This is a genomic window from Streptomyces sp. NPDC005281, from assembly GCF_040607495.1.
Taxonomy (GTDB): domain Bacteria; phylum Actinomycetota; class Actinomycetes; order Streptomycetales; family Streptomycetaceae; genus Streptomyces.
In genome coordinates, this window is sequence record NZ_JBEXGX010000043.1 from 1 (window position 1) to 55745 (window position 55745).

Consider the following 55745-nt stretch of genomic DNA (forward strand, 5'->3'; position numbering starts at 1 on the left):
TCGCCTCGGACAGCTTGGCCATGTCGGTGCCGTCGAGTTCGACGCTGCCCGCGGTGGGACGGTCGAGCCCGCCGAGCATCTGGAGCAGGGTGGACGTGCCGCCGCCGGTGGGACCCTGGATGACGAGCCGGTCGCCGTCGCCACCCCGGGGTGACACACCCCCCGACCGGACGCGGTCACCTGTCGTTGCGGCTCCGGTTTCCGGGGCGGGAGGCGGCCCAGGCTCGGACGGTGTCGGCGTACCAGTAGGGCTTTCCGGACTCGACGTGGTCGGGCGGCGGCAGCAGCCCGTGCTTGCGGTAGGACCGGACGGTGTCCGGCTGCACCTTGATGTGCGCGGCGATCTCCTTGTACGACCAGAGTCCGCGGTCGGTCATGAGTGGTACCTCCCCGCGCGCGCCACGGCGGCGGCCTGGGACGGCCGTCGGGGGAGCCGGGCGCTGCGCTGGTGATCACAAAGCCTGTGCCCGGTGAACGACGCGGTGCGAGAGCTGGACCGTGACCGTCGACCGGGTGTTACGCAAGACCCGCGTATACGCGACATGTGTGACACAGCGGTGTCTTTTGTGACACGAGTGACACATCGGCAGCAGTGGGGCGCGCGTGCCGAGTCTCCGGCCGTCGCCCGGCGAGGTCGCCCGCCCGGACCGTCCTGCGGGGCGTTGCGGCAGGCGTGAGGGCCCGCCGGGTCGCGAGCGTCCGGCGGGCCGGGGTCCGGGGTGCCCCGGGAGGCGGGCGTCAGGCCCCGCAGGACCTCAGGAACGCCCGCGTGCGCCGGGCGATCGGCAGCGGTTTGTCCGGCGGGCACGGGTACATGTCCTGCTCGACGATCGCGAAGAGCTCGACGCCGAGGTTCTGCGCGGCGGCGAGGACGGGTTCGAGCGCCGGTACTCCGGAGGGCGGTTCGCACATCACGCCGCGGGCGACGGCGGGCCCGAACGGCAGCTCCTCGGCCCGCACACCGGCCAGCACCCGCGGGTCCACCTGTTTGAGGTGGAGGTAGCCGATGCGTTCGCCGTACGTCTCGATGAGTTTGACGCTGTCGCCGCCGCAGTAGGCGTAGTGGCCCGTGTCCAGACAGAGCGACACCAGCGAGGAGTCGGTCGCGTCGAGGAAACGGGTGACGTTCTCCTCGCTGTCGATGTGCGTGTCGGCGTGCGGATGGACGACGACTTTCAGCCCGTAGCGCTCGCGCACCTCATGGGCGAGCCGCTCGGTCTGGGTGGCCAGATCGCGCCACTGGCCCGGCGTCAGCTCGCTTTCCTCCAGCACCGCCCCGGTCTTGTCGTCCCGCCAGAAGGCCGGGATGACCACGAGATGCCCGGCGCCCATCGCCTGGGCGAGCGCCGCGATGTCCGAGACGTGCGCCCAGGTCGACTCCCACACGTCGGGACCCCGGTGCAGTCCCGTGAAGACCGTGCCCGCGGAGACGCTGAGCCCGCGCCGGGCGGTCTCCTCCCGGAGAACGTCCGGATCGGTGGGCAGATAGCCGTACGGGCCGAGCTCGATCCACTCGTAGCCGGATCCGGAGACCTCGTCGAGGAAGCGCTGCCAGGGGACCTGCCGGGGGTCGTCGGGGAACCAGACGCCCCAGGAGTCGGGAGCCGAACCGATCCGGATGCGCGACAGTGAGGACGGAGGTGACGACCGAGGTGACGACTTCGGCGAGGGCTCGGCTGACGACTGCGGCGATGACTGCGGCGATGGCGACGACGTCATGGGCGTCAGCTTCCGGCGGCTCCAAAGAGGTGTCAAGCCCTGGTCCGAATGTCTGGACAAAACGTTGACAGGCTTCCCGTGCGGGGCTAGACCTGGGGGCAGCCGCAGGGACCGCGCGGAAGGGAACTCGATGGCGTACGAGCTGATCACCATGGGGCGGATCGGCGTGGACCTCTACCCGTTGCAGACGGGCGTCCCGCTGTCCCGGGTGACCTCCTTCGGCAAGTTCCTCGGCGGCTCGGCGACCAATGTCGCGGTGGCGGCCGCGCGGCTCGGACGGCGTACGGCGGTCATCACCCGAACGGGTGCGGATCCCTTCGGAACCTATCTGCACGAGGCCCTGCGCGACTTCGGTGTCGACGACCGCTGGGTCACCGCCGTCCCGGGACTGCCGACTCCGGTCACCTTCTGCGAGATCTTCCCGCCGGACGACTTCCCGCTGTACTTCTACCGGCAGCCCAAGGCCCCCGACCTGGAGATCGGCGCCCACGAACTCGACCTCGACGCCGTGCGCGACGCCCGCGTCTTCTGGATGACCGGCACGGGACTGAGCGCGGAACCCAGCCGCACGGCCACCCTCACGGCGCTGGCCCACCGGGCCCGTTCCGGTACGACGGTCTTCGACCTCGACTGGCGCCCCATGTTCTGGAGCGATCCCGCCTGCGCGCGCCCCTTCTACGCCGAGGCCCTGCGCCACGCCACCGTCGCCGTCGGCAACATCGACGAGGTCGAGATCGCCACCGGAGAACGCGAGCCGCACGCCGCCGCCGCTGCCCTCCTCGAAGCCGGGCCCGAACTCGCCGTGGTCAAACAGGGCCCCAAGGGCGTCCTCGCCGTCCACCGCGACGGCACCACCGCCGAGGTCCCGCCCCTCCCGGTCGAGGTCCTCAACGGTCTGGGCGCGGGTGACGCGTTCGGCGGCTCCCTCTGCCACGGACTGCTCGCCGGCTGGGACCTGGAGAAGATCATGCGTCACGCGAACGCGGCGGGCGCCATCGTCGCCTCCCGCCTGGAGTGCTCCTCCGCGATGCCCGCCCCGCACGAGATCGAACAGGCCCTCGCCGCCGGAGCGGTGCGGTGAGGGCGGGCCAGGTCGGCGGGGCCCACCACGAACACGGCGGCGACCGGGGATCGCTCGCCGCCACCCCCGTAACCCCCACCGCCTACGACCGGCTGCGCCCGCCGTCCCCCCGTGTCGACGTCTCCGCCCTCGTCCGCACCCGGGCCCGTCACCCCGAGGCGATCGCCGAGGCCGCCGCCCGGCGGGTGCGCCGGCCGCTGCTCGACGGCCCCGGGCGGCTGATGATCGTCGCGGCGGACCATCCGGCACGCGGCATGCTGACCGTCGGCGGCCGGGGGCTGGCCATGGCGGGGCGCGCCGATCTGCTGGAGCGTTTGTGTGTCGCCCTGTCCCGCCCCGGAGTCGACGGGGTGCTCGCCACCGCCGACATACTCGACGACCTGCTGCTGCTCGGCGTGCTCGACGGCAAGGTGGTCATCGGGTCGATGAACCGCGGCGGACTCGCGGGCTCCGCCTTCGAGCTGGACGACCGCTTCACCGGCCACCGTCCGAGGGACATCGAACGGCTCGGTTTCGACGCCGGCAAACTGCTGCTGCGCATCGACTACGACGACCCCGGGTCGCTGCGCACCCTGGAGTCCGCCGCCCGCGTGATCGACGACATGGCCGAACGGCAACTTCCGGTCTTCGTCGAACCGTTCCTCTGCCGTCGCCGGGACGACGGCACCCTGCGCAACGATCTGAGCGCCGAGGCCGTCACCAAGTCCATCGCCATCGCCGGCGGCCTGGGCGGCAGTTCGGCGTACACCTGGCTGAAGGTCCCCGTCACCGAGAACCCCGACGACATGGCCCGTGTCATGGAGACCTCCACGCTGCCCGCCGTCCTGCTCGGCGGCGATGTCGGCGAGGACCAGGAGGGTGCGTACGAGAAATGGCGCGGGGCGCTCCAACTCCCCACCGTGCAGGGTCTGGTGGTGGGCCGTTCGCTGCTGTATCCCGCGGACGGCGATGTCGCCCTGGCCGTGGACACCGCCGTAGGACTTCTGTGAGGACCGTATGAGCCGTCCGAGCAACGGGCTGTACGTGCCAAGGGGCACCGCCGCCGACGCCCACTACGCCCTCGACATCGACCCCGAACGGGCCGGCTGGACCCACAGCAGCCTGCGCGTCGTGGAGCTGGCCCCCGGCGGGACCCACATGTTCACCACCGGGGACAGCGAGTGGATCGTGCTCCCGCTCGGCGGCGGCTGCACGGTGCGCACCAAGGACGGCATGGAAGAGGAGGAGTTCCAACTCCTGGGCAGGCGGAGCGTGTTCGGCGGAGTCTCCGACTTCGCGTACGTTCCCCGTGAGGCCCGGGCCCAGATCGCCTCCGGCGCGGGAGGCCGCTTCGCCCTGGCAGGAGCGAAGTGCGAGCGCCGACTCCCCGCCCGCTACGGCCCCGCGCCGGAGGTTCCCGTCGAAGACCGCGGCAGCGGCAACTGCGCCCGCCAGGTGCGCAATTTCGCCGCCGCCGACGTCTTCGACTGCGACCGTCTCATCGCCGTGGAGGTGATCACCCCCGGTGGCAACTGGTCCTCGTATCCGCCGCACAAGCACGACGAACACCTGCCCGGCGTCGAGTCCCGGCTGGAGGAGATCTACTACTTCGAGATCGAGGGACCGGACGGGTTCGGCTACCAGCGCGTGTTCCCCTCCCGCGAGGGCGGTTCGGACGTCCTCGCCGAGGTCCGCACCGGCGACGCCGTCCTCGTCCCCGACGGCTGGCACGGCCCGTCCATCGCCCAGCCCGGACACGCCATGTACTACCTGAACGTGATGGCGGGGCCCGGCGCGGACAGGGAGTGGCGGATCCGCTTCCACCCGGAGCACGCGGAAGGCACAGGGGGATACCGATGACCTCGACGACGAGGCTGACGGTCGCGCAGGCGCTGGTGCGGTTCCTGGCCGCGCAGTACACCGAACGGGACGGCGCGCGCCGCCGGCTGATCGGCGCCACCTGGGGCATCTTCGGCCACGGGAACGTCGCCGGGATCGGTCAGGCGCTCGTCGAGTACGGCGACGAGATGCCGTACCACCAGGGGCGCAACGAGCAGGCCATGGTGCACGCGGCGGTCGGCTGGGCCCGCCAGTGCGGACGGCTGTCCGCGCACGCCGTGACCACCTCCGTCGGTCCCGGCGCCACCAACCTGGTCACCGGCGCCGCGCTCGCCACGATCAACCACCTCCCCGTGCTGCTCCTGCCCGGCGACGTCTTCGCGGCCCGCCCCGCCGACCCGGTGCTCCAGCAGCTGGAGGTGCCCTGCGCCGGGGACGTGTCGGTCAACGACTGTCTGCGCCCGGTGTCGAAGTACTTCGACCGGATCACCCGCCCCGAGGCCCTGATCCCGGCGGCTCTCCAGGCGATGCGTGTGCTCACCGACCCCGTCGACACGGGCGCCGTCACGCTCGCGCTGCCCCAGGACGTACAGGCCGAGGCGTACGACTGGCCCGAGGAGTTCTTCGCCGAGCGGATCTGGACGGTGCGGCGCCAGGCGCCCGACGCCGGTGAGCTGGCCCGTGCCGTCGCGGCGGTCCGCGGGGCCCGGCGTCCGCTGATCGTCGCGGGCGGCGGGGTCCACCACAGCCGCGCCGAGGAGGTGCTCGCCGACCTCGCCTCGGCCACCGGCATCCCGGTGGCCTCCACCCAGGCGGGCAAGGGCTCGCTGCGCTGGGACCACGCGCAGGACGTCGGCGGCATCGGCCACACCGGCACGGCGACCGCCGACGGACTCGCCCGCACCGCCGACCTGGTGATCGGCGTCGGCACCCGCTACACCGACTTCACCACCGCCTCGGGCACGCTGTTCGCGGCCTCGGGCGTCCGCTTCCTCAACCTCAACATCGCCGCGTACGACGGCCACAAGCTCGCCGGTGCTCCCCTGATCGCCGACGCGCGCACCGGTCTCGAAGCGCTGACCGAGGCGCTGCTCGCGCACCGCCACCGCGCGGAGCCCGCGTACGTCACCGAGTACACGGACGAGAAGGAGCGCTGGGAGTACCGCGTCGACGCGGCCTACGAGGCGCAGGACATCGACGTCCGGCCCACCCAGCCGCAGGTCCTCGGCGTCCTCGACGAGCTGGTCACCGAGGACGACATCCTGATCAACGCGGCCGGCTCGCTCCCCGGGGACCTGCACAAACTGTGGCGGGCGCGGTCGCGGGACCAGTACCACGTCGAGTACGGCTACTCGTGCATGGGCTACGAGATCCCGGCCGCGATCGGGGTGCGGATGGCGGCCCCGGAGCGGCCCGTGTGGGCGCTGGTCGGCGACGGCACGTATCTGATGATGCCGACCGAGATCGTCACCGCCGTCCAGGAGGGCGTCGCGATCAAGGTGGTCATCCTCCAGAACCACGGGTACGCGTCGATCGGCGGGCTCTCCGAGGCCGTGGGTGCCGAGCGCTACGGCACGGCGTACCACCGTCTGGCCGCGGACCGTACCTACACGGGGGTGTCGCTTCCGGTGGATCTCGCGGCCAACGCGGCCAGTCTGGGCATGCGTGTCCTGCGCGCGAGCACCGTGCGTGACCTGCGGGCGGCCCTTGCCGAGGCGCGTGCGGCGGACACTCCCACTTGTGTCTACGTGGAGACCGAAACGGCAGACACAGTGTCGGGCGCGCCCCCGGCCCAGGCCTGGTGGGATGTACCTGTGGCCGAGACCGCGACCCGCTCGTCGGCGGTCAAGGCCCGTGAGGAGTACGACCGGCACGTCGCCGCCCGACGCCGCCATCTGTGAAGGAGTGCATGGCCATGACGAAGACCGTCGACCACTGGATCGCCGGCAAGACCGTCGAGGGTGCGTCGGGTACGTACGGGCCGGTCACCGACCCGGCGACCGGCGCCGTGACCACTCGGGTCGCGTTCGCGAGTGTCGACGAGGTCGACGCGGCGGTCGCCGCCGCGAAGGACGCCTACGCGACCTGGGGCCTGTCCTCGCTGGCGAAGCGGACCACGATCCTCTTCAAGTTCCGCGCGCTGCTCGACGCCAACCGGGACGCGATCGCCGAGCTGATCACCGCCGAGCACGGCAAGGTGCACTCGGACGCGCTCGGCGAGGTCGCCCGCGGTCTGGAGATCGTCGAGCTGGCCTGCGGGATCACCACGCAGCTCAAGGGCGAGCTGTCCACCGAGGTGGCCTCCCGGGTCGACGTGTCCTCGATCCGCCAGCCGCTCGGTGTCGTCGTGGGCATCACGCCGTTCAACTTTCCGGCCATGGTCCCGATGTGGATGTTCCCGATCGCCATCGCGTGCGGCAACACCTTCGTCCTCAAGCCGTCGGAGAAGGACCCCTCGGCCGCCATGAAGATCGCCGAGCTGCTGGGCGAGGCCGGTCTGCCCGACGGTGTCTTCAACGTCGTGCACGGTGACAAGGTGGCCGTCGACCGGCTCCTGGAGCACCCGGACGTCGCCGCGGTGTCCTTCGTGGGCTCGACGCCGATCGCCCGCCACATCCACACCACCGCCGCCGCGAACCACAAGCGGGTCCAGGCCCTGGGCGGCGCCAAGAACCACATGCTGGTGCTGCCGGACGCCGACCTGGACGCCGCGGCCGACGCGGCCGTCTCCGCCGCCTACGGCTCGGCCGGCGAGCGCTGCATGGCGATCTCCGCTGTCGTGGCGGTCGGCTCCATCGGCGACGAGCTCGTGGCCAAGATCCGCGAGCGCGCCGAGAAGATCAAGATCGGCCCCGGCAACGACCCGGCGTCCGAGATGGGCCCGCTCATCACGGCCGTCCACCGCGACAAGGTGGCGTCGTACGTGAAGGGCGCCGCCGACCAGGGCTGCGAGGTCGTCCTCGACGGCACGGGCTACACGGTCGAGGGCCACGAGGACGGCCACTGGATCGGCATCTCGCTCCTGGACCGCGTGCCGGTGACGGCGGACGCGTACACGGACGAGATCTTCGGCCCGGTGCTGTGCGTGCTGCGCGTGGACACCTACGACGAGGGCGTGGCGCTGATCAACGCGTCCCCCTTCGGCAACGGCACGGCGATCTTCACCCGGGACGGCGGCGCCGCCCGCCGCTTCCAGCTGGAGATCGAGGCGGGCATGGTCGGTGTGAACGTGCCGATCCCGGTGCCGGTGGGCTACCACTCCTTCGGTGGCTGGAAGGACTCACTCTTCGGGGACCACCACATCTACGGCAACGACGGCACGCACTTCTACACCCGCGGCAAGGTCGTCACCACCCGCTGGCCGGACCCGTCGGAGGCCCCGGCAGGCGTCGACCTGGGCTTCCCGCGCAACCACTGAGGCCCCCGCGAACCACCCCGTCAAGCCGTCCGCGTAGCGGACGGCTTGACGTTTTTTTGACACCCCCGCAACGATTCCCGTTTGGCGGGATGAACCGGGTGACGCAGGTTACTTATCCTCGGAGCCTTGGAAAGCAAGGTCATTATTCGCAAAGTCCTGATGATTGCAACATGAGGGCGATGTCGCCTGGGAAAGTTATGTGACGTGCGTCGCTTCGCTCCTACGGATTCCGTAGGTAAACGGCCATTGACGCAACGGTTTCCGTCAAGGTTCCATCAGGGCGGGAGCGGACGAGAACGAAGAACGACGCGAGCCGCCGGAGGCGATATCGCTCCCGCCCGAACACCTGATGCACGAGTCGATCGGAACCGCCTGATGACCGACACGCTCCGCCCCGTCGAGACCGCCGTCCCGGACGCAGCCCCGACGGAGACCGGGAACCCCAAGACGCTCAAGCGTTCCATCGGCGTCGTCGGCGGCACCCTGCTGACGCTCTCGTGCGTGACGCCCGCCTCGACCCTGTTCGTGGTCATCCCCGACCTCTTCGGGTCGCTCGGCACCGCGACCGCCCTCACGATCGCGATCGGCTCGCTGCTCTGCATCGCCGTGGCGTTCTGCTACTCGGAACTGGGCACCCTCATCCCCAGCGCGGGCGGCGAGTACGCCATGGTCTCGACGCTGGCCGGACGGCTCGCGGGCTGGCTGGTCTTCGTGATGTCCCTGCTGGTGGTCATGATCGTCCCGCCGGTGATCGCCATAGGCACCGCCGACTACCTCGCTCCGCTCGTGCATCTCGACCCGGCGATGACCGGCGCCGGCGTGATGCTGCTGGCCACCCTCGCAGGACTGCTCGACCTGCGCGCCAACGCCTGGATCACCGGCATCTTCCTGGTCCTGGAAGTCATCGCCGCCGGTGTGGTGGCCCTGCTGGGCTTCACGCACAGCCACCGCGGCCTGGGCAGCCTGACCTCCATGCAGGTCGCCGGGACCGGCGGCCACACCGACCCCGTGACGGCCATGCTCGTCATCTCCGGGCTCGCCATCGCCCTCTTCGCCACCCAGGGCTTCTCGACCGCCGTCTACCTCTCCGAGGAACTGGAGAACCCGCGCCGCAACGTCGCCCGCACGGTGCTCGCCACCCTCGCCATCTCCACGGTCGTCATCCTGGTCCCGGTCGTCGCCATCACCATGGGCGCCTCCGACATCACGGAGCTCACCGGCGGCGACATCAGCAGCATGGTCACGGCCTGGTCCAACTCGGCCGTCGGCACCTTCGTCAGCCTCTGCGTCGCCCTCGCGATCATCAACGCGGGCATCGTCATGGTCATCCAGAACTCGCGCGTCCTGTTCGCCTCGGCCCGTGACAAGGCGTGGCCCCAGCCGGTCAACAACGGTCTGTCCAGGCTCGGCCGGTTCGGCTCCCCCTGGGTCGCCACGCTGCTGGTGGGCGTCCCCGGCGCCGCCCTCTGCTTCGTCAACCTCGACACCCTGTACGGCGTCACGGGCGTGGCGGTGACCGCCATGTACCTGCTCGTCGCCGTCGCCGCCCTGCTCTCCCGGCGCGGCCACCACCGCCACACCCCCGCCTGGCGGATGCCGCTGTGGCCCGCGATGCCGATCCTGCTGATCGTCGTCCTCGCCTACGTCCTCACCCAGCAGGAGACGCAGTACCTGCTGTGGACCGGCGGAATCACCGCCGTCGCCACCCTCTACTGGGCCTTCTACCTGCGCCCGCGCCGCGACACCCGCTGGCTGGTGTCGATCCCGGAGGACGCGCAGGCCTGACCGGAGCGGTCCGCCCGGCGGCTCCCTCCCCCCGGGCCCAGCCCCCGCACGGCAGCCTCACCCGAAGTCCCACGTCATCACCGTGCACATCCCGTCGTCCTTGCCACCCGCGCTGCGGTACGTGGCAAGGGCGACGTCGTTTCCGGCCTCCACCCCCACCCACATCCCGTAGCAGCCGCGTTCGCGGGCCAGGGCGGCGAGTTCGCGGACCAGCGCCCGCCCGGTGCCCCGCCGCCTGAACGGCTCCGCCACCGCCAGCTCGTACAGGAACATCTCGGTGCCCTTGTCCGGGTGGACCGTCTCGACGCCGCTGACGAACCCCACCGGAACCTCGCCCTCGTAGGCCAGGAACAGATGATGGCCCTGCGCCTCCAGGAACCGCCGGGCCCACTCGGGACGCACGGGGTGGTCGAAGAGGTACTCGGCGGCGGTCAGTTCCAGGACGGTGGCGGCGCGGCGCAGCTCCATGGGGGGTTCGTACCACGGACGCGGTACACGGAACCCCCGCGGTACTCCCGTGGGAGGGGTGCCGGTTCAACCCGGCGGCTGCCCCCGATGTCGGTGCTCGCCCGTACCGTTGAGGCATGGATCTTCGACTGCCCCGGCCGCGCGGGCCGCGCCGGGGGCAACTCCCCGCCCGCACGACGGCGCGAGCCCGCGGGAGGTGGGCGGCCGCGGCCGCGGCCCTCGTGGTGCTCGCCGGCGCGGGCACCTGGACGGCCGTCGCCTCCGACGACGCGCCCGCCGTGCACCGCACCGACCGCGTGATGGCCATGGACGGCGGAGTGCGGCTCGACACCTCGTACTTCACCACGGGCCCTTCCTCGCGGCGCCGGCCCGCCGTCCTGCTCGCGCACGGCTTCGGCGGCAGCAAGGCGGACGTACGCCCCGAGGCGGAGAAACTCGCCCGCGACGGATACGCGGTGCTGACCTGGTCGGCGCGCGGCTTCGGCAGGTCCACCGGCCGGATCGGGCTGAACGCCCCCAAGGGCGAGGTCGCCGACGTCTCCCGGCTCGTCGACTGGCTCGCCCGGCGTCCCGAGGTCCGGCTCGACAGGAGCGGCGACCCGCGCGTGGGAGTGGCGGGCGCCTCGTACGGCGGGGCGATCTCCCTGCTGGCCGCCGCGAACGACCCGCGCGTCGACGCCATCGCCCCGTCGATCACGTACTGGAACCTCGCGGACGCCCTGTTCCCGAACGGCGTGTTCAAGAAGCTCTGGGCCGGCATCTTCATCAACTCCGGCGGCGGCTGCGCCCGCTTCGAGCCCGAGCTGTGCGCGATGTACAACCGCGTCGCGGAGTCCGGGAAGCCGGACGCGGCGGCGGTGAAGCTCCTCCAGGAACGCAGCCCCTCCGCCGTCGGCGACCGCATCAAGGTCCCCACCCTCATCACCCAGGGCCAGTCCGACTCCCTCTTCCCGCTCGGCCAGGCCGATGCGATGGCCAGGGCGATCAAGGCCAACGGCGCTCCGATCGACGTCGACTGGATCTCGGGCGGACACGACGGCGGCGACATGGAGACGGACCGCGTCACCTCCCGTGTCGTCTCCTGGTTCGACCGCTATCTGAAGGACGACAAGGGCGCCGGCACCGGCCCCGCCTTCCGCGTCACCCGCACCGGAGGCGTCGACTCCACCGACGGCGCCGCCCTGCTGCGCGGCGCGAGCGCGGACACCTACCCCGGGCTGGACAGCGGCCGCCACACCATCGCGCTGAGCGGCCGTGAGCAGAGCTTCCAGAACCCGGCCGGCTCCAGTCCGCCCGCCATCTCGGCCCTGCCGGGACTCGGCGGCTCCGGTGGCCTCGCCCAGCTCTCCACCCTCGGCGTCGGAGTCTCCCTGGACTTCCCCGGCCAGTACGCCCGCTTCGAGTCCGCGCCCTTCCGGGACGACCTGCGGATCACCGGCTCGCCGACCGTCACCGCGCACATCAGGTCCAGCACCGACGACGCGGTCCTCTTCGCCAAGGTCTACGACGTCGGTCCCGGCGGCACCCAGCAGGTACTGCCCTCCCAGCTCGTCACCCCGGTCCGTATCGAGGGCGCGAAGAGCGGCGAGGACGTGCGCCTCACCCTTCCCGCCATCGACCACGCCGTCCGGAAGGGCCACCGGCTGCGCCTGGTCCTCGCCTCGACCGACCTCGGCTACGCCTCCCCGGCGGCCCCGGCCACGTACACCGTGGCCCTCCAGAGCGCCCTCCGGGTGCCCACGGCCCCCGCGGTGAGGACCGCCGCCGCGCCGCTGCCCTCCTGGGCGTGGTGGCTGCCGCTCGCCGGCGCGCTCGCCGCCCTGGCGCTGCTGGTGACCGGCCGCCGCCTGACCGGCGCCCCGGCACCCGACCCCGAACTGGCCGAAGTCCCCCTCCAGATCACCGGCCTGAGCAAGCGCTACGCCAAGTCGGCCGACCGGTACGCGGTACGGGAGCTGTCGTTCCGCGTGGAGAAGGGCCAGGTCCTCGGCCTGCTCGGGCCGAACGGCGCGGGCAAGACCACCACCCTGCGCATGCTCATGGGCCTCATCAAGCCCGACGAGGGCGAGATCCACGTCTTCGGGCACGCGATCCGTCCCGGCGCGCCCGTCCTCTCCCGCGTCGGAGCGTTCGTCGAGGGCGCGGGCTTCCTCCCGCACCTGACCGGCCGCGAGAACCTGGACCTGTACTGGCAGGCCACCGGCCGTCCCCCCGAGGACGCCCATCTGGAGGAGGCTCTGGAGATCGCCGGCCTGGGCGACGCGCTCGCCCGCGCGGTGCGCACCTACTCCCAGGGCATGCGCCAGCGTCTCGCCATCGCCCAGGCCATGCTCGGCCTCCCGGACCTGCTGATCCTCGACGAACCCACCAACGGCCTCGACCCGCCGCAGATCCGCGAGATGCGCCAGGTGATGATCCGCTACGCCGCCGCGGGCCGCACGGTCATGGTCTCCAGCCATCTCCTCGCCGAGGTCGAGCAGACCTGCACCCACCTCGTGGTCATGGACCGCGGCCGGCTCGTCCAGGCGGGCCCGGTCGCCGAGATCGTCGGCTCAGGCGACACCCTGCTCGTCGGCACCGGGACACCCGTCGACGAGCCGGTCGTCGAGAAGGTGGCCGCTCTGCCGGGCGTGCTCTCGGCCGTCGCGACCGAAGACGGACTGGTCGTCCGCCTCGACCCCGACGGCAGCGCACAACGCCTGGTCGTGGAACTCGTACGCCTCGAAGTACCGGTGGCGTCGGTGGGACCCCACCGCCGTCTGGAAGACGCGTTCCTCACCCTGATCGGAGGCTCCGCATGAGCACGCTCCTCGAGCGGACCGAGACCGCGGACGGGTACCGGGCGCGCCGCACCCTGCCGCTGCGCGTCGAGCTCGTCCGCCAGCTCAAGCGCCGCCGCACCCTGGTGATGGGGGCGGTCCTCGCGGCCCTGCCCTTCGTCCTGCTCGTCGCGTTCGCGATCGGCGGCCAACCCGGCGAGCGCAACGGCCGGATCACCCTGCTGGACACGGCCACCGCCTCCGGCGCCAACTTCGCCGCGGTGAACCTGTTCGTCTCCGCGGGCTTCCTCCTGGTGATCCCGGTCGCGCTCTTCTGCGGCGACACGATCGCCTCCGAGGCGAGCTGGTCCTCCCTGCGCTATCTCCTGGCGGCACCCGTTCCCAGAGCCCGGCTGCTGTGGTCCAAGCTCACCGTCGCGCTCGGGCTCAGCCTCGCGGCGATGGTCCTGCTGCCGGTCGTCGCGCTGGCCGTGGGCACCGCCGCCTACGGCTGGGGGCCCCTGGAGATCCCCACCGGCGGCGCGCTCGCCGCGGGAACCGCCGCACAGCGACTGCTCGCGGTGATCGCGTACATCTTCGTGTCCCAACTGGTCACCGCGGGGCTCGCGTTCTGGCTGTCGACGAAGACGGACGCACCGCTCGGCGCGGTCGGCGGCGCGGTCGGCCTGACCATCGTCGGCAATGTCCTGGACGCGGTCACCGCCCTCGGCCACTGGCGCGACTTCCTGCCCGCCCACTGGCAGTTCGCCTGGGCCGACGCCATCCAGCCGACACCGGAGTGGGGAGGGATGATCCAGGGGGCGGCCGTCTCGGTGACGTACGCGCTCGTCCTGTTCGCCCTGGCCTTCCGCGGCTTCCGGCGCAAGGACATCGTGTCGTAAGGGGTGTCGTTCGGACCGGCGAGGACCCGGGCCGGTCCGAACGGCACCCCCAGGTCCCCGGAAGATCACCTACCGGTCTCGAAGGGCCCTCGCCGTGGCCGCTTCGCAATCCTTCCGCAACGCATCCGAGCGCTCGTCCCGGTCCCCTCGGCCGTCACAGTCACACAGGTCGGCCCACACAAGGGCCGCACGCCGAGGGGGCACTGATGGGGATGAACCACATGCGGAGGGCGGCCGAAGCGGACCGCCCACGCCGAAGCGCGCGGACGGCGACGTGTCGGGGGTTCGGCGGATCGCTGCTCGCCCTGACGGTGGCGGGCGCGGTGCTGCTCACCGGATGCGGCGCGGGCGGCGGCAACAACTCCACCGACGGGGCGGACAAGTCGGGGCGCCGCAACCTCCCGCTGCCGGCCCCCGGCCGGCCGACGGGCGGCGCGGCCAAGGGCGACGAGCAGGGCGAGCGGTCGGACGCCCCCGAGGCCACGCCGTCGGCCGACTACCTGTCCACCTTCGCCCTCGACGTCGACACCGCGTCCTACGGCTACGCCCGCCGCACCCTCGCGGGCGGCCGTGCTCCCGACCCCGCGACGATCCGCCCCGAGGAGTTCGTCAACAGCTTCCACCAGGACTACCCGCGCCCCGAGGGCAACGGTTTCTCGGTGTCCGTCGACGGCGCCCGTACGGACGACGGACGCTGGTCCCTCGTCCGGGTCGGGCTCGCCACCCGGCCCGCCGAGAACGAGCGCGAACGCCCGCCCGCCGCCCTCACCTTCGTCATCGACGTCTCGGGCTCCATGTCGGAGCCGGGCCGCCTCGACCTGGCCCGGGAATCCCTCGACGTGATGACTGACCGGCTGCGCGACGACGACTCGGTCGCCCTGGTCACCTTCAGCGACGAGGCCGAGACCGTGCTGCCGATGACCCGGCTCGGCGACCACCGTGCCCGCGTCCACCGGGCGATCTCCGGCCTGGAGCCGACCGACTCGACCAACCTCGGCGCGGGTGTGCGGACCGGGTACGCGACCGCCGTCCACGGGCTGCGCGAGGGCGCCACCAACCGGGTCGTCCTGATCTCCGACGGCCTCGCCAACACCGGCGACACGGACGCGGACGGCATCCTCGAACGGATCTCCTCCGCCCGCCGCCTGCACGGCGTCACCCTGTTCGGCGTCGGTGTCGGCAGCGACTACGGGGACGCCCTCATGGAACGCCTCGCCGACAAGGGCGACGGCCACACGACGTACGTCTCCAGCCGCGACGAGGCCCTCACCGTCTTCTGCGACCAGCTTCCGCAGAACATCGACCTCACCGCGCGCGACGCCAAGGCGCAGGTCGCCTTCGACCCCGGGACGGTCGAACAGTTCCGGCTGATCGGCTACGACGACCGCAAGGTCGCCGACCAGGACTTCCGCGACGACCGGGTGGACGGCGGCGAGGTGGGCCCCGGCCACACGGTCACCGCTCTCTACGCCGTCCGCACCCGCCCCGGTGCCTCCGGCCATCTGGCCACCGCGACCGTTCGCTGGCTCGACCCCGACTCCCGCGCCCCGCACGAGGAGTCCGGCAGCCTGGAGACCAGCGACCTGTACGACGGCGTCCGGACCTCGCCGAACTCCTTCCAGGTCACCGCCGTGGCCGCCTACTTCGCCGACGTCCTGCGCTCCGGTGACGCCCGGTGGAGCTCCCTGCCCGGAGTCCCGCCCCTTCACGAACTCGCCTCGCGGGCGCGCCTCCTGGCGAACGCGACCGAGGACAAGGACGTTGCCGCGCTCGCCACCGCGATCGGCCGGGCCGAGGAACTGCACATCTGCGCCGACGACTGCGCGGCCCGTTGACCACCCGTCACGCGCGAGCCCACGGGTAGCACGGGAAGGCGGGCCGCTCCGAGGAGCGACCCGCCTTCCCGTGGTGCGGGGGCGATCAGCTGCCGAGGGCGCCGTTGCCCGACAGGACCGGGATGTTGTCCAGGATGTGCGAGAGCGGCTCGTCGCCCTTGGCCTGGGTGGAGTTCTCGGTGCACTGCTGGTTCTGCGGGGCGGAGAGGACCGGGACGTCCTGGAGGCCGATCTGCGCCAGGCCGGCGATGTTCTGGACGTTGAGCTTGGCCGGCAGGCCGACACAGGGCTTGTTCAGCGAGCCCTGGACCAGCGAGAGCTGGGGGCTCATGTCGCCGAACGTGGCCTGGTTGCCGTACTTCTGGACGGCTCCGTTGCCGTTGACGGTGGTGACACCGTCGTCGTTGCCGATGGCCAGCGCCTGCGGCGCGGTGACAGCGGAGACACCGGCGAGGGAGGCGGCGATGACCGCGGTCGCCCAGAGCTTCTTCATGTTCGTTTTGCCCTTTCGGAGAGCGACTCCGAGCGGAGCCGCGTCATGATCAACAGTGCTGCGGATGGTGTGGTTGCGAGGTTTCCCCCGAATGGCCCGCGGAGTACCCGGGGCCGGCGCTCGCCGCCGCTGCCGTCGAGGGGGTGGCAGCGGCAGCGCGCCGCCGGATAGCGGCGGCGCGCTGTGCGCGGCGAAGGATCAGCTGCCGAGGGCGCCGTTGCCCGACAGGACCGGGATGTTGTCCAGGATGTGCGAGAGCGGCTCGTCGCCCTTGGCCTGGGTGGAGTTCTCGGTGCACTGCTGGTTCTGCGGGGCGGAGAGGATCGGGACGTCCTGGAGGCCGATCTGCGCCAGGCCGAGCACGTTCTGGGCGTTGAGCTTGGCGGGCAGGCCGATGCAGGGCTTGTTCAGCGACCCCTGGATGAGCGCCATCTGCGGGCTCATGTTGCCGTACGTGGCCTGGTTGCCGTAGATCTGCGAAGCGGCGTTGCCGTTCGCCGTGGTCACGCCACCGTCGTTGCCGATGGCCATCGCCTGGGGCGCGACGGCAGCGCTGGCTCCGACGACGGAAGCGGCGATCGCCGCAGCAGCCATAACCTTCTTGATCACTTGCTGATCCCTTCTGGAGAAACCCCGTCCACCGGAGCGACCTGGACAACTGACCCCGGGCCGCATAGTTGCTGCGATTCACCCCAATGGCCCATGTGAACGGCGTAGCGAGTAAATCCTCAGGCCATAGGTCAGGTGAACTCCGGAGGGTTCCGCGATCCGTTCGGGTGATGAGGTGCAACCAATCGCCCCGGCTGCGGTTGAGGTGGCAGCAGGAATATGTTTCACCAGCAGAAAAGGAACCCGGAGAAATGTTCAAGAAGGCAATGGCCGTGGCAGCGGTCGCGGCTTCCGTCGTCGGTGTCTCGGCGGCGGTCGCCCCGCAGGCGCTGGCGATCGGCAACGACAACGGCGTCACCACGGTGAACGGGAACGGTTCCGAGCAGTCGTACGGCAACGCCCTGACCAAGGGCGACATGAGCCCCCAGCTCTCCGTCGTCCAGGGCTCCCTGAACAAGCCCTGCATCGGCCTGCCGGCCAAGGTCAACGCCCAGAACGTGCTCGGCCTGCTGGCGCAGGTCGGCGCCCAGGACGTGCCGATCCTCTCCGCCCCGCAGAACCAGCAGTGCACCGAGAACTCCACCCAGGCCAAGGGCGACGAGCCGCTCTCGCACATCCTGGACAACATCCCGGTCCTGTCGGGCAACGGCGCGGTCGGCAGCTGACCGTCCCGCTCGGGGCCCGGACCGCACGCCGTTTCGAGGCGGGCGGTCCGGGCCCGTCGCATTTTTATCGTCGTATGTATGAACTCCGTTGCTGCCGTGTTGACATTCCCGCTCCGGGCGAAACGCTTCTTCTTCGGACGGAGCGTTTCGCCTGTTGTGAAGCTTCCGAGCTCATTCCGGGCAGGGCGATTCGAGTGAATTCCCAATGGGCGTACGTTCCGCAGTTTCTTCGGCGGTCCGTCCCTCGTTCACAGCGTGCAGGTCATGATGCGAGCCGTCCAAGTCGAGCTCGCTCGGTTTCGGCCGACAAAGGGGCATGACCGCAGAGAAGGGAAAGCACGTGAAGCTCAAGAAGAGCGCTTCCGTCGTCGTCGGCGTGATCATGGCTCTGGGCATGGCCGCCCCGGCCTTCGCGGACTCGGGTGCCGAGGGCGTCGCCGCCAACTCTCCCGGTGTCCTCTCGGGCAACGTGATCCAGGTCCCGATCCACATCCCCGTCAACGTGTGCGGCAACTCGATCAACGTGATCGCTCTGCTGAACCCGGCGATCGGCAACCACTGCGCCAACCACTGACGTTCCGGCACCTCAGCCGCCTCCGGCTGTGCCACGGCCGGCCTTGGACCGCCTCGCGGACCCCAAGGCCGGCTTCCTCACTTCTCCCAGCAGGAAGACAACAAGAGTGCGACAGAACCTGAGTAGGGGAGTGGTCCTGGCCGCGGCTGCGACAGGCATCATGTCCCTGTACGCCAGTCCGGCCTTCGCGGACTCCAACACGACCGCGGCCGCTTCGGACTCACCCGGCGTGGCCTCGGGAAACAACGTCCAGGTTCCGGTGAACGTGCCGCTGAACCTCTGCGGCAACACGGTCGACGTCGTCGCGGCCCTCAACCCGGCGTTCGGCAACTCCTGTGCCAACGGATCGGTTTCGCCGGGCAGGCACGCGGCGCCGCACCACCCCGACCGGCACGACGCCGGCTCCGCGCACCACCCGGGGCGTGGCGTCGGTGGTCACGGCGGCACCGACCACACGCGCGGCCACGGCGGCCACCCCGGCGGCCATGCCTCCGACCACGCCGGTTACGGCGGCCACTCCGGTGGCCACGGTGTCGAGCACGGTGGTTACGGCGGCAACTCCGGCGGCGAGCACGGTGGTTACGGCGGCGAGCACGGTGGCTACGGCGATGAGCACGCCGGTTACGGCGGTCACCCGGCCGGTGGTCACGGCGGTGAGCACGGCGGCCGGAGCGGCCACGGCGGTCACCCGGCCGGTGGCCATGGCGGTGAGCACGGCGGGCAGAGCGGCTACGGCGGTGAGCACGGCGGTCATGGCGACTCGGGGTACGGCCACTCCGGATACGGCGACTCGGGCTACGGCGACTCCCGGCACGGCCACTCCGGTCACGTGAACCCGGGGCACGGAGACTCGGGCGCCCACCACGGCGGTTGGAGCGGCTCCTCGTCGTACGGCGCGGCGCACGGCTCACCCGGTGTCCTGTCCGGCGACCAGGCCGCGGCCCCGGTCGACGTCCCGGTCGAGCTGTGCGGCAACTCCGTGGACGTGGTCGGTCTGCTGAACCCCGTGTTCGGCAACGAATGCGGCCACCACCACGCGCCGGACGGCCACGCGACGACCCCGCACCACTGCACTCCGCCCGCGACCCCTCCGCACACGCCCCCGCGGACGGTTCCGCAGCCGCCGAAGACGCGCACGCCGCACACGCCGCACACGCCGGTCGTGCACACCCCGTCCGTGAAGGTCCACGAGCAGCCCATGGTCCCGCCCACGGTGCACACCCCGCCCACACTGGCGGAGACCGGAAGCGAGGGAATGATCCTGGACGCCGCGATCAGTGCCGCCCTGCTGGCCGGCGGCACCCTGCTGTACCGGCGAAGCCGGGCCGCCTCCCGCCCGTGACGCCCGCTCCGGGTGCCGCTCGCGTCCGCGCGCCCGGCACCCGGAGTTCGGCCCCGCACCCTTTCGGCGCGGGGCCGATTCGTGCCGTACTGGCGCTCCCGCCAGGGGCCCGGACTGCGTGCTTCCGTCCGGAGCCGGACTGCGTGCTTCCGTCCGGAGCCGGACCATGCGTGCCCGCCTGGAGCCGGACCAATGTGTGCCCGCCTGGAGCCCGGACCGCGTGCTCCTGCCTGGAGCCCGGACCATGCGCTCCCGCCCGGAGCCGGATCCGGGCACCTTCCGGCTCCGCACCTTCCGGCGCCGGGCGGACCGGCGCCGGGTGTCCGGCCGGGGTCAGCGCCCGGTGCCGTGCCCCAGGTCCGATCCCTGCCGGAGGCCTTCGCCTTGCCGAAGGTTCCCTCCGGGCGCCGGGATCCGGCCGCCACCCGGCCCCGTACGCAGCCGCCGCCGGACACCGCGCACCAGCGTGTCCGCCGTGAAGCCGGCGCCGTGCACGAAGCGCATGGCCGGGCCGTAGGCGGAGGCGGTGATCAGGCCCGCCATGAAGAGCCCCGGCACCGACGACTCGAAGCCCCGGCCGATCGCCGGGGCACCGTCGGACAGGGCCACCAGACTCGCGCGCAGTTCGTCGTCCAGCAGGCCCAGCCGCTCGCGCCGGGCCCTGAACCCCGTGGCCGCGATGACATGGCCGGTCTCCAGACGGGCCCGCCTGCCGTCCCGGTCCACCGTTTCGAGCCGTACGCCGATGCCCGAGCGGTGGGCGGACGTGACCTCGTGACCCGGCATCAGCTCGACCGCCCGATCCACGCGGTCGCGGACCCACCAGGCACCCGCGGGGCCCAGCGCGCCGGCCGTGATCCGGACCCGGGTGGGTTCCGGGAGCCGGTGGAAGAGGCCGGGGCGCTCGGCGTAGAACCAGTTGCGCCAGCCGCAGCCCAGACCGCTGTGCGGCGCGCGGGCGGACCGCCACCACGGCCGCTCCCAGGCGGGCGGCACGTCGTTCCAGGACAGCCCGGCCGCGCGGGCCAGGACCCTTGTCCGGGTGCCCTGTTCGGCGAGCAGGGCGGCCGTCTCCAGGGCGGCCTGACCGCCGCCGATCACGGTGACGTCCCCGCCCCGGAAGCGGGAGAGGTCGGCGTGACGGCTGCTGTGCGACACCCGCTCGGGTCCCAGGCCGTTCAGTGCGGCAGGCAGCTCGACGAAGGGCATCACACCGACGGCCAGGGCGACCGTGCGGGCGCGCAGCACCTCGCCGTCGTCGGTCAGGACCTCGAAGCCCCCTGGACACCCCCGTACGTGGACGGCCATGCGTTCGTCGACGTCGGGCACGGCGTTGCGGGCGAACCACAGGCCGTACGAGGCGAACATCTCGACCGGGATCGGCTCACCGTGCCGGGCCGCCACACCCCGGCCCGCGCAGTACGTCTCCAGGCGGAGACGGCCTCCGGGGTCGGAGAGGCTGGACGCCCACGGCTCCGACTTCAGGAACATGCCGCGGGGCATGTGGTCGCGCCAGGAGGCCATCGGGCGGCCGAGGACGCGCAGTCCCAGCCCGGCGGCCGCCGCGTGGGACGCGATGGACAGGCCGTAGGGTCCGGCTCCCACCACCAGGAGGTCGTACATCAGTGGCTGCTCGCTTTCTCTTCGTCGGTGTGGGCGCGGGCAGGGGAGCCCGCGGACGGGGCGGCCGGACCGCCGGAGACCGGGGCGGACGTCCGCGGGGCGCGGGGACCCGGGCGCGGGCGGCCGGCGCCGCCTCCGAGGCGCGGTCGTGCGACGGCCGCGTCACCGCTCCCGGCTACCGCTCGCGCCGCCCCGGCCGCCGCCGCCCCGGCCGCCTCCGTGCCGGCCGCCGGAGTCGTCCCGGGAGCGTCGACGGCTATCCCGGTCGTCCTCGCCGGGACAGCCGGTCCGCGCAGCAGACGGCCCGCGCGCTGCGCCTGGCGCGAAGCCACATGGCGGGCCCACAGACCCCACATCACCCGTCCGGGAGCGCGGTCGTCCGTCGCGTGCCAGGCCAGTTCCCGCTCCGGGCCGCGGCGCCGCAGGGCGCGGAGCGGCGCGTAGTTCTCCACGACGAACGCACGGCCCGGCAGCGGGGCCGGGGCGGGCAGCGGACGGCGGGTCAGGTCCAGGTGCAGGGCGCGTACGACGTCCAGGCCCGCCCCGTCCTCGAAGAGCCGGAACTGGGCGCCGGGGCGGGGGTTGAAGTCGAGCAGGTGGTAGCGGCCCGTCGTGTCGTCCCTGCGGAAGTCGAGGTCGAAGATGCCGCGGTAGCCGAGGGACCGGGTGAGCCGTCCGACGAGGGCCTCCAGCGCCGGGTTGGGCGTCCAGCGGCCCACCGTCGTGAGGCCCGCCCCGCGCGGCCAGGCGCCGTGCTTGCGGCCCGCCCCGCCGCCGTGCGTCACACCGGCCCCGTCGACGTATCCGTGGAAGAACCAGTCGCGGTCGGGCCCCGGCGGCAGATAGGCCTGGAGCAGCAGCGTGCTGCCCGCCTCCGCGGTGCGCAGATACAGGGCCTCGGCCTCCCGCGCCGAGCGGACCACCACCGTGCTGCGCAGGCCTCTCCCGACCGGGATCAGCCAGGGCCGGCTCCACTTGGCCACCAGCGGCAGCCCCAGTTGCCAGGCCGCGGCGGCCGCCTGCGCCGGACTCCCCGGAATCAGGGTCACCGGGTGGGGAACGCCCACGCTCTCGCACACGGCGGCCAGTTCGGCCTTGTCGGCGACGCGCTCGGCGAGCCCGCGGGGCTGCCGCGGCAGCAGGAAACCCGCGGAGAGCTCCTCGTCCAGGGCGTTCACCGCGAGGGCGCTCTCGTCATCCAACGGGACCAGTACGGCGGGCCGGGAAACCCGGGCGGCCACTTGGCGCAACAGCGCGCCGACGTCCGCGACGGGCGAACCGGGTGGCGGCGGAGGGTGCGTCTCGCTGACGAAGCGCGACCTGCGGACGGGACTTCCCCCGGAATCGGCGACGAGGTACACCTCCACACCTGCCCTGCCGAGCGAGCGCACGGCCCCCAGCGTTCCGTGGTGAAAGGGATTCCGGTCGATGCGCAGCAGGACGGCGGGGACCCGGTCGTCGAGACGGTGCACGGGCTTCTCCTTCGGAATCGGGCCGGGCTCGGTGACAGGGCGAGTCACCCTTGCGAGTGATCGTCAGAACGTGAGGCCGGAACACCGGTTGGCTGGATCGGAATCCATGTGACTGAGTGTCAGTAATTCGGGAGGGACATCCGAGGATCAAGAGGGAGAGGAGCAGGCATGGCCCCACAGCAGCAGCGGCCCCGGAGCGGAAGGCTGGCGTTCATCGCGGCCGGCATCGTCACGTCGGTCGCCCTCGCGTCCGGTCCGGTATACGCCGTGGGCGCGGGGGCGGTGGGGGTGGGTGACCCGCCGCCGGCTCCGACCCCCACGGCGGCGAAACGGCCCGCGAACTCCTCGGCCGCAGCGGGCGCTTCGGCCATGAGCTCTTCGGTCGCGGGTGCTTCGGTCAGCGGAGCCTCGGTCGCGGGTGGTCCGGTCACGGGCGCTTCGGCAGCGGCTGCTCCGGCCTCGGGCGCGAGACCGGCCGCGGTGCCGGGATCCGCACCCACCGGGCCGCCGTCCGCGACCGCCGCCGCTTCCACGACGCCCGTCGCGGGCCGCGTGGAGCCCGCGCGGCCCGCCCGGCAGGGCCACGCCGGGCAGCCCGCCTTCGGCGCCTACCTCGACTACGGTCCCGAGGGCATCGCCCGTATCGAGCAGCTCAGCCGGTGGCTGGGCGGTACAGAACTGCGGGTCGGACACACGTATCTGCCGGGCGATCGCTGGAGCAACATCGAGGGTGCCCCCGGATTCCTGGACGCCTGGGCGGCCTGGCGCCGTCGGCAGGACGACCGGATGCTCGTCCTCAACGTCCCGATGATGGAGCGCAACGAGGAGGGCTTCTCCGACGGCCAGGTCCGCGGGCTGCTGCGCGAGGCCGAGACCGGGGTCTTCGACCACCATTTCCGCGCGCTCGCCGAGCGGCTCGTCGAGCTGAGGGTGCCCGACACCGTCATCGTGCTCGGCTGGGAGATGAACGGCATCACGTACACCCATCGCTGCGGTCCCGACCCGGAGGCCTGGAAGAAGTACTGGAACAGAATCGTCACCACCATGCGGTCGGTGCCGGGCCAGAGGTTCCGGTTCGACTTCGCCCCGAACCGCGGCCGGGACGCCGTTCCCTGGACCGAGTGCTATCCGGGGGACGACACCGTCGACGTCATCGGCATGGACGCGTACGACCAGCCGTCGGGGCTTTCGTTCGACGAGCAGGTGAAGGAGCCGTACGGGCTCCAGGAGCAGGTGGACTTCGCGAAGGCCCACGGCAAGTCGATCTCCTATCCCGAGTGGGGCCTCTACCACAACGGTGACAACGCGACGTACATGAAGGACATGCTCGCGTGGATCGACGAGCACAAGCCGCTGTACAACACGCTCACCGACTACTGCCCGCACGGTGTGTGGCAGTGCCAGGACAACCCGCTGGCGGCCAAGGCCTACCGGGCCGCCCTGTCCCAGCTCGCCGCTCCGCTGCCCACCGGTCCGGCACCGGCCCCGACGCCGACCCCGACGTCCGAACCGGCCTCGACACCGACACCCGCGGTCTCGACCCCGATCCCGACGCCGACATCCGAACCGGCCTCGACACCCACACCCGCGGCGACCTCCACGCCCAAGCCGGTTTCGACGCCGACGCCCGAGCCGGCCTCCACACCGAAGCCCAAGCCGACCTCCACGCCCAAGCCGAAGCCGACCCCGACGTCGGAACCGGTTCCGATTCCGGCCAAGACTCCGGTGTCCGAGCCGGTCTCCACCCCGACCCCGACGCCCAAGCCGGTTCCGAAGCCGGTCGAGACCCCGACGCCGAAGCCGGTTCCGACCCCGGCCAAGACGCCGAAGCCGACCCCGACTCCGACTCCGGCCAAGACTCCGACGCCGAAGCCGACGCCCAAGCCGACGCCCAAGCCTGTTCCGACCCCGGCCAAGACACCGGTGTCGGAGCCGACACCGCCCCCGCCCCCGGCGCGCGAGCCTGTCCCGCACGCGACACCGGACCCGGCCACCTGTTCACCGCTGGAACTGGGTGACTGGGTGGAGCACTGGATCGGCGGGAAACTGTGCATGCGTCTCGACTGGCCGTCGCAGGAGTTCTGGTCGGGCGACTGGTGGTCGAGCGGCTGGTGACCCCCGGGTGGCGGCGGGTCGGTCAGGGCCTGCCGCCACCGCGCTCCTTCCAGCTCCGCAGCAGCTCCTTGCCCCGGCGGCGCGCGGCGACGTCGCAGACGACCGCCGACATCAGCGCCGCCGTTCGGCGGCGGGCGAGGAGCAGCCGCTGGTTGACGACCGGGTCCGGGCGCCAATGGTGCTTGTACGGTTCGTCGCCGCGCAGCAGGCTCAGCGTCCCCCGGTCGCCGCCCTCGGTGTGCCGGGAGCAGGCGTCGAGCAGTATCACCGCCACGTCCGCCTTGCGTTCGCGCAGCTGCGGATGGGCGCCGTACAGATAACCGCCCGCCAGGCGCCGCGACAGCAGGGTGAGGTCCACGGCCATCACGGTGCCGTCGAGCCGGAACTCGGTGACCACAGCGTCCCCGGACCGCACCATCGGGCCCACCGAGCGGACCAGATGCTCCGAGAACCGCTCATGGAGGTGTTCGGACGTCACCTTCCGGCCCTCCCACTGGAGCCGGTGCAGTTCGAGCAGCCGGCCGAGGGCCGCGTCCACCTCGTGGGGGCCCACCACCCGCTGCTCGACCCCGAGCGCGGTGAGTTTGCGCAGCTTGGCCCGCACCCGCTGGGCCTTGGCCGAGGGGAGGCGCCCGACCAGCTCGTCCATCGAGGCGGCCGGCAGCTCCAGACACAGGGAGTCCCCGACCCGGCGGCGCGGTCCCCGCCAGTGCTCGTAGACCCGCTCCACCGCGCCGCCGGGGCGGACCTCGCGGAAGTCGATCAGCGCGGTGCGGGCCGCGGCCGACAGCCCCTCGGCGAGCATCGCCGCCGCGCGGTCGGCGTGCTCGTCGTCGAGGAGCACGTCCGCGTAGTCGGAGATCGGCCCGCCGAGCGGTACGAGAGCCGGCAGCCGGCGGCGGGCGCGCATCAGGGGCGCGACCGCGAGCAGTTCACCGTCCTCGCGCACGACCACCAGACGCAGTCGGCCCGGTGTCCCGTACGACAGCCACCAGGAGTGCAGCCAGGCGTGGCTCTGGAAGGCGGTGGCGGCGCCGCACCGGCGGTACAGGCGCCCCCAGGGACCCGCCAGTTCGGCGAACTCCCGCTCGTCGGTGATCAGTTCGGCTTGCGCGGTGCTGCTCCGTACGCCGGCCTGGAGCGTCCCGCTCACAGCTGGCCGTGCACATCGGCGGCCGTGGCCGGGCTCGGCACCGAGGCCGGGCGGGCCGGCCCGGCGGGCCGCCGGGGACGGACCAGCAGTACGAGAGCGCCGAGCAGTCCGCCCGCGCTCGCGCCGACCAGGCCCGTCACCGGGGGGGACGCCGAGGACGCCGAGGCCGGCTTGATCGCGCGGGAGAACGACAGGAGTTCCACGTGGGTGCTCTGCTTGCTCTCGTTCGCGTGCTGGGTCAGTGAACGGGTGACGGCGTTGGCCATGTCGGCGGCCTGGTCGGGCCGTGAGGAGGTGGCGGAGACGGCGACCATGGGGGCGTCCGGGGAGGTCGCCGTCCGCACGCTCGACTCCAGCGTCTTCACCGGCACACCGGCCCACACCTGCGCGTCCCCGAGCACCGCGAGCTGCGTGGCGACCCGGCCGTAGGCCTGGGCGAAGCCGAGCGCGGCCGACGGATCGCCCTTGTCCGTCGGTACGGCGATGACATAGCTCGTGGCCGTGTAGGCCGGGGGCTTCACCACGCCGTACGCGCCGCCGAGCACGCCGCCGAGCACGGCCGTGGCGGCGAGCAGCGCCCACGGCGGCGTGGTCCTCGCCCGGGAAAGGGCCGAACCCGAGGGGCGGTGGCCCCTGGTGAGGTTTTCGGACATGTGGAACTCACTCCAGTCAGGTGCGCGAGACAGCGGCCGCGTACACGTCCATGAGCTGTGCGGCGCTGCGGGTGATGCAGTAGTGGTGGGCCGCCTCCGGGGCCGAGCGGGGGGCGGGGCCCCGCGCTCGTAAGCCGGTCAGCGCGCGGGCGAAGGAGTCCGCGCCGCCCCCGACCCGGACGGCGCCGCGGGCCGCCCCGGGCGGCAGGTCCTCGACGGCCGGGCAGGAGACGTACAGGACCGGCAGTCCGGCGGCCAGCGCCTCCACGACGGCCAGCCCGAACGCCTCCTCGGGGCTGGGGGAGGCGAGGACGTCCATGGCCCCTATCAGCGAGGGCAGATCGGCGCCGGGAGAGCCGCCGGTGGGGCGCTCGCCGGCGAACAGGACCCGGTCCGCGACCCGGGCGTCGTGCGCCGTACGCCGTAGCGCGGTCTCCTCAGGGCCGCCGCCGACCAGCAGCAGCCGGCAGTCGCCGGGCAGTTCGGCCAGCGCGCGGATCAGGACGTCGAACCGTTTGCCCGGCGCGAGCCGGCCGACGCCGCCGACGACGTACGCGTCCTCCGGGAGCCCGAGCCGGCGGCGGGTGCCTTCGCGCTGGTCGGGGTCGAAGCGGAAGCGCCCGACGTCCACGCCGTTCGGCACGATCTCGATGCGCGGTCCGGGCACACCCCAGCGGCGCAGCCGTTCGGCGACCGTGGGCGACACGGCGACGGTGGAGCGGCCGAGCCGCTCGCTGGCCAGATACAGGGCGCGTACGCCGGGGCCGAGCCGGCGGCCCTCCATCTGGGAATCGCCGAGCGAGTGCTCGGTGGCCACGACCGCCCTCACCCCGGCCAGCCTGGCGGCGAGCCTTCCGTACACGCAGGCCCGGTAGAGGTGGGTGTGCACGAGGTCGTAGCGGCCCGCGCGGATCACCTTCACCAGGCGGGGGAGCGCGGCGAGGTCGCGGTTGCCGGACATGCCGAGATGGATCACGCGCACACCGTCGTCGGCGAGCCCCTCGGCGACCGCGCCCGGATTGGTCAGCGTCAGGACGTCGCAGGGGACGGGCAGATGCCGCAGCAGCAGCCGCAGCTGCTGTTCGGCGCCGCCCACGCCGAGGCCGGTGATGATGTGCAGCGCCTTCACCGGCCCGCCTCGACCGGGCGTCGGCGCAGACGGTGCAGTCGGTGCTTCAGGAACATGCGCACGGCGGTGTCGTTCTCGCCGATGTGCACCCGGGGGAGGGCGTACGGGCCGGTCAGCGCGCCGGGGTCGATCGCGCAGCCGTAGCCGTACCCGGCGTCCCGGACGGCGTCCACGACCCGGCGGTCGATGGTCCCGTACGGATAGCAGAAGCCGTCGACGTGAGCGCCGATCAAATCCGAGAGCACCGCTCTGCTCTGCGCGACCTCGGCGTGCAGCACGGCGTCGTCGGCCTTCGTCAGGTCGACATGGGTGAGTCCGTGCGAGCCGACCTCCATGCCCTCACTCGCGGCGGTGAGCCGGATGCCCTGCTTGCCCAGCAGCGGCTTTCGCGGGCCCAGCGGATCCCAGGCGTTCTCGCCGCCGAGCCGGCCGGGCAGGACGAAGAGGGTGGCGCCGAATCCGTGGCGCCCGAGGAGGGGGAGGGCGGTCTCGACGAAGTCGGCGTAGCCGTCGTCGAAGGTCAGGCCGACCAGGTCCTGCCCCTGGCCGCGGGCGCGGGCCGCGAGCAGGTCGGAGACGCACACCCCGCGCAGACCGCGCCGGCGCAGCCAGGCGAGCTGCTGGTCGAGACGGCCCGGGGAGACCGTGACGCGGTACGGGTCGTCGGAACAGTCCCCGACGGAGTGGTACATCGCCACCCAGGGCGGTGCGTCGAGGGAACTCGTGCCGGTACGTCTGCTGCTGTCAGCGGAAACGGGCATACGAAACCCTTCGTGTGACGGAACGGAGTGCGGAGGCGAACCCCTCGACCCGGAAGGCCCAGGCCAGCAGGGCGAAGACGACGGTCACGACCGTGCCGCCGACGACGAGTCCGAGCAGCGGGGAGTCCACGCGGCTCGCGCAGAGACCGCCGGTCACCGCCGCGGTCAGGGCGGCCCGCAGCGGTTTGCCGATCTCGGCCACCACCTTGCGGGTGCGGATCGGCACACTGCGCGGACCCATGCCGTACAGCAGGAGCACGGCGGTGAGAGTGATGCCGGCCGCGTTGGCGGCGGCGATCCCGCAGACCCCCCAGGGGCCGACGGCCAGGACCCCGGCCCAGCAGGTCGCGACGATCCCGGCGGTCATCGCGAACAGCGGGTACCAGGTCGGCCGCCCCGAGGAGAAGTAGGAGCGCACGAGCGCGCCGACCAGGGTGTGACCGAGCAGCCCGAGGGCGTACACCCGCATGACCGCAGCCGTCGCCGCCGTGTCCTGAGCGGTGAACGCACCGCGCTGGAACAACAGTTGGACGATCTGCGGGGCGCACGCCACGACCGCGGCGGTGCCGAGGAGCACCGTGCAGGCGACGAGGGTCAGATCGCGCTCCACCCGGTCGCGGGCCCGCTCGGTGTCGCCCTCCGCGATGGCCTGGGCGACCACGGGGAAGGTGACCGTGCAGAGCATCAGCGAGAGCACCATCGGCATCTGGGCCACTTTCTGGGCGTAGTTCAGATGCGAGATGGCCCCGGCGGGCAGCGAGGAGGCCAGAAAGCGTTCGACGAGGACCTGGGACTGCCGGCACAGCGCGAACAGCAGGACCGTGCCGACGAGGGTCAGATTCATCGGGCGGGCCGGCTCACCGTCCAGGTCCCCGGTCGCCGGCCGTCCGCGGCGCAGCTGCCGCCACAGCGACGGGGCCTGCGCCACCACCATGAGCGCGCCGCCGACCGCGACACCGAGCGCCGCCGACCGTACGCCCCAGCGCGCGCCCAGGACGAACATCACCGCGATGATCCCGGCGTTGTACGCCATGTAGATCGCCGCCGGAGCCACGAAGCGCCGGTGCGCCCGCAGGGCCGCGCTGCAGTACCCGGCGAGGCCGAAGGAGAACACACAGGTCGCGGTCAGCCGGGTGCAGTCCACCGCGAGCCGGGGGTCGGGCAGACCGGGCGCGAGCGCCTCGACCAGGTAGGGCGCCCCCGCGATCAGCAGCGCGCCGACGGCCGCGAAGGCGAGCGTCAGCCGGGGCAGGGTGGCGGCGACCAGCGCCCGGACGGGATCACCGGCGGCTCCCCTGGCACGCCGGGTCACGGCCACGCTGAACGCCGGGATCAGGACGAAGGCCAGCCCGTCCTCGATCAGCAGCGTCGCCGCGAACTCCGGCACCGTCCACGCGACGAGGAACGCGTCCGTGTCCGACCCGGCCCCGAACAGATGCGCGAGCGCCTGATCCCGGCCGAGGCCCAGCAGGGCTCCGGCGATCGAGAGGGCGACGGTGACGAGAGCGGCCTTCGCGAGGAAGCGGTCGGAGGCGGCTTCGGGCCGGTCCGCCCCCTTCCGGGAACCGGGGGGCCGTACGACGCCGGGGGGAGCCCCCGTCCCCGGCCCACCCTTTGCCTCCGTGCCCGCACGTGCTTCCGTGCCCGCACGCGCCTCCGTGCCCGCACGCGCCTCCGCGCCAGCCCCCGCCCCCGCGACCGTGTTCATCCCCGCGCCCCCTGTCCCCGTGCCTGCCACCGCCCCGGCCCCTGTCCCCGAGCCCGTGCCGGTTCCTGTCCCCGAGTCCGTCCCGGCCCCTGTCCGCGTGCCGGTTCCTGTCCCTGTCCCTGTCCCCAAGTCCGTGCCGACTCCCGTGCCGGCACCGGTTCCTGTCCCCGCGCCGGCACGGCTCCGTGTGCCGGCCCCCGTGCCCGGGTCCGTCGTCGTGCCCGTCCCGAAGCCCGTGGTGGTGTCCGGGCCTTCCCCCGCCCTGGGCGGCGTCACCGTCATCGGGCCGCGGCCTCTTCCCGTACGGCGGCGGCCGGCGTCGGCGCGTCCGTGCCGGGTGCCGCCGACGGATCCATCAGCGCCCACCAGCCGATGACGCCGAAGACGACGGCCGTCAGGACCGTGGAGGGGCCGCCGATGTCCGCGTACACGAAGTCGACCAGCTGCCAGACGAGCAGTCCGCACGCGATGAGCGCGCAGTCCGTGCCGTTCGGGGCAGCGGCTCCGGGAAGACCGGGACCCGTGGTGCGGGCGGGGCCCGCGGTGACGCCGGGGTCCGAGGCGTCGGGTGACGTGCGGCGTACGCGGACGAGCCCGCGCAGCGCGCACACCAGCAGCGCGAGCCAGCTGCCCGCCAGGGCCAGCAGCCCGACGAGGCCCTGCTCGCTGAGGACCAGGAGATACATGTTGTGCGGCGAGAGCAGCGCCTGCTTGTGATAGGCGGCGCCCGCGCCCGCGATGTCGCTGCCGGAGGAGAGCGCGAGCGAGGCGTGACCGTCCCGGTTGTCGGGGAAGCCCTTCAACCCGACGCCCGTCAGCGGGTGTTCGCGCCACATGTCGGTGGCCGCCGCCCACATCGTGTAGCGGTCGGTCACCGACTGGTCCGGCGCGTCCGTGACCTGCGTGATGCTGGTGATGCGCTCCTGGAGCATCGCGCTGCCGAAGCCCAGCCCGCCCACCAGGATCATCCCGGCCGCGGCCAGTGCCGCGACCACCTTCACCGCCCGCCGCAGCCCCGCCAGCACCAGCTGCGCGCCGCAGGCCACGGCCGTGGCGATCCACGCGCCACGGCTGAACGAGAGGGCCAGCGGCGGCAGCAGGGCCAGCGCGCACAGCACGGCGACGGACCGCTGCCGCGCCTCGGCCGCTCCGAGGGCCAGCGCCACCGCGCACACCAGCCCGAACGCGACCACCGTCGCCATGCCCATCACGTCCGTCGGCCCGAACGTGCCGACGGCCCTGACGTCCTCGCCCTGGTACGAGGCACCGGTCCCGGTGACGTACTGCCGCACCCCGACCGCCCCCTGCCACAGCGCCAGCGCGACGAACGCCCAGGCCAGCAGACGCAGGTCGCGCCGGTCGCGTACGAGCAGCAGGACCGCCGCCGGCACCAGCACGAAGATCTGGAGATAGCGGGTGAGGCCGGTGATCCCGGCTCCCGGGTCCGCCGCCCCGGCCGCCGCGGCCGAGATGCCGACCACCGGGAGCCCGAGGACCAGGGCCGCGGTCGCGGACAGGGGGCGGCGGCGGGTCCGTACGAGATGGATCGCGCAGCAGAGCACCACGAGTCCCGACATGCCGTCCGCGATGTTCGCACCGCCCTCGCCGCTCGGCGCGATCGGCAGCGCGAGCAGCGCGATCACCGCGACGACGGGCAGCACCGGCAGTACGCGCCGCAGGGCGGCGGTCACGGTGTCCAGGGGAGTGACGGGCAGGGACTGGCTCATCGGCTCAGCTCCCCGTCGGGCGCATCAGCGCCGCGGCCGTGCGCAGCAGGATGCAGATGTCCTGCCACATCGACCAGTTGTCGATGTACGCGTTGTCGAAGCGGCAGCGGTCCTCGATCGAGGTGTCGCCGCGCAGCCCGTGCACCTGGGCGAGTCCGGTGATGCCGGTCTGCATCCGGTGACGGGCCGCGTAGCCGGGGTAGGTCTGGCTGAACTTGGCCACGAAGTACGGGCGTTCGGGACGCGGCCCGACCAGGCTCATGTCTCCCCACAGGACGTTCAGCAGCTGGAGCAGCTCGTCGAGCGAGGTGCGCCTGAGGAAGTGGCAGAAGCGGGTCATCTCCGGCTCGCCCGCCACGCTCCAGCGGGTCGCCGCCTCGTGCTCGTCGACCGGGCGGTGGGTGCGGAACTTCAGCAGCGTGAACGGCCGTCCGTCCTTGCCGATGCGCTCCTGCCGGAACACCACACCGGGCCCGTCGGTCAGCCGCAGAACAGCCGCGAACACCAGCAGCAGCGGACTGACCAGCAGCAACAGGGAGCCGGAGACGGCGACATCGAGGAGCCGCTTCCCGAAACCCGCGCGCCGCCCGCCGACCGACAGGGGGCGGCAGGCGAAGCCGGCCAGCGTGTGCCGGCCCTCACGCTCGTACGACGGGCAGTCCGGGTCGACCTCCCACAGCTCGCAGCCCGCGAGGGCCAGCGCCCGCAGCATCGGCCCACGCCGGCTCGGCGGCTCCACCACCAGCACGGCCCGCACGCTGTTCTGGATGAGGGCCCGCTGCACCTCCTCGCCGGTGGTGAGCACCGGCAGTTGATCGAGGCCGGTGGGCCGGTCGGAGACGACACCGACGGGCCGTACCCCGCAGTTGGGATGGCGAAGGAAGGCCGCCGCCACCCGCTGCGCCGTCCCGGCGGGACCGACCACCAGCGCGGCGACGGGGTGCTGCGCGAGGGCCCGCCGGCGCCGCCGGTGCACCGTGCCGCGGCCCGCGCAGCTGATCAGCGACTGCGCGGCGCAGCCCAGGGCCAGCGTCCGGGCGGACAGCGCCTCGTCCGGGGCGACTGCGGCGAAGACGGCGGCCAGCGTGCACCAGGTGACCGCGATCCGCGCGCAGACCGCGGGCAGTTCGTCGAGCAGGGCGGGCAGCGGCACCGGCCGGTACAGCGACGCCCGCGCGTTCAGGGAGATCACGCCGAGCAGCAGGGCGACGACGAACAGCGGGTGCCGCTGCATCTCGCTGAGCGTCTGTCCGGCCACCAGCGCGGCGACGGCGTCCATGGCGGCCAGCGGCAGCCAGGAGACCCGCCGGGCGGCCTTCCGCTGCCCGGCCGGGAACCTGAAACCGCCGTCGGTCTCGCGCGAGGACATGACCGAGACAGATGAGAATCCGTACTCCCGGGGCTGTCCGCCAGGGGAGGGAACGGTGCTTTCCGCAGTCACGAGTGGATGGACTCCCTGCACTCGGTGTGGTCCGCGCACATGAGGCTTCCGGCGTGCTGCGGCTGTCGGCCGGACAGCAGTTCGCGGTAGACCTCCGCGACCGCGTCGGCCGTGAGGCGCACGTCGTGCGTGGTCAGTACGTGGAGGCGCCCCTGGTGGCCGATCGATTCGCGCAGCAGCGGATCGGCCAGCAGCCCGCCGATCGCCTCGGCCAGCGGCGCCGGTTCCGGCGTGGCCACCAGACAGCGGGTGTCATGTCCCGGCGGCAGGCTCTCGCGGGCGCCGTCCACGTCGGTCATGACGACCGGGCGTCCGCAGGCCATCGCCTCGAGCGGGGCCAGCGCCATGCCTTCCCAGCGGGACGGCAGCACCACCAGATCGGCGGCCTGGTACCAGGGCACCGCGTCGGCCGTGGCCCCGGCGAACAGCACGTCACGCGGTGCCCCGGCGCGCAGCCGCGGGGCGTCCGGGCCGTCCCCGACGAACACCAGCCGCGCCGTGGGCACCCGCCGCAGCACCGAGGGCCACGCGTCGAGAAGGATGTCCTGCCCCTTCTGCCGGCACAGCCGCCCCACGCACACCACCAGCGGAGCCGCCGGACCGACCCCCGCGAGCAACGGCAGCCCGGCTCGTACGGTCTCCACGGCGGCCGGGTGGAAACGCTCGGGGTCGACGCCGTTCGGGATCACCTTCCAGGGGGCGCGCACTCCGGCTCGTACGCCGGTCGTGCGCTCCGCCTCGCTGACGCACACCACCCGGGACGCCCAGCGCGCCCCCCAGCGCTCCCAGCGCAGCGCGAGCGCGGCGGCGGCACCGTCGACGGCCTCGAACGACCAGGCGTGCGGCTGGAACACCGTCGGCACCCGTCCGCGCAGGGCGAGCCTGGCCGCGAGCCCCGCCTTCGCGCTGTGCGCGTGCACCACGTCGGGCCGCACCCGGGCCAGGACCCGGCCGAGTCGCCGTACCTCCTGCGCCAGCTGCGGCCCCGGCGCCCGCGTCGCGTGCCAGGGCCGTACGTCCGCGCCGAGCGCCCGTACCTCCCGGGCGAAGCCGTTGCCGTCCGGGCAGGCGACGGTCACCCGAAGTCCGGCGGCGAGCTGCGCCCCGACGAGGTCGGCGACCACGCGGGCGACGCCGCCGTCGACCGGCTGCGTGACATGAAGGACCCGCGGCGGAGGGTCTGTTGGCAGATGCATGCGCGGTTCCTCGCTGACGGGCGGCGCGCCGGGGCGCGCGTCACTGCTTCGCGTCGACGGCGGCGAACAGTGCTCCGATCCAGGCCGCGTCCCGCTGCGAAACGATCCGGAAGGCCAACTGGTCACCCCCGCCACGAATCCCCGGGCCGATTTCGAGGACGTCCGAGTCGTAGCCGAGCGTGTTCGCGTACGCGGGCACCCGCCTGACGGCATCGGGGCCGGGTCCGCTGATGGTCGAATTCAGCACGTCGTCACGGGGGTTGGCGGCATCGCCCAGCACCGTCGGCGTCCCGCGGCCGTTCGAGACGGAAAGGGAGTCGCCCCCGCGTCCACGGTCGCCGTTGTATGCGACCAGGCCCACCCGGCCCCGCACCCGTGCGGGCAGGTCCAGCCCGCCGAGCGGCACCACGCGTTCCTCGCCGGGGCCGAGCGTCGCGAATCCGTCCCAGATCGCCAGACGCCGGAGCGGCTCCGCCTTCTTCTCGTAGGCAGCCATCAGCGTCCAGCCGCCCCACGCCCCGGCGACGGACCGGCCCTTCGCCACATTCACCTGGGCCACCGTGTAGAGACCCGAACCGCTCGCCCGCACCAGGCGGGTGACGTCCGCCGAGGCCTGGAACGCGTCCGCCCCGCGGGCCGCCCGGTGCCCGACCACGCGGTCCGCGCGCAGTTCCTTGTACGCGCCGCCCGGCTCGGCGATCAGCACCCGCCCGTTGTCCCTCGGCGGCTTCTGCTCGCCGACCCGGAGGTTGCCGCCCCAGTACAGCCGCGCGTACGTGACCCGCGCGCCCTTCGGCAGACGGACCTCGGCGCGGCTGGAGTTGTAGGTGTTCGGGTCGTGGTCGACGTCGATGTAGACCATGTCGAAGTCGCCGTTGGCGGCCGTGGCGCCCCGGCGGACCGCCGGGCACGAGGGAGTCGCGGCGCGGCTCACCCCGGCCGCTCTCGCCGAGCCGTGGGGCAGCGCGGACCTCGTGGAACTCCGGCAGCCGATCGAGGAGTTGGCGGCCCTCGCGATGCCGCCGTGCTGGAGCGCACGGTACCGCTGGGTGAACGGGAGCGACTCCGCCTGCGCGGTGGGCGGTCTGTCGGCGGACGCTCCCGCGGACGCCGGGGTACCCGGCGCCCAGAGGGCGGCGAGAGCGGAGCAGCCCACGATCGCGCGGCGCAGCAGCAGGGTCGGGGAAGTACGCATGACCGGCGGTGCCCTTTCGGGGAAAAGGTTCTGGACCAGCGGACGAACGGAAAATCCGAGAATCGGACGAGTCGGACACGTGCGCGTCGGCTCCCCGCGAGCCCCCGGCGCTCCTCGGCGCCTGCTTCCGGACGCCCTTCGGAGAGCTCGACTGTAGCCGTTGTCCCTCTTTGTCACCGAAAGCTGTGATGTGTGTCGGAATCGTGAACCAGGCCGTCCGAGACATCACCCCTTTGGAGGCACAACCCGGGTGTGCGCCGCGCGTTGAATCCAGAGCCGGGCATCCCGCCCGGATGTTGTGTCGATTTCCAAGGAGCACTTCTCCATGTCGCGTATTGCGAAGGGCCTGGCCCTGACCACCGTTGCCGCCGCCGCTGTAGCCGGCACCGCCGGCATCGCCGCTGCAGACAGCGGCGCGCACGGCGCGGCCGCCCACTCCCCGGGCGTCCTGTCGGGCAACGTCCTGCAGGTTCCGGTTCACATCCCGGTCAACGTCTGCGGCAACACCGTCAACGTCATCGGTCTGCTGAACCCGGCGTTCGGGAACACCTGCGTCAACCACTGACGTCATCGCGGACCCTTCTGGCCGGCCGCCCTCCCGAAACGGGGGGCGGCCGGTCCGGGTTGACGAAACGGGGGGCGGTCGGTCCGCGGTCTCGAAGCGGAGGGCGGTCGGTTCGCGGTCTCGAAGCGGAGGGCGGTCGGTTCGCGTCGCCGTGACAAAGGGCGGCGGCGAGCGGTGCCGTGACAAACCGCGGTCGGTCCGCGTCGCGGTACGAGAAGCCGGGTTCCCGCAGGCCGATGTACAGGGCTGTTCTCCGGGCGCGTTGCAGGAATCTTCTGCACGCGGAGTTTCCGCCGCGTTCGGGGCTCGTTAGGCAGCGCGAAGAGGAATTCCCTCCGGTGACATCGGTCGCCGAAGAAAGGAACACGATGAAATCCCTCAAGGCCGCCGCCGTAGTCGCCGGTTCCCTGGCCCTCGCCGGTGCCGCCGCGCCCGCGTTCGCCGCCGGAGCCTCCGGCCTCACCCCCTCCAGTCTCAACGGTGCCCTGGAGACCGTCACCAGCCAGCGTTCGCTCAGCGTGCAGGACGCCCTTCCGCTCCAGCACCAGTCGAACGCGCTCGACAGCGAGAACAAGGGCTCCGTGCTGAGCGGCGTGAACGGCGCGACGAAGACGCTCAACACGACCGCCGCCCCCGCCAAGCTCCTCGGCGGGCTTCCCCTTCAGGGTTAGTCGTATCCCTTGCGCGCGTGTCTTTCCGCAATGCCCGCACGCATTTCCCTAGGCTCTGGAGAAAATCTCCTATGAAAGGGCTCACAATGAACACTGCCAAGAAGGCCGCTCTTATTTTCGCCACCGCCGGAATGGCCGCGGGTGCTGCCGCGGGTGCTGCCGTCGCGGACTCCGGTGCCGAGGGTGCCGCGGTCAATTCCCCGGGTGTTCTGTCGGGCAACGTCCTCCAGGTTCCCGTGCACATCCCGGTCAACGTCTGCGGCAACACCGTCGACGTCATCGGTCTGCTGAACCCGACCTTCGGCAACGTCTGCGCCAACCACTGACACCGTAAGACGGCTGTGGCGCGAAGGGCCGATTCCGAAGGCGTGGAATCGGCCCTTCGCGCTGTTCGAGCCGTGTACCTCGTTCGTGTGGTCACGCTCCCGGACATCGCCCGGTCGAGTGATTTCGGACCGGAACCCGAACGGGCGCATCGATAAGGTTCCGCGGTGACCTCAACCTCAAGCGATATGCGCCCTCTCCGGGTAGCCGATCTCGGCACGCTCGCCGTCATGGCATTCAGCGGAGAAGCCCCCGACGGTGACATGCCCTATCTCCTCGCCTACTCGCTGGGAGACGGCGAAGGGGGTCCCGAAGGATCGGCGGCCGCCATCCGGCAACTGCTGATCGACAACGGACTGCCCGTGGGCGACACGCTCATCGACGGATCCCGGCAGCCGAGCCTGCCGCTCACCCTTCTCGTCGAGGCCGGCCAGGCCGTCGTCAACATGCCGTACCTCAACGCCCAGTGCGTCGCCCCGCCGGAGTGGCTCGCGGCGGTGGGCAAGCGCGGCTACGCCTACTTCCTGTTCGCCACCCGGGCCTGGCCCGTGGCCGAGCCGGGCAAGCCCGTCGCACCCGAGGACCTGACGGCCTTCGCGGGCGACGAGGAGACCTTGCTCAGCGCGTCCCACGTGCTGCTGCCCGCACGCAGCCTGCGCGGCTGATGGCGGCCGCCGCGGGCGGGGGGACGAGCGGCGTGGGGGTCGGCGGCGCGGGCGTGGGGACGGGCGGCGGCCACGGCGCGCGCGGGCGCACCGCCGGCAGCGGCCTCGCCTTCGCCCTGCTGATGGTGATCACCGGGGCGGCCGGTCTGCTCGCCGCCTGGGTCATCACCATCGACAAGTTCAAGCTGCTGGAGAACCCGAACTTCGTCCCGGGGTGCAGCCTGAACCCGGTGGTCTCCTGCGGCAGTGTCATGAAGAGCGAGCAGGCGTCGGCCTTCGGTTTCCCGAACCCGATGCTCGGCCTCGTGACGTACAGCGTGGTGATCTGTGTCGGCGTGAGCCTGCTGGCCGGCGCGGGATTCCCTCGGTGGTACTGGCTGACGTTCGACGCGGGCACGTTGTTCGGCGTCGGATTCGTCAGCTGGCTCCAGTTCCAGTCGTTCTACCGGATCAACGCGCTGTGCCTGTGGTGCTGTCTGGCCTGGGTCGCCACGATCATCATGTTCTGGTACGTCACCTCCTTCAACGTACGGAACAATTTCCTGCCCGCACCGGAATGGCTGAAGGCATTCCTGGCGGAGTTCACCTGGGTTCTCCCGGCACTGCACATCGGTGTCGTCGGAATGCTGATCCTGACCCGCTGGTGGGATTTCTGGACCAGCTGAATCTCCCTATCGGACGACTAATGAGTCCGTCGGGGGAATCTTGAGCTGATGACGTTCCCGGAATCGTTACGTGGTACGGACGCCGAACCCCCGAATCCTGAAAGGGACCGTACCTGAGATGAAGCCGACCACACGAGGAACTCTCGCCGCTGTCATGACCGGTGTGGCGGCGGCGGTGGGTGCCGCCGCCGCGGCCCCCGCGGTCGCGGCCGACACGGTCCCCATCCCGGTGCCGCTGAACGGGGTCGAGCAGTCCCTCGGCCTGAAGGCGCCCAGCATCGGGGGCCAACTGCCGTTGCCCCTGCCGGGCAGGCTGGAGGGGCCGCGGTACGTCGAGGGCCGGATGATCCCCGACCGGACCGTGCCCCAGGTCCCGCTCAGCGGCGGGCTGCCCGGCGCCGAAGTCCGTACGCCTCTCCCGCACCTCCTCGGCGAGGGATCCGACCACCTCGGGCTTTCCGCGCCGGCGGCCGGTCTTCAGGCTCTGACGCCCGGAGCCTCCCTGGACGGCCCGCTCGGCGCACCGGACCCCGAGCGCCTCGGCCTTCCCGGTCTGAAGCTGCCTCAGGCCGCCGTGCTCACACCGCTGCTGAAGACCGTGCCCGTGGCGAACCTGGAGATGGGCTCCGGCTCGTAGGCGGTTCCGTCCGGCGGAGCGGACGCCCGGGAGTCCGGCCCGGGCCCGCCGTCTCCGTCCGGAGCGTCGGGGGCCGCCCGCCGCCGACCGGCCTTCCCGAAGCCGACCGATACAGCCTGAATTCGTGGAGGAGAGAGACATGTTCGCCAGTTGGATCCCGGGCAGAGCACCGGGGCGCGGGTGGAGCCGGGTGCCTGCCGCCCGGGCACGCGGCCGCGGTGCGGAACGCCTGGCGGGTGGAGTGGCGCTGACCCGGCGCGGCGCGATGCGGGGACTGCTCCTGTCGGCCGTCGGCGTCGCGCTGGCCCCCGTCGTCGCGGCCTCGAGGCCACCGCGCCGCCGCCCCCGTGACCTGTCCTTCGACGAGATGTACCGCGGCCGCCACATCCTCGGCGCCACGACCGGTAAGGACGGGCGGGCCTCGTTCGCCGGCGGCGAGTGGCAGGTCACGGTGGACGGCCGGCCGCTGCATCTGATGCGCCGCGCGGACGGCAGCTACCTCAGCATGGTGGACCACTACGAGTCGTACCCGACACCGCTCGCGGCGGTCCGCGCGGCAGTCGACCAACTCGGCCGGTCCGAGCAGCTCAGGGGCATGGCGGGCATGAACGGCGCGGCGGGCGGCGGGCGGCGGAGCGGTGTGGAGGGGGGTGGCCACCAGCATGGTGTACACGCGTAGGAACGTCAGCACCCTCACGAGCGCGGAGCGGCGCCGTTTCGTCACCGCGATGCTGGAGGTCAAACGCCGAGGTGAGTACGACGAGTTCGTCCGCAGACACATCGACTACTACGTCTCCGACGGCGACGGCGGACTCCGCGCGGCCCACATGGCGCCCTCGTTCCTGCCCTGGCACCGGTGCTTCCTGCTGGACCTGGAGCAGGCGCTGCGACGCGTGGACTCCGGGGTGAGCGTGCCGTACTGGGACTGGACGCGGGACCGTACGCCGACTTCGGCGCCGTGGACCAAGGACCTGCTCGGTGGCAACGGGCGCCGCTCGGACCGCCAGGTCATGACCGGCCCCTTCGCCCACGCGCACGGTAAGTGGACGATCAAGGAGGGGGTGACCGACGGGACCTTCCTCACGCGGGAGTTCGGCCGCCCGGCCAAGCCGATCCAGCTGCCCACGCGGGCCGCACTGAACACCGCCCTGAACGATCCCGTCTACGACGTGGCGCCCTACGACTCGACGACCGGGCGCGGCTTCCGGAACCGGCTGGAGGGCTGGGGACGCGGGACGGGGAACGCGACCTGGGAGAACCACAACCGCGTCCACCGCTGGGTCGGGGGCCACATGCTGGGCGGCGCCTCCGTCAACGACCCCGTCTTCTGGCTGCACCACGCCTTCGTCGACCTCCAGTGGACCCGCTGGCAGCAACGCCACCAGGGCGCCCGCTATCTGCCCGAGCGGCCCCCGGGACCACGCGATTCCCAGTACCGGCGCATCGTCGCCCGGCGCGAGAAGATGCCCCCGTGGGGCGTGACGCCGGAGTCGATGGAGGACCACAGCCACATCTACCGCTACGCGTAGCCACACGCGGCGGGAACGACGAGGCCCCGGCGGTGACTTCCCGCCGGGGCCTCGCGCGTGCTGCGCTCAGTTGCCGTAGCCGTGGGTCTCGTGGTGGCCGTGAGTCTCGTGGTGGCCGTGAGTCTCGTGGTGGCCGTGGGTCTCGTGGTGGCCGTGGGTCTTGTGGTGGTGCTGCTTGAGGTGGCCGCCGCCGTTCACGCAGGTGTTGCCGAAGGCCGGGTTCAGCAGACCGACGACGTTGATCGTGTTGCCGCACAGGTTGACCGGCACGTTGATCGGGGCCTGGATGACGTTGCCCGACAGGACACCGGGCGAGCCGACGGCCCCGCCCTGGGCGCCGGCGTCAGCCATGGCCATGCCGGCCCCGCTGAGGGCCACGGCACCCGTGCCCACGACGACTGCGGCGGCCTTCGCGATGCGAGACATCACGTTCTCCTTAGACTCGACGAGTGCGATGGCTCGGACGCGACCGCACTTCCCCTTCAACGCGTCCGTCCACACCTGGTCACGGGCGTTCACCAGGGGATCACTCTTCGAACAGGGGCCGGAAGAGCGGCTGTTCGTCCGGTTGGGGCCGGGCGGGCGAGGTCAGCCGAGGCGACGCAGCGGCGTGCCCGCCAGGAACGCCCGGATGTTCTCGACCGCCGCCCCGTAGTACGTCTCGTAGTTGGAACGCGACACATACCCGAGGTGCGGGGTGGCCAGCAGACGCGGGGCCGAGCGCATCGGATGACCGGCGGGCAGCGGTTCGGTGTCGAACACGTCGACGCCCGCCCCGGCGATGCGACCCGCGTGCAGCGCGGCCAGCAGGGCGTCCTGGTCGACGATCGCCGAGCGCGAGGTGTTGACGAGGAAGGCGGTCGGCTTGAGCAGAGCCAGTTCGGCGGCGCCCACGAGCCCCCTGGTGCGCTCACCGAGCGCGAGATGGACGGAGACGAAGTCGCTGCCCGCCAGCAGTTCCTCCTTGGAGGGCGAGAGCTCCACTCCCACCTCCTCGGCCCGTTCCGCGGTGAGGTTCTGGCTCCACGCGGCGACCCGCATGCCGAAGGCGAGGCCCACCCGGGCCACCTGGCCGCCGGTCTTGCCCAGCCCGAGCAGGCCGAGCCGACGGCCGTGCAGGTCGGTTCCGACGGTGCTCTGCCAGGGGCCGCCCGCCCGCAGGGCGTTGTTCTCCGTGACGATCCCCCGCGCGAGACCGAGCAGCAGGGCCCAGGTCAGCTCCACCGGGGGAGTCGAGGAACTCGGCGTGCCGCACACGGTCACCCCGTGCGCCTCGGCCGCGGCGTAGTCGATCACGGTGTTGCGCATCCCGGAGGCGATCAGCAGTCGCAGCCGGGGCAGCCGGGCGAACAAGGACGCCGGGAAGGAGACGCGTTCGCGCAGCGTGACGACGATGTCGAAGTCCGCGAGCGCGGCGGCCAGCGCGTCCTCGTCACCCAAGTGCCGGTCGAAGCAGATGACTTCCACGGCATCCGCGACGGATGACCAGTCGGCGATCCCGGTCGCGACGCTCTGATAGTCGTCCAGCACGGCACAGCGAAGACGCATGGCGGGTCCCTTCCAGGCTCAGCGGGACCCTACCCGAGCGGCGACCGGGGGAGCCTGGCGGACCGTGACGCAGACCGCGGGGGGAAGCCGCGACGGTCACTCCCTCCCCATGGGAGTATCTGGGCACCATGAATGCGTCGCCGGCGGTACGGAGTCTGCGCGCCGCGGTGTTCGCCGTCCTGTGCGTGCTGCTGGCCGCCGGGGGGCATCTGCTCGCCACCGGGCAGGCGCCGCCGCTCTGGGCCGAGGGCGCGGGACTTCTCGCCGTCTTCGCCGCCGGCTGTCCCCTGGGCGGCCGCGAACGTTCCCTGTCCGGCATCGGCGGCGCCATGCTCGTCGCGCAGGCCGGACTCCACCTCGGCTTCGAGGCCGCCAGGCCGCGCATGGCGATGAACATGCCCGGGATGCACATGGCGTCTCCGTCCGCCCACGCCCTGACCCCCCACGCCACGGCCGCGCATGTCGCCGCCGCTCTGCTGGCGACCTGGTGGCTGCGGCGCGGCGAGGCCGCCCTGTGGTCCCTGCTGCGCCGGGCCGTGTCGTTCGTGCCGGGCCTCGCCGCCTGGTGGAGGACGAGGGCGGGAGCGCGTCCGGTACAGCCGTACGGCGATGCCGCGGGCCGGACACCGGCCGCGCCGTGGCCGCTCGGCCGGGCGCTGCTGCGTCACGCCGTCTCGCGCCGGGGACCGCCGGCAGGGCTCGCTCCCACGCCCTGACCACGTTTCCCCTCAGTACGGAGTTTCCAGATGTCCCCGATCAGCACCGCCCTGCGCCGCACCGGCACCGTCGCCGCCCTCGTCACCGCGGGAGTCCTGACCGCCGCGGGCGCGGCCTTCGCGCATGTGACGGTCCACCCCGAGAGCTACGCCAAGGGAGCCACGGACGGTCTCCTGAGCTTCCGTGTCCCCAACGAGGAGGACACCGCCAGCACCACCAAGGTGCAGATCTTCCTTCCCACCGATCACCCCGTCCTGGGCGTCCTGGTCACCCCGCAGGCGGGATGGACCGCGAAGGCGACGACCATCAAGCTGAAGAAGCCCGTCAAGACGGACGACGGCACGATCACCGACGCCGTCTCCGAGATCACCTGGACCGGAGGCCGGATCCGCCACGGCGAGTTCCAGGACTTCCAGGTCGCCTTCGGCCAGCTCCCCGACGACGTCGCCCAGTTGACCTTCAAGACCCTCCAGACCTACTCGGACGGCAAGGTGGTCCGCTGGATCGAGCAGTCGCAGAAGGGTGAGGACGAGCCGGAGAGCCCGGCCCCGGCTCTCACCCTTACTGCCAAGGGTGCGGCAGAGGCGCCCGCCTCGGCCGGCACCGGGGCCTCCGGCTCAGGCTCGTCCTCGTCCTCGGCCGCCGGGGAATCGACCGCGAGCGGCAAGAGCGACGACTCCACCGCGCGCGCCCTGGGTACCGCGGGTCTCATCGTCGGAGCCCTCGGCCTGCTCGCGGCCGCCTTCGCCGTCGTACGCGTCCGGAGCGCCCGCTCCTAGCCCCCGTCAGGATCGTCGCCCCGTCGACTCCCGTCGGCGGGGCGGCCGATTCTCATGTCCTCGATCGTCATCGCACGGCTCACCGTGCGCGATGCCGAGGAGGGACCCTTCCCGGTGACCCGGTGACCCGGTGACCCGGTGACCCGGTGACCCGGTGACCCGGTGACCCGGTGACCCGGTGACCCGGTGACCCGGTGACCCGGTGACCCGGGTGCCGTTGCGTCAGGCCTGCGGCGGTGTCTTCTTCCTGCCGATGAGGACCACCGCGGCGCCGCCGATCATGACGAGGGCGATGGCCGCGCCAGCGATGACCGGGGTCGGTCCGGAGCCGCCCGTCTCGGCGAGGTCGGTGCCACCGCTGGACCCGCCCACCGACGCCGGGCTCGGCTCGCTGAGCGTCTGGGCCGAGAGGCCGCTCGTGCCGCCCTGGGTCTTGCAGTCCAGTACGCCCTTGAACCGCTTCCCGCCGCCGTCCGTGCCGCCGATCGTGAAGTCGTACGCCTGGTCTTCCTGCAACGGGATCGTGAGCGTCTCGGATATGCCCGCGGCGACGGTGTGCTCGACGCCCATCAGCTCGAACGTGAACGCCTCGTCACCCTTGTTCGCGGCCGTGATGTCGACGCCGCTCTTGGCGCAGTCCTTCCGGGCGGACAGGGCGGGTATCGCGCCCTTCGCGGCCCAGTTCGCGGTGGCGACGGCGGAGACGGTGGACTCGCTGGAGCCCGCGAGGATCTGCGTCTGGCTGCGGCTCTCCGAGGTGAAGGCACGGCCGACCGGCACTGTCGTGGAGGCCTGCACGGTGAGGGCGGTGGAACCGTCCGCACCGTCCTTCGGCACGTCGAAGTAGAGCCGGCCGCCGTTCGTCGCGGAGGTGACCGCCTTGCCGTCCTTGTCGACGACCTTCACACCGCCTGCGGCGATGTCGGTGGGCGGGGTCACCGTCACGCTGCCCGCATTGGTGTGCACTGTGACCGGGCCGAGCCGCTCACCCGGGTGGCCGGACACCGCCGCCGGGGTGAGCGTCAGCGAGGCCTCGGGCTCCGCCAGGTCTCGCGCGTTCTTCTGCAGATAGTCCGCGAGCTTCTCCGCCCGCGGGTCCGCCGCGTCCACGTCGGCGCCGTCCGAGTACCGCCAGATCGCCACCTGGGTGCCGGCCGCCGCGTCCTGCTCGGTGAGTCCGGTGACACCGGCCTTCTCCGCCAGCGCCGCCAGGTCGTTCACCTGCGGATAGGAGTTCTCGAGGATCCAGCGGATCCTGCCCGCGTCCTTGTTGCCGCTCAGCGACGTGGCGCTCCAGGAGGTCTCCTGATATCTGGCGTCCCGCTGGGTCGGGTTGTGGAGGTCGATGCAATAGGTCTGCAACATGCCGCCGTTCTCGACGGACATCTCGAACAGGCCGGCCGAGACCCACGAATCCTCGCCGTTCTCGTGAATGACCGCCGAGCCGTATGTCTTCAGGTCTCCTATGGCGGCGGTCGCTCCGCCCTCGTTCTGCGGGATCTCGTCGGCGGTGGCCGTACCGGCCGCGGAGATCGTCCCCGCGGCGGCGAGCCCCCACACCAAGGCCGCGGCGGCGAGACGGGCTGCTGCCCCTCGCCCACGCACGGACAACAGAGAGAACGCAGAAGACACAGAATTCCCCTTCGCGCAGGACCCTTTGACATGGGGGACGGTCCCGCCAGCAGAATCAGAAGCCCCGAAAGCTGTGTTCGGCATCCTAAAGAAGCCCCGCATCGCTCCCCCCGGTCATGTCATCCGATAACCGATCTGACTCGGAATCGTTATCGCGATCACGTCCATGAGCTGCACCTATCGACAAATCCACGTGGGTTGTTCCGCGTGTATTTGTCGATAAGCCGCAGTTCGGTCAGATGGTGGCTCTCTCTGACATCACGTCACTCCGGCCGGTTCCGGACGTGGTTGGGAGACGCTCTCGGGCGGCGCGTCCGGGGCCGATTCCCAACTGGGCTCGGGGCGCTGCGAGACAGCCGGCTCGCCCTCCTTGGCCGGACGCCGGAAGGCCGATGTACCGCGGGAGAGGTCGTGGCCGATCGCCACCGCGTCGATGTCCGCCGACGTCCAGCTCTGCCCGTCGCGGGTCTCGGTGCGCACCTTCAGCCTGCCCTGCACGATGACGGGATCGCCCACCGACACCGAGGCCCCCACGTTCGTGGCGAGCGCTCGATTGGCCCACACCGTGAAGAAGTTGGTGTGCCCGTCCGTCCACCCGTTCTTCTCGCGGTCCCAGTACCGCGAGGTCACCGCCAGCCGGAACCGCGCCGACGCGCCGTTCGCCAGGTCCCGGTACACGGGCCGTGTCGCCACGTTGCCCACCGCGCACACCATCGTCTCGTTCATCGTGAATCCCTCCCGTGCGGATACGTCTGCCGCGGCGATCGCATGCGCTGCGATCGCCGCGGATTCAGACTGCCTCCGCCGGGCCGGGCCCGCTCGGCGCTGTGGGCCGCCGCGCAGTTGTGGAAAAACGCGTCACCCGACCGGGGTACCCACCGTCGCCGTCCCCGCTGTCGCCGTCCCCGTGACCCGCCCGTACTGCTCCCGCACCTCGCGGTAGCGCAGCAACTCCGCGGCCACAGGATCCAGCACCCGGGCCCGCCCGCATCCTGCGGCCGCCTCGCGCAATCGTCTTTCCGCCTCAAGGCCGTAGCGCCTGGCCGGCCCGCGGGCCGCCATTTTGCCGGCCCACTCGACGGCCGGCCCACCGACGATGCCCGACACCATCAGCAGCACCGGAACGCCGAGATTCGGCGACATGACGCCGATGATCTGGCCCACCAGCCAGAGCCCGCCGATGACCTGGACGATCGTCATCGCGGCCTGCGCCAGCACCGCGACGGGCCACCAGCCCGGCCTCGGCGGCCGTCCCGCCGGTGCCGTCGCGCGTGCCGCCATGTCGTCCAGCGCCTCGGGCAGCCCCTGCGCGCCCCGTACGGCGGCTTCGCGCACCGCCTGCGCCCAGGGCGCGGGAAGCCCGTACGCCGCCCGCTCGGCGACCGTCCGCACCGCCTGCTCCACCCGCTGACGCGCGGTGGCCTCCTCGTCCGCCGGAGCGCGCACGGGCAGACGCCCGGTCGGGGGTTCGCGACGCTCCAGATACCAGCGCCACAGCCGCAGCCACGGCGTGCCGCAGGCGCGGTTGGCGTTGCGGCGCCAGGACCGCTCGGCGGCCTCGCCCGTGGCCACGGCACCGACCGCGTCCGCGAGCCGGTCCGCGAACTCGTCCCGCGCCTCCTCGCTCAGCCCGACCCGCCGCCCCGTCGCGTAGACAGGCCTCAGCCGGGCCGCGGCCGCGTCGAGATCGGCCGAGATCCGCCGCGCGGCGGCCCCGCGTTCCGCCACGAACTGGCCGAGACACTCCCGCAGTTCGGGGATCCCTGCCCCGGTGAGAGCGGACAGCGAGAGGACCGTCGCGCCCGGTTCGCCGTACTCGCCGAGCGCGATGCCGTCCTCGTCGAGCAGCCGCCGCAGATCGTCGAGCACCTGGTCCGCGGCTTCTCCCGGGAGCCGGTCCACCTGGTTCAGGACCACGAAGGTGACCTCCGCGTGCCCGGCCAGGGGCCGGAGATAGCGCTCATGGAGCACGGCGTCCGCGTACTTCTCCGGATCCACCACCCAGATGACCGCGTCGACGAGCGCCAGGACGCGGTCCACCTGCTCGCGGTGCTGGACGGCCGCCGAGTCGTGGTCGGGCAGGTCGACCAGGACCAGGCCGCGAAGCTGCGCCTCCGCCTCCGCGCTCTGAAGCGGGCGTCTGCGCAGCCGCCCCGGGATGCCGAGCCGGTCGATGAGCGTGGCCGCGCCGTCGCTCCAGGTGCAGGCGATGGGCGCCGAGGTCGTCGGCCTGCGGACGCCGGTCTCCGAGATGGCCACGCCCGCCAGTGCGTTGAAGAGCTGCGACTTGCCGCTGCCCGTGGCCCCGGCGATGGCGACGACGGTGTGCTCCCCGGAGAGTCTGCGGCGGGCCGCCGCCTCGTCCAGGACCCGGCCCGCCTCGGAGAGCGTGCCGCTGTCGAGCCGGGCACGGGAGAGGCCGACCAGCTCGCGGAGCGCGTCCAGACGCGAGCGCAGCGGTGCGTCGTACGCGAGCGGGGCCGGCACCGCAGGGATGGCGGCCTTGGCCGCCACCGACGGTGTCTGGTACCGGGCGGCGGCCGCCTCGGTCACACGTCGCGCGATGAGGCCGTCGTCCCAGACGGGGCCGTCCTCGGCTCGTGCCGGGTCGTCGGTCTCCCCGCGCGCGTGGGGCTCCGCGCCGGGCGCCTCCCGCGGGGCGCCCTGTCCGGCCGTACCGTCGCTCCGCGCGGCCTTGCCGCTCCCGTTCCGCTCACCGCCCCCTCCGGCGTCCCCAGGGCCGCCCCTGGCGCCCTCCAGGGGCCTGGCTCCGGAACGGGCGGCCGCGGCCGCAGAGTTCTCCGGGCGGTTGCTGTAGACGCTCCCGGTGGTCCCGGTAGCTCCATCGCGGCCGTCGCGGCCGTCACGGCGGTTGCTGTCGTCGCCGTGCGCGAGGCCCGAGGTGCCTGATACGTCCGAGGTGCCTGAGGCGTCCGAGGTGTTTGAGGCGTCCGAGATGCTTGAGGTGCCCGGAACGCCTGCCCCGGAAGGGGCGTCGTCACCGGTCCCGTCCTCGGAGTGTCCCTCCGCGGAACGGCCCTCTTCTGGACGTCCGTCTCCGGGGCGTCCGTCCCCGGGACGTCCGTCCCCGGGGCGATCGGCTTGATCCGTGTGGTCAGTGACGGCAGTCACCGCGGTCACCTCTCCTTCTGCAGTACGGACAGCGCGGCGATGAGTTCGGCCTGGGGTTCCGGATGGACGTCGAGCGCTTCGAGGGGTGCGAGACGGCGCTCGCGTTCGGTCTGCAATGCCTTGTCGACGAGGTCCGTGAGCAGCCGGCCGCCCTTGTCGCGCAGTCGCAGCGCGCCGTGCGCCCCGATCCGCTCGGCCAGACCCTCGCCCGCGCTGCGCGCCCTGCGGCCGCCCAGGAGCGCGGTGGCGACCAGCGCGGCCACCACCGCGGAGTCAGGCGCGACACTCTTGTCGAGGTCGCGCACCTCGTCCTCGGCGTACTCCTCCAGGACGCGCCGCCAGCGCCGTACGGCCAGACCGATCCGGTGCTCGGCGCTCTCCAGGGCGGGATCTTGGCCCGTCAGCTCCGGCGCGCCCGAGGCCGGTTCGCGGCGCCAGGCGTCGTCCACGCGTTCGTCGGCGGCCGTGACGGAGCACAGCAGCAGGGCCGACAGGCTTTCCACGAGCGCGTCGAGCAGTTCCTCGGCGGTGCAGTCGAGGGGGTAGGCGCGCCAGCGCTTGAGAGCGTCCCCGGAGAGCACGGCCCCGGCCTGGAGACGCCCCTTGGCGCGCGTGTGCTCGCTGTCGTACGCCCCGTCGACAGCCGAGGTGAGCCGTGTCGCGGCGGCGTACTGCGCGGCCGTGGCACTGGCCAGTTCCGGCATCCGCGCCTTCAGGGAGTCGAGGACACCGTAGGCGGTACGGGCCATGGTCCCGTGGCGTGCTCCCGGGTCCTGGACCTGGTGAGTGAGCCATGCACGCAGCGGTGCGACGGCCGTGGCCGGCAGCAGTCCGCCGCCCCAGGCCGACTCGGGCAGTTCGGGCACGGTGAAGCGGGGCGCCTCGCCGAGTCCGGCCTTCGCCAGCAGCGCGCCGTACTGCCGCGAGACCTCGGACACCACCTGGTGCGGCACCCGGTCCAGGACCGTCACCAGGGTCGCCTTCTGCTCCTTGGCGGTACGCAGCAGATGCCACGGCACGGCGTCGGCGTACCGCGCCGCCGTCGTCACCATCACCCAGATGTCGGCCGCGCAGATCAGTTCGGCGGCCAGCACCCGGTTGTCGGCCACCAGGGAGTCGACGTCGGGCGCGTCGAGGAGGGCGAGGCCGCGGGGAAGCGTGTCGGCGGTCTCGATACGCAGCACCCGCTCCCCGCGTTCGGTGAGGGCGGGAAGATCGTCGCCGGGTTCCTGATGGGGCATCCACACGCGCGTGAGCTGGGGCAGCACGCGCATGCCGCTGAACCAGTGATGGTCCTCCGGATGGCACACGAGTACCGGTGTACGGGTCGTCGGGCGCAGTACGCCCGCTTCGCTGACCCGGCGCCCCACAAGGGAGTTGACGAGGGTCGACTTACCGGCACCGGTGGACCCTCCGATGACGGCGAGAAGGGGTGCTTCGGGTTCTCTCAACCTGGGCACCAAATAGTCGTCGAGCTGTGCGAGCAGTTCGTCGCGGTTGGCACGCGCGCGTGGAGCCCCTGCCAGGGGCAGCGGAAAGCGTGCGGCGGCGACACGGTCGCGCAGGGCGGAAAGTGCGTCGAGCAGCTGAGGCCGTACGTCCAAGGTCACCACATGCGAAGAATGCCCAATTTTGGAGTCTTTCTGAAGCATATGGGTATGTCTGCGCGCCGACAGGACACAGGGGGCGGAAGGGATGACTGGGGCGCAGGCATAACGAGTGCACAACACCCGATGCGCGAGACGCCAAAAGCGGTGCACGATTCGTACCCGCCTGCGATTATCAGGACCGCTTCACTGAACCTCCACATCGAGCCACGGAGGCGAAGTATGAGGGGCAGGGATGCGGGAGCCCTATCCTTGTCCCCGGCAAGGTCACGGATCCGCCCACACCCGGGCACCAGGACACAGGCCGACACACCCGGCCCCCGTAGCTCAGTGGATAGAGCAGGCGCCTTCTAAGCGCTTGGCCGCAGGTTCGAGTCCTGCCGGGGGCGCCAGTCTCCGCCCTCCCGTTGGGGAGGGCTTTTTGCTGGTCGGAGTACGTTTCACTCGATGCAGCGAAGCCCCGAACACTTCCCCGATGATCAAGGGAAGGGTCCGGGGCTGTCCGGTCGTCACCGGGTTTTCGCGGGTGGCCCTGTCGAATACGTGTCGAAGTTTTCGGCGCGGAGCCTCAGCCCGCGTCGGGCGACTCGGGAAGATCCCCGGCGGCTTCGAGGCGCTTTTTCAAGTCAGGGAGCTGTCCCTCCACGCATCGCGCGTAGGTCGCCAGGAGCACCGGGACGCTGTTGCCGGCCCAGTCCGCCACCTGGGCGGGCGGGATCCCGTCGTTGAGCCACTTGGTCAGACGCGTGTGCCGGTTGTCGTAGACCCGCCTTCCCGTGGGCGAGTCGAAGACGTGCGGGGGTAGGACGGCCTTCCGCGCGCCGCGCCAAGCCCGCCGGATGACGGAACCGGCGAGGATGCCGCCCGTTTCCCCCTGGAACAGCAGATCCCCGGGCTTCAGCCGCTCCTCCTCGATGTGCTCCCGAAGAACGCGCGTCAGTGCGGGATGCCCCGGCGCGGTGCGGGTCTCGCCCTCGGCGCGCCCCTTCAGATCGCGTTCCTCATGGATCTCCCCGGTGTCGGTCCACTGCTTGCCGACCTCAGGGGTCGCCGTGTGGATCAACAGTTCGCACCACTGGTCGGCGGCACCGGGCCCGGGGAGCGTGACATCCTGCACGCGCATGGCCACCGCTTCCTCCGGCCGCAGACCGCAGTAGTACAGCGTCGCGAAGAACGCGTGCAGCCGCTTTCCACCACGGGGCCGGCGCCGGATCCAGTCGAGGAGCGCCGCCGCCTGGTCCGCTTTCATCAGGGACCGCTTGTCCACGGCGTTGCTGGTCCTGGTGACGGCCGTCGACTCCTTGCCCTTGGGGAGCGGATTGACCCGCAGGACGCGCCGCCGGACCGCGTGCTTCATGACGACGTTGAGGATCCGGCGGTGACGCTTCCTGGACCAGGCCGCCGCCTGCCTGCCGTCGAGCCGCGTGTCGACGGCCCGCAGGACCCCATCGACTCTCTCCGCCTCCTCCCAGGCCGAGACTGGCAGTGAGTTGCGCTCCACCCACCTGAGGATGGCCACCACGTCCCGCGGGGCGTCCGCACGGCGTGTCGCGTTGAACGCCCATTCGCGTAACGCGGTCCGTACGGCCACCGGGGCGAACTGGGTCGGCTGGGCCCGCAGCAGCGCGACAGTGACCGCCGTCAGGGTCTTGGCGGTGTTCTTACGGCTGTTGCCCCCGAGCTCCGGCCAGCGGGCATCCACGTACGCGACGGCGAACGCGTACCGGCTCATGGCAGCCGACTTGGAGCGGTGGGACACCGGCAGCCCGGTGGCGATGACGAAGGCCTCGCCCTTGCCCGTCGCCCGGATGAGTTCGGAGCGGAAGCCCTCGGCGAGCGCGACAGTGCCGAAAGGCTCGCGGCGATGCTTGCCCGCCACCACCCAACGCACGGTGTACGTGGTCTTCCTGGCGCCCTTGTACGTGAGGATCTTGTAGATCTTGACGTTGTAAGTGGTCTCCATCAGGCGGCGTCCTCACGGTCGTCGAGCCAGTGATCGAGATCGCTCCGCCGGATCCTGAGGTCGCCGTTCGGGAGCTTGATGCAGCGCGGCGCACGCCGCTTGGCCCGCCAGTCGTAGAAGGTCGAGCGCGAGACGCTCAGTTCCTCGCAGACCTCGACGAGGGTGAGCATGTTGCGTGCCCGGACGGCCGTGGTCATGCCGCGCTCCTTTCGTCGAGCACGGCTTCACGGGCTGTCTCGCGGTTGGCTTGGAGATCGCGCGCGATGGTCGCGGCGAGGGCCGCCTCGCCCGGGGTGTGGCCGTGGCCGGCGTACTGCCAGTCGGTCAGGACGAGGACGGTGTCCGGCTCGCGGTCGTTGAGGCCGAGGACGGAGGCCTCCTGCGCGGCGCGATAGTCGGCGCGTTCCTGGCGGAGGGCGCCGAGGGTGGTGGAGTAGCTGCGCGACTTGGACGAGAAGTGCCCGCGGAAGCCGAGCATGTGCGCCCAGGCCCAGAGACGCCGGTCCGGATAGAGGCCGTCCAGGTCGCGGCACGCGGTGATGAGCCGCCGGGTGTGGTCGGGCACGCCGTGACGGTCGAGTTCGGCGAGTTCTCCGATGCGGCGATCAAGGGTTCCGGTGTTCTCGGCAGCCTTGGTGGCGTACTTGGCCACGTACGAGGCCACCGCCTGTTCGGTGATGTCGGACGCGTCACCGAACGCCTTGACCGGGCGGACGTCGAGCTGTTGGCCCCATTGGAACGTTCGGACGGGCTGGCCGTCGGCGGATGGAACCGAGACGGACGTGTACGCGTGCGCGGCGGCGGCACGTATCGCGTCCGTGAGCAGGTTGACCGTTGCCCAGGCGGGCGGCGGTGTCCCGGGCCCCTCGGGGCCGTCGAGGCGTACGACGGCGTGGAAGTGCAGAGCCCCGCGCTTCTGGAACTCGGCCACCTTGCCGTACGAGACGCGCAGGTGGTCGGCGAGCTCCCGACGGGCCAAGCCGGCCCGGGTGGCGAGTTCGCGGCGGAGTCGGGTCGTGAAGCGCTGCCAGAGCTGTCCGGCGTGGTTGTTGAACAGCACGGCGCCCGCGTAGTCGTAGGCCTCCGGATCGAGGGCGGTGCCCAGCTCCGGGGCGTCGGACGGGTGCTGGGCGCCACAGCGGCAGCCGCTGCCATGGTCGGGCCGATTGTGGACCGGGCCGAACGAGGGAGCCGTGAGGGTGGCGAAGACGCGCGGGTGGTCGCGGACGGTGGCGGGGATGTTCCGGCGGTCGTCCCCGGCGAGGCCGGCGCGGATGAGGTGGTAGGTGTCGCCCGAGTACGTCCAGGCGCACGAGGGGCAGCGGGAGGCGCGGCGGTTGCCGCAGGCGAGGCGGAGGCGTCCGCCGGGTTCGTTCTCGGTGGAGTAGTGGTGCAGGGTCTCGCCGGTGGTCTTGTCCTTGGCGAGAGTCCAGCCGGTCAGGTGGATCGGGTCGGAGCAGCCGCCGGTGCGGCGGATCTGGTCCTCCCAGCGGGAGTAGTCGGAGGCCGAGGCCACTCGGAGGATGTCTCCGAGCGTGATCGGGTCGAGCGTTGGGGCGGACTGCGTGGGCGCCTTCTGTGTCGCGGATGAGGCCCGGTGGGCCATGCTGGGGGTTCCTTCCGGTTGCGAGATCGGACAGGGACGGCTCCCGGGCGGCGGATGCTTGGCGGTATCGAGGCCGCCCGGGGGCCGACTAGCGACGCTTGGCGTCGGAGGCGAGCAGGGAGCGCAGGACGACGGCGCAGACCGCGACAGACGCGCCGGTGACGGCGACCGCCAGGAGCAGCGAGACCAGGACGGCGCCGACGATCAGGACCACGGCTGTGCCGGCGCCCACGAGCGCGAGCGCGGAGCCGGGGGTGAGCGCGACGGCCGGTCGGGCCGCAGCTATCGGGGTCGGTGGCGGGGCCAGGGTGCCCGGGACGACGGCGGTCGGCTGGATGGTGGCGGGCCGATGGGACAGGCCGGTGGGCTGGGGCATGACCGGGATCTTGGGTCGGAGCATGGGCGGTTCACCTTTCACGGCTACTTGATGGCGGTATCGATGACGGGCGCCAAGACGCTGTCGGCGAGGAGGAAGCCGCCGAGGAGCAGCACGGCGATGAGCCACCAGGGCGGGCGGACGAGCTTCACGCCGAGGTAGCCGACGGCGAGGAGGGCGAACCAGAGCGGAACCTGCACGGTGGTCTCCTAGCGGACGCGGCAGCGGTGGGTGCGGGCGGCGAGTTGGGCGGCGGACTGGCTGGAGTAGTCGGCCGACCAGCCGCAGCGGTCGGCGGTGCAGACGGCGGCGTGCACGGTCCGGCCGTTGCGGTCGCGGTGCGTGCCGATCTGCACGGGGCCGATCCGCATCACGGAGTGGAAGTTGTCGCGAGCGGGCATCGGGTGTCTCCTCCCAGGTCGGGTCAGGCCAGGTGGGCGGCGATGGCGTCGGCGAGGTGGGGAGGGACGCCGAGGCGGGAACGAAGGGTGTCGGTGTCGATCGGGGAGCCGGTACGGGCGCGGTACTCGTCGGCGACCTTGCGGGCGTGGTCGATCAGGACGGCGGGGACCGGGGGAGTGGGCGTCGCGGCCAGCACGGGCGTAGGCGCCGGAGCCGGAGCCGGAGCCGGAGAGGGGGAGGGGACGGGAGCCGTACCCGGCTCGCGTCCGACTTCTGGCGGCTGGGTCTCGGGATCCGATGACTGCGGGACGAGGGCCAGTGGAACCGGCTCGGGCTCCAACTCCGGTTCCGTAGCCGACGAGTGAGCGAGGAGCGTCCCTCCCAGGAAGGCGAGCGCGGGCCACCCGGCGATGCCGAGGCGGAGCAGAGCCGGCGGGTCGGTCAGATCGAGGAATCCGGCTGTGGCTACATTGGCGCCGAGCGAGGCGAACAGGGCGATCAGGACCCAGCACCACGCCAGCCGGGACGGGCCATCACTGCGCAGGCGCCGCCAGGCCGCGACCAGGAGCAGATCGACGCTGACCGGGTAGGCCCAGGCCTTCCAGCCGTTCTGCCCGGCAGCGGAGGCCAGGTCGTGCAGATGGGCGAAGGACAGGGCACCGGCGATCACGGCTTGGATCAGTACCGCGTCGACTCGGAGACCGTGACGGGCTCCCATCAGGAGTCCTCATCCGGGTAGGCGGGGCCGTCCTCTGGGTCGTAGTCGGACGGGAACATGCCGGGCGGCGGCTCGGGTAACGAGACAGCGAGGGACGGGCTGACTGCTTCCACGAAGTCGAGATCGGCACCGTCCACGTCGGCGTACAAGGCGAGTTGGCCTAGGAGGAGCACGGTCCGGGCGAAGTCCTCGCAGTTCGGGCACATCTTGGAGGTTCTCCCTTCAACAGGCATCGCAGGGGTAGGGACTTGGCGCGAAGGCGGTCGCGCCGACCGAGGGAATGGCGAGAGATCAGGCGGTAGCCGGAGCAGGCTTGGCCGAGGGCACGGGAGTGGCGGAGGGCCCGGAGAGAGCAGGCCGGAAGGGCTCCAGCTCGGGCAGCTCCGGGGTCCGGTCGGCGTACCGGTTGCAGATGTTCACGGCTTGGCGGAGCGACGTGCGCGGGGCACGGATGCGGTGCCAGCCGCCGCTGGAGTCGCCGGCGATGGCGATCCCCCGCATCTCCGCCGGGATCTGGATGGCGGCGAGGACGGCGTCCGGCGAGATGTCGCCGAAGGCCATGTTGGCG

General features: G+C 72.1%; 53 protein-coding genes, 1 tRNA gene and 2 pseudogenes (1 of these 56 running past the window's edge). 24 read left to right on the forward strand and 32 right to left on the reverse strand.

What is annotated here, in order from left to right; genetic code table 11:
- The 3 genes and pseudogenes from ABZV42_RS37385 to ABZV42_RS37395 form a co-directional block, all read right to left on the reverse strand.
- Positions 1 to 139, reverse strand: a pseudogene (locus ABZV42_RS37385) (ATP-binding cassette domain-containing protein); the annotation flags it as partial.
- Positions 140 to 176: 37 nt separating this feature from the next.
- Positions 177 to 377, reverse strand: coding sequence for a MerR family transcriptional regulator (locus tag ABZV42_RS37390; RefSeq protein ID WP_355984254.1), 201 nt, complete (start codon positions 375 to 377; stop codon positions 177 to 179).
- A 361-nt stretch (positions 378 to 738) separates the two neighbouring features.
- Positions 739 to 1719 (reverse strand): sugar phosphate isomerase/epimerase, encoded by a 981-nt coding sequence (locus ABZV42_RS37395; RefSeq protein WP_355984255.1) that lies wholly within the window; start codon positions 1717 to 1719, stop codon positions 739 to 741.
- Positions 1720 to 1849: 130 nt separating this feature from the next.
- Between ABZV42_RS37395 and iolC the strand changes: the two genes are divergently transcribed.
- The 6 genes from iolC to ABZV42_RS37425 all read left to right on the forward strand — a co-directional run bounded on the left by iolC (position 1850) and on the right by ABZV42_RS37425 (position 9821).
- The gene (gene iolC / locus ABZV42_RS37400) at positions 1850 to 2800 is read left to right on the forward strand and encodes a 5-dehydro-2-deoxygluconokinase (RefSeq protein WP_355984256.1); all 951 of its coding nucleotides are present in this window, start codon (positions 1850 to 1852) and stop codon (positions 2798 to 2800) included.
- Positions 2797 to 3789 (forward strand): deoxyribose-phosphate aldolase, encoded by a 993-nt coding sequence (locus tag ABZV42_RS37405; RefSeq protein ID WP_356055967.1) that lies wholly within the window; start codon positions 2797 to 2799, stop codon positions 3787 to 3789. The genes iolC and ABZV42_RS37405 overlap by 4 nt, the downstream gene beginning before the upstream one ends.
- A 7-nt stretch (positions 3790 to 3796) precedes the next feature.
- Positions 3797 to 4639, forward strand: a complete 843-nt coding sequence (iolB, locus tag ABZV42_RS37410; protein ID WP_356055969.1) for a 5-deoxy-glucuronate isomerase — start codon at positions 3797 to 3799, stop codon at positions 4637 to 4639.
- The gene (iolD, locus tag ABZV42_RS37415) at positions 4636 to 6519 is read left to right on the forward strand and encodes a 3D-(3,5/4)-trihydroxycyclohexane-1,2-dione acylhydrolase (decyclizing) (protein ID WP_356055971.1); all 1884 of its coding nucleotides are present in this window, start codon (positions 4636 to 4638) and stop codon (positions 6517 to 6519) included. Before iolB ends, iolD begins: the two co-directional genes overlap by 4 nt.
- 14 nt (positions 6520 to 6533) lie before the next feature.
- Entirely contained in the window at positions 6534 to 8036 is a 1503-nt protein-coding gene (gene mmsA, locus ABZV42_RS37420) for a CoA-acylating methylmalonate-semialdehyde dehydrogenase (RefSeq protein ID WP_355984259.1), read from the forward strand.
- A 375-nt stretch (positions 8037 to 8411) separates the two neighbouring features.
- Complete coding sequence (locus ABZV42_RS37425) at positions 8412 to 9821, forward strand: APC family permease (protein WP_356055973.1); 1410 nt, start codon at positions 8412 to 8414, stop codon at positions 9819 to 9821.
- A gap of 57 nt (positions 9822 to 9878) precedes the next feature.
- Here ABZV42_RS37425 and ABZV42_RS37430 read toward each other — a convergent pair whose 3' ends face one another.
- Positions 9879 to 10289, reverse strand: a complete 411-nt coding sequence (locus ABZV42_RS37430) for a GNAT family N-acetyltransferase (RefSeq protein ID WP_355984261.1) — start codon at positions 10287 to 10289, stop codon at positions 9879 to 9881.
- Between the two features lie 116 nt (positions 10290 to 10405).
- Between ABZV42_RS37430 and ABZV42_RS37435 the strand changes: the two genes are divergently transcribed.
- The 3 genes from ABZV42_RS37435 (at position 10406) to ABZV42_RS37445 (ending at position 15785) form a co-directional block, all read left to right on the forward strand.
- Entirely contained in the window at positions 10406 to 13090 is a 2685-nt protein-coding gene (locus tag ABZV42_RS37435) for an alpha/beta fold hydrolase (protein ID WP_356055975.1), read from the forward strand.
- Entirely contained in the window at positions 13087 to 13950 is an 864-nt protein-coding gene (locus ABZV42_RS37440) for an ABC transporter permease (protein WP_356055977.1), read from the forward strand. The genes ABZV42_RS37435 and ABZV42_RS37440 overlap by 4 nt, the downstream gene beginning before the upstream one ends.
- A 206-nt stretch (positions 13951 to 14156) precedes the next feature.
- Positions 14157 to 15785: a von Willebrand factor type A domain-containing protein gene (locus tag ABZV42_RS37445; RefSeq protein ID WP_356055979.1), complete on the forward strand. Its 1629-nt coding sequence runs from the start codon at positions 14157 to 14159 to the stop codon at positions 15783 to 15785.
- An 85-nt stretch (positions 15786 to 15870) separates the two neighbouring features.
- On the opposite strand, the gene ABZV42_RS37450 is transcribed toward ABZV42_RS37445, so the two are convergent.
- Positions 15871 to 16278 (reverse strand): rodlin, encoded by a 408-nt coding sequence (locus tag ABZV42_RS37450; RefSeq protein WP_355984265.1) that lies wholly within the window; start codon positions 16276 to 16278, stop codon positions 15871 to 15873.
- Positions 16279 to 16476: 198 nt separating this feature from the next.
- A complete protein-coding gene (locus tag ABZV42_RS37455) occupies positions 16477 to 16887 on the reverse strand; it encodes a rodlin (RefSeq protein WP_355984266.1) in 411 nt (136 codons plus the stop codon).
- A gap of 251 nt (positions 16888 to 17138) precedes the next feature.
- Between ABZV42_RS37455 and ABZV42_RS37460 the strand changes: the two genes are divergently transcribed.
- The 3 genes from ABZV42_RS37460 (at position 17139) to ABZV42_RS37470 (ending at position 19468) form a co-directional block, all read left to right on the forward strand.
- Complete coding sequence (locus ABZV42_RS37460; RefSeq protein WP_355984267.1) at positions 17139 to 17552, forward strand: rodlin; 414 nt, start codon at positions 17139 to 17141, stop codon at positions 17550 to 17552.
- A 316-nt stretch (positions 17553 to 17868) separates the two neighbouring features.
- Positions 17869 to 18126, forward strand: coding sequence for a chaplin (locus ABZV42_RS37465; RefSeq protein ID WP_356055981.1), 258 nt, complete (start codon positions 17869 to 17871; stop codon positions 18124 to 18126).
- Between the two features lie 106 nt (positions 18127 to 18232).
- Positions 18233 to 19468 carry a chaplin family protein gene (locus ABZV42_RS37470; protein ID WP_356055983.1) on the forward strand — a complete coding sequence of 412 codons (1236 nt, stop codon included), beginning with the start codon at positions 18233 to 18235 and terminating at the stop codon, positions 19466 to 19468.
- A gap of 333 nt (positions 19469 to 19801) precedes the next feature.
- Here the strand turns inward: ABZV42_RS37470 and ABZV42_RS37475 are convergent, their stop codons facing one another.
- Together ABZV42_RS37475 and ABZV42_RS37480 are read right to left on the reverse strand one after the other, a co-directional pair.
- Positions 19802 to 21091 carry an NAD(P)-binding domain-containing protein gene (locus ABZV42_RS37475; protein WP_356055985.1) on the reverse strand — a complete coding sequence of 430 codons (1290 nt, stop codon included), beginning with the start codon at positions 21089 to 21091 and terminating at the stop codon, positions 19802 to 19804.
- On the reverse strand, positions 21091 to 22563 hold the full coding sequence (locus ABZV42_RS37480; protein WP_356055987.1) for an ATP-grasp domain-containing protein: 1473 nt from the start codon (positions 22561 to 22563) through the stop codon (positions 21091 to 21093). Before ABZV42_RS37480 ends, ABZV42_RS37475 begins: the two co-directional genes overlap by 1 nt.
- 168 nt (positions 22564 to 22731) lie before the next feature.
- Between ABZV42_RS37480 and ABZV42_RS37485 the strand changes: the two are divergent.
- Positions 22732 to 24123: pseudogene (locus ABZV42_RS37485) on the forward strand (glycosyl hydrolase); the annotation flags it as partial.
- 577 nt (positions 24124 to 24700) lie between these two features.
- On the opposite strand, the gene ABZV42_RS37490 reads toward ABZV42_RS37485, so the two are convergent.
- The 9 genes from ABZV42_RS37490 to ABZV42_RS37530 all read right to left on the reverse strand — a co-directional run bounded on the left by ABZV42_RS37490 (position 24701) and on the right by ABZV42_RS37530 (position 35641).
- The gene (locus ABZV42_RS37490; protein ID WP_355984272.1) at positions 24701 to 25831 is read right to left on the reverse strand and encodes a GNAT family N-acetyltransferase; all 1131 of its coding nucleotides are present in this window, start codon (positions 25829 to 25831) and stop codon (positions 24701 to 24703) included.
- Positions 25828 to 26484 carry a lipopolysaccharide biosynthesis protein gene (locus ABZV42_RS37495; protein WP_356055989.1) on the reverse strand — a complete coding sequence of 219 codons (657 nt, stop codon included), beginning with the start codon at positions 26482 to 26484 and terminating at the stop codon, positions 25828 to 25830. Before ABZV42_RS37495 ends, ABZV42_RS37490 begins: the two co-directional genes overlap by 4 nt.
- Before the next feature lie 16 nt (positions 26485 to 26500).
- A complete protein-coding gene (locus ABZV42_RS37500; RefSeq protein ID WP_355984274.1) occupies positions 26501 to 27613 on the reverse strand; it encodes a glycosyltransferase in 1113 nt (370 codons plus the stop codon).
- A complete protein-coding gene (locus tag ABZV42_RS37505; RefSeq protein WP_355984275.1) occupies positions 27610 to 28374 on the reverse strand; it encodes a polysaccharide deacetylase family protein in 765 nt (254 codons plus the stop codon). Before ABZV42_RS37505 ends, ABZV42_RS37500 begins: the two co-directional genes overlap by 4 nt.
- Positions 28358 to 30082, reverse strand: coding sequence for a lipid II flippase MurJ (locus ABZV42_RS37510; protein WP_356055991.1), 1725 nt, complete (start codon positions 30080 to 30082; stop codon positions 28358 to 28360). The genes ABZV42_RS37505 and ABZV42_RS37510 overlap by 17 nt, the downstream gene beginning before the upstream one ends.
- Before the next feature lie 278 nt (positions 30083 to 30360).
- Positions 30361 to 31809 carry an O-antigen ligase family protein gene (locus ABZV42_RS37515; RefSeq protein WP_355984277.1) on the reverse strand — a complete coding sequence of 483 codons (1449 nt, stop codon included), beginning with the start codon at positions 31807 to 31809 and terminating at the stop codon, positions 30361 to 30363.
- Between the two features lie 4 nt (positions 31810 to 31813).
- Entirely contained in the window at positions 31814 to 33250 is a 1437-nt protein-coding gene (locus ABZV42_RS37520; protein ID WP_356055993.1) for a sugar transferase, read from the reverse strand.
- A complete protein-coding gene (locus ABZV42_RS37525) occupies positions 33247 to 34446 on the reverse strand; it encodes a glycosyltransferase family 4 protein (RefSeq protein WP_355984279.1) in 1200 nt (399 codons plus the stop codon). Before ABZV42_RS37525 ends, ABZV42_RS37520 begins: the two co-directional genes overlap by 4 nt.
- Before the next feature lie 40 nt (positions 34447 to 34486).
- Positions 34487 to 35641 carry a DUF3344 domain-containing protein gene (locus tag ABZV42_RS37530; RefSeq protein ID WP_355984280.1) on the reverse strand — a complete coding sequence of 385 codons (1155 nt, stop codon included), beginning with the start codon at positions 35639 to 35641 and terminating at the stop codon, positions 34487 to 34489.
- 325 nt (positions 35642 to 35966) lie between these two features.
- Here ABZV42_RS37530 and chpG point away from each other — a divergent pair, with 325 nt between their 5' ends.
- From chpG to ABZV42_RS37570, 8 genes are all read left to right on the forward strand, one after another.
- On the forward strand, positions 35967 to 36206 hold the full coding sequence (gene chpG / locus ABZV42_RS37535; RefSeq protein WP_355984281.1) for a chaplin ChpG: 240 nt from the start codon (positions 35967 to 35969) through the stop codon (positions 36204 to 36206).
- 368 nt (positions 36207 to 36574) lie between these two features.
- Complete coding sequence (locus tag ABZV42_RS37540) at positions 36575 to 36877, forward strand: hypothetical protein (RefSeq protein ID WP_355984282.1); 303 nt, start codon at positions 36575 to 36577, stop codon at positions 36875 to 36877.
- A 131-nt stretch (positions 36878 to 37008) separates the two neighbouring features.
- Positions 37009 to 37203, forward strand: coding sequence for a chaplin (locus ABZV42_RS37545; RefSeq protein WP_355984361.1), 195 nt, complete (start codon positions 37009 to 37011; stop codon positions 37201 to 37203).
- Positions 37204 to 37368: 165 nt separating this feature from the next.
- Positions 37369 to 37866: a DUF5949 family protein gene (locus tag ABZV42_RS37550; RefSeq protein ID WP_355984283.1), complete on the forward strand. Its 498-nt coding sequence runs from the start codon at positions 37369 to 37371 to the stop codon at positions 37864 to 37866.
- 122 nt (positions 37867 to 37988) lie between these two features.
- Positions 37989 to 38531, forward strand: coding sequence for a vitamin K epoxide reductase family protein (locus ABZV42_RS37555; protein ID WP_355984362.1), 543 nt, complete (start codon positions 37989 to 37991; stop codon positions 38529 to 38531).
- Between the two features lie 118 nt (positions 38532 to 38649).
- Positions 38650 to 39168 carry a hypothetical protein gene (locus tag ABZV42_RS37560; RefSeq protein WP_355984284.1) on the forward strand — a complete coding sequence of 173 codons (519 nt, stop codon included), beginning with the start codon at positions 38650 to 38652 and terminating at the stop codon, positions 39166 to 39168.
- A gap of 265 nt (positions 39169 to 39433) precedes the next feature.
- On the forward strand, positions 39434 to 39847 hold the full coding sequence (locus ABZV42_RS37565) for a tyrosinase family oxidase copper chaperone (RefSeq protein ID WP_356056030.1): 414 nt from the start codon (positions 39434 to 39436) through the stop codon (positions 39845 to 39847).
- The gene (locus ABZV42_RS37570) at positions 39831 to 40697 is read left to right on the forward strand and encodes a tyrosinase family protein (RefSeq protein WP_355984285.1); all 867 of its coding nucleotides are present in this window, start codon (positions 39831 to 39833) and stop codon (positions 40695 to 40697) included. The genes ABZV42_RS37565 and ABZV42_RS37570 overlap by 17 nt, the downstream gene beginning before the upstream one ends.
- A 66-nt stretch (positions 40698 to 40763) precedes the next feature.
- Here the strand turns inward: ABZV42_RS37570 and ABZV42_RS37575 are convergent, their stop codons facing one another.
- Both ABZV42_RS37575 and ABZV42_RS37580 read right to left on the reverse strand, forming a co-directional pair.
- Entirely contained in the window at positions 40764 to 41123 is a 360-nt protein-coding gene (locus ABZV42_RS37575; RefSeq protein ID WP_356055995.1) for a chaplin, read from the reverse strand.
- Between the two features lie 162 nt (positions 41124 to 41285).
- A complete protein-coding gene (locus ABZV42_RS37580) occupies positions 41286 to 42245 on the reverse strand; it encodes a D-2-hydroxyacid dehydrogenase family protein (RefSeq protein ID WP_356055997.1) in 960 nt (319 codons plus the stop codon).
- 128 nt (positions 42246 to 42373) lie between these two features.
- Between ABZV42_RS37580 and ABZV42_RS37585 the strand changes: the two genes are divergently transcribed.
- A complete protein-coding gene (locus ABZV42_RS37585) occupies positions 42374 to 42961 on the forward strand; it encodes a hypothetical protein (protein WP_356055999.1) in 588 nt (195 codons plus the stop codon).
- 30 nt (positions 42962 to 42991) lie between these two features.
- Positions 42992 to 43741 (forward strand): YcnI family protein, encoded by a 750-nt coding sequence (locus tag ABZV42_RS37590; protein ID WP_355984289.1) that lies wholly within the window; start codon positions 42992 to 42994, stop codon positions 43739 to 43741.
- A gap of 222 nt (positions 43742 to 43963) precedes the next feature.
- Here the strand turns inward: ABZV42_RS37590 and ABZV42_RS37595 are convergent, their stop codons facing one another.
- From ABZV42_RS37595 to ABZV42_RS37610, 4 genes are all read right to left on the reverse strand, one after another.
- Positions 43964 to 45346, reverse strand: a complete 1383-nt coding sequence (locus ABZV42_RS37595; RefSeq protein WP_355984290.1) for a thioester domain-containing protein — start codon at positions 45344 to 45346, stop codon at positions 43964 to 43966.
- A gap of 285 nt (positions 45347 to 45631) precedes the next feature.
- Positions 45632 to 46099, reverse strand: a complete 468-nt coding sequence (locus ABZV42_RS37600; protein WP_356056001.1) for a single-stranded DNA-binding protein — start codon at positions 46097 to 46099, stop codon at positions 45632 to 45634.
- A gap of 132 nt (positions 46100 to 46231) precedes the next feature.
- On the reverse strand, positions 46232 to 48514 hold the full coding sequence (locus ABZV42_RS37605) for a YfjP family GTPase (RefSeq protein WP_356056003.1): 2283 nt from the start codon (positions 48512 to 48514) through the stop codon (positions 46232 to 46234).
- Complete coding sequence (locus ABZV42_RS37610; RefSeq protein WP_356056005.1) at positions 48511 to 50118, reverse strand: dynamin family protein; 1608 nt, start codon at positions 50116 to 50118, stop codon at positions 48511 to 48513. The genes ABZV42_RS37605 and ABZV42_RS37610 overlap by 4 nt, the downstream gene beginning before the upstream one ends.
- Positions 50119 to 50428: 310 nt before the next feature.
- On the opposite strand from ABZV42_RS37610, the gene ABZV42_RS37615 reads away from it, so the two are divergent.
- Positions 50429 to 50504, forward strand: a tRNA-Arg gene (locus tag ABZV42_RS37615).
- Between the two features lie 176 nt (positions 50505 to 50680).
- On the opposite strand, the gene ABZV42_RS37620 is transcribed toward ABZV42_RS37615, so the two are convergent.
- The 9 genes from ABZV42_RS37620 to ABZV42_RS37660 form a co-directional block, all read right to left on the reverse strand.
- Positions 50681 to 52075, reverse strand: a complete 1395-nt coding sequence (locus ABZV42_RS37620; RefSeq protein WP_356056007.1) for a site-specific integrase — start codon at positions 52073 to 52075, stop codon at positions 50681 to 50683.
- Complete coding sequence (locus ABZV42_RS37625) at positions 52075 to 52272, reverse strand: helix-turn-helix domain-containing protein (RefSeq protein ID WP_356056009.1); 198 nt, start codon at positions 52270 to 52272, stop codon at positions 52075 to 52077. The genes ABZV42_RS37620 and ABZV42_RS37625 overlap by 1 nt, the downstream gene beginning before the upstream one ends.
- Positions 52269 to 53681 carry a replication initiator protein RepSA gene (repSA, locus tag ABZV42_RS37630; RefSeq protein WP_356056011.1) on the reverse strand — a complete coding sequence of 471 codons (1413 nt, stop codon included), beginning with the start codon at positions 53679 to 53681 and terminating at the stop codon, positions 52269 to 52271. Before repSA ends, ABZV42_RS37625 begins: the two co-directional genes overlap by 4 nt.
- A gap of 88 nt (positions 53682 to 53769) precedes the next feature.
- Positions 53770 to 54081, reverse strand: coding sequence for a SpdD-like protein (locus ABZV42_RS37635; protein ID WP_356056013.1), 312 nt, complete (start codon positions 54079 to 54081; stop codon positions 53770 to 53772).
- Positions 54082 to 54101: 20 nt separating this feature from the next.
- Positions 54102 to 54257 (reverse strand): hypothetical protein, encoded by a 156-nt coding sequence (locus tag ABZV42_RS37640; protein WP_355984298.1) that lies wholly within the window; start codon positions 54255 to 54257, stop codon positions 54102 to 54104.
- 9 nt (positions 54258 to 54266) lie between these two features.
- On the reverse strand, positions 54267 to 54458 hold the full coding sequence (locus ABZV42_RS37645) for a mobile element transfer protein (RefSeq protein WP_235460015.1): 192 nt from the start codon (positions 54456 to 54458) through the stop codon (positions 54267 to 54269).
- A 23-nt stretch (positions 54459 to 54481) separates the two neighbouring features.
- Positions 54482 to 55177: a DUF2637 domain-containing protein gene (locus tag ABZV42_RS37650; protein WP_356056015.1), complete on the reverse strand. Its 696-nt coding sequence runs from the start codon at positions 55175 to 55177 to the stop codon at positions 54482 to 54484.
- Positions 55177 to 55383: a hypothetical protein gene (locus ABZV42_RS37655; RefSeq protein WP_356056017.1), complete on the reverse strand. Its 207-nt coding sequence runs from the start codon at positions 55381 to 55383 to the stop codon at positions 55177 to 55179. Before ABZV42_RS37655 ends, ABZV42_RS37650 begins: the two co-directional genes overlap by 1 nt.
- Positions 55384 to 55468: 85 nt before the next feature.
- Positions 55469 to 55745 carry the final stretch of an FtsK/SpoIIIE domain-containing protein gene (locus ABZV42_RS37660; RefSeq protein WP_356056019.1) on the reverse strand. 1079 nt of this gene lie beyond the right edge of the window, so 277 of the gene's 1356 nt are visible here — the last part of the coding sequence; the start codon falls outside the window, past its right edge; the stop codon is at positions 55469 to 55471.

What these genes read in the sequence shown, in the direction of transcription:
- ABZV42_RS37430 (WP_355984261.1), bottom strand. Translation starts at nt 10,289, where the DNA reads ATGGAGCTGCGCCGCGCCGCCACCGTCCTGGAACTGACCGCCGCCGAG.
- chpG (WP_355984281.1), top strand. Translation starts at nt 35,967, where the DNA reads ATGTCGCGTATTGCGAAGGGCCTGGCCCTGACCACCGTTGCCGCCGCC.
- ABZV42_RS37460 (WP_355984267.1), top strand. Translation starts at nt 17,139, where the DNA reads ATGTTCAAGAAGGCAATGGCCGTGGCAGCGGTCGCGGCTTCCGTCGTC.
- ABZV42_RS37570 (WP_355984285.1), top strand. Translation starts at nt 39,831, where the DNA reads ATGGTGTACACGCGTAGGAACGTCAGCACCCTCACGAGCGCGGAGCGG.
- ABZV42_RS37450 (WP_355984265.1), bottom strand. Translation starts at nt 16,278, where the DNA reads ATGAAGAAGCTCTGGGCGACCGCGGTCATCGCCGCCTCCCTCGCCGGT.
- ABZV42_RS37510 (WP_356055991.1), bottom strand. Translation starts at nt 30,082, where the DNA reads ATGAACACGGTCGCGGGGGCGGGGGCTGGCGCGGAGGCGCGTGCGGGC.
- ABZV42_RS37580 (WP_356055997.1), bottom strand. Translation starts at nt 42,245, where the DNA reads ATGCGTCTTCGCTGTGCCGTGCTGGACGACTATCAGAGCGTCGCGACC.
- ABZV42_RS37495 (WP_356055989.1), bottom strand. Translation starts at nt 26,484, where the DNA reads ATGTCCGAAAACCTCACCAGGGGCCACCGCCCCTCGGGTTCGGCCCTT.
- ABZV42_RS37600 (WP_356056001.1), bottom strand. Translation starts at nt 46,099, where the DNA reads ATGAACGAGACGATGGTGTGCGCGGTGGGCAACGTGGCGACACGGCCC.
- ABZV42_RS37425 (WP_356055973.1), top strand. Translation starts at nt 8,412, where the DNA reads ATGACCGACACGCTCCGCCCCGTCGAGACCGCCGTCCCGGACGCAGCC.
- ABZV42_RS37545 (WP_355984361.1), top strand. Translation starts at nt 37,009, where the DNA reads ATGGCCGCGGGTGCTGCCGCGGGTGCTGCCGTCGCGGACTCCGGTGCC.
- ABZV42_RS37585 (WP_356055999.1), top strand. Translation starts at nt 42,374, where the DNA reads ATGAATGCGTCGCCGGCGGTACGGAGTCTGCGCGCCGCGGTGTTCGCC.
- ABZV42_RS37655 (WP_356056017.1), bottom strand. Translation starts at nt 55,383, where the DNA reads ATGTGCCCGAACTGCGAGGACTTCGCCCGGACCGTGCTCCTCCTAGGC.
- ABZV42_RS37645 (WP_235460015.1), bottom strand. Translation starts at nt 54,458, where the DNA reads ATGCCCGCTCGCGACAACTTCCACTCCGTGATGCGGATCGGCCCCGTG.
- ABZV42_RS37465 (WP_356055981.1), top strand. Translation starts at nt 17,869, where the DNA reads ATGACCGCAGAGAAGGGAAAGCACGTGAAGCTCAAGAAGAGCGCTTCC.
- ABZV42_RS37590 (WP_355984289.1), top strand. Translation starts at nt 42,992, where the DNA reads ATGTCCCCGATCAGCACCGCCCTGCGCCGCACCGGCACCGTCGCCGCC.
- ABZV42_RS37575 (WP_356055995.1), bottom strand. Translation starts at nt 41,123, where the DNA reads ATGTCTCGCATCGCGAAGGCCGCCGCAGTCGTCGTGGGCACGGGTGCC.
- ABZV42_RS37560 (WP_355984284.1), top strand. Translation starts at nt 38,650, where the DNA reads ATGAAGCCGACCACACGAGGAACTCTCGCCGCTGTCATGACCGGTGTG.
- ABZV42_RS37515 (WP_355984277.1), bottom strand. Translation starts at nt 31,809, where the DNA reads ATGAGCCAGTCCCTGCCCGTCACTCCCCTGGACACCGTGACCGCCGCC.
- ABZV42_RS37525 (WP_355984279.1), bottom strand. Translation starts at nt 34,446, where the DNA reads ATGCATCTGCCAACAGACCCTCCGCCGCGGGTCCTTCATGTCACGCAG.
- ABZV42_RS37390 (WP_355984254.1), bottom strand. Translation starts at nt 377, where the DNA reads ATGACCGACCGCGGACTCTGGTCGTACAAGGAGATCGCCGCGCACATC.
- ABZV42_RS37620 (WP_356056007.1), bottom strand. Translation starts at nt 52,075, where the DNA reads ATGGAGACCACTTACAACGTCAAGATCTACAAGATCCTCACGTACAAG.
- ABZV42_RS37440 (WP_356055977.1), top strand. Translation starts at nt 13,087, where the DNA reads ATGAGCACGCTCCTCGAGCGGACCGAGACCGCGGACGGGTACCGGGCG.
- ABZV42_RS37555 (WP_355984362.1), top strand. Translation starts at nt 37,989, where the DNA reads ATGGTGATCACCGGGGCGGCCGGTCTGCTCGCCGCCTGGGTCATCACC.
- ABZV42_RS37445 (WP_356055979.1), top strand. Translation starts at nt 14,157, where the DNA reads ATGGGGATGAACCACATGCGGAGGGCGGCCGAAGCGGACCGCCCACGC.
- ABZV42_RS37475 (WP_356055985.1), bottom strand. Translation starts at nt 21,091, where the DNA reads ATGTACGACCTCCTGGTGGTGGGAGCCGGACCCTACGGCCTGTCCATC.
- ABZV42_RS37650 (WP_356056015.1), bottom strand. Translation starts at nt 55,177, where the DNA reads ATGGGAGCCCGTCACGGTCTCCGAGTCGACGCGGTACTGATCCAAGCC.
- mmsA (WP_355984259.1), top strand. Translation starts at nt 6,534, where the DNA reads ATGACGAAGACCGTCGACCACTGGATCGCCGGCAAGACCGTCGAGGGT.
- ABZV42_RS37625 (WP_356056009.1), bottom strand. Translation starts at nt 52,272, where the DNA reads ATGACCACGGCCGTCCGGGCACGCAACATGCTCACCCTCGTCGAGGTC.
- ABZV42_RS37505 (WP_355984275.1), bottom strand. Translation starts at nt 28,374, where the DNA reads ATGCCCGTTTCCGCTGACAGCAGCAGACGTACCGGCACGAGTTCCCTC.
- ABZV42_RS37530 (WP_355984280.1), bottom strand. Translation starts at nt 35,641, where the DNA reads ATGCGTACTTCCCCGACCCTGCTGCTGCGCCGCGCGATCGTGGGCTGC.
- ABZV42_RS37435 (WP_356055975.1), top strand. Translation starts at nt 10,406, where the DNA reads ATGGATCTTCGACTGCCCCGGCCGCGCGGGCCGCGCCGGGGGCAACTC.
- ABZV42_RS37540 (WP_355984282.1), top strand. Translation starts at nt 36,575, where the DNA reads ATGAAATCCCTCAAGGCCGCCGCCGTAGTCGCCGGTTCCCTGGCCCTC.
- repSA (WP_356056011.1), bottom strand. Translation starts at nt 53,681, where the DNA reads ATGGCCCACCGGGCCTCATCCGCGACACAGAAGGCGCCCACGCAGTCC.
- ABZV42_RS37565 (WP_356056030.1), top strand. Translation starts at nt 39,434, where the DNA reads ATGCGGGGACTGCTCCTGTCGGCCGTCGGCGTCGCGCTGGCCCCCGTC.
- ABZV42_RS37395 (WP_355984255.1), bottom strand. Translation starts at nt 1,719, where the DNA reads ATGACGTCGTCGCCATCGCCGCAGTCATCGCCGCAGTCGTCAGCCGAG.
- iolB (WP_356055969.1), top strand. Translation starts at nt 3,797, where the DNA reads ATGAGCCGTCCGAGCAACGGGCTGTACGTGCCAAGGGGCACCGCCGCC.
- ABZV42_RS37635 (WP_356056013.1), bottom strand. Translation starts at nt 54,081, where the DNA reads ATGCTCCGACCCAAGATCCCGGTCATGCCCCAGCCCACCGGCCTGTCC.
- iolD (WP_356055971.1), top strand. Translation starts at nt 4,636, where the DNA reads ATGACCTCGACGACGAGGCTGACGGTCGCGCAGGCGCTGGTGCGGTTC.
- iolC (WP_355984256.1), top strand. Translation starts at nt 1,850, where the DNA reads ATGGCGTACGAGCTGATCACCATGGGGCGGATCGGCGTGGACCTCTAC.